54 protein-coding genes and 1 tRNA gene are annotated in these 56,604 nt (G+C 62.1%); 29 read left to right on the top strand and 26 right to left on the bottom strand.

What is annotated here, in order from left to right; all coding sequences use genetic code 11:
• The first annotated feature begins 5 nt into the window (after positions 1 to 5).
• From dnaG to NUV89_RS02070, 4 genes are all read left to right on the top strand, one after another.
• Positions 6 to 1,979: a DNA primase gene (gene dnaG / locus NUV89_RS02085; RefSeq protein WP_257780118.1), complete on the top strand. Its 1,974-nt coding sequence runs from the start codon at positions 6 to 8 to the stop codon at positions 1,977 to 1,979.
• A 67-nt stretch (positions 1,980 to 2,046) separates the two neighbouring features.
• Positions 2,047 to 3,897, top strand: coding sequence for an RNA polymerase sigma factor RpoD (gene rpoD, locus NUV89_RS02080; protein ID WP_017739518.1), 1,851 nt, complete (start codon positions 2,047 to 2,049; stop codon positions 3,895 to 3,897).
• 122 nt (positions 3,898 to 4,019) lie between these two features.
• Positions 4,020 to 7,763 carry an EAL domain-containing protein gene (locus NUV89_RS02075; RefSeq protein WP_257780117.1) on the top strand — a complete coding sequence of 1,248 codons (3,744 nt, stop codon included), beginning with the start codon at positions 4,020 to 4,022 and terminating at the stop codon, positions 7,761 to 7,763.
• Positions 7,764 to 7,778: 15 nt separating this feature from the next.
• A tRNA-Ile gene (locus NUV89_RS02070) sits at positions 7,779 to 7,855 on the top strand.
• Between the two features lie 50 nt (positions 7,856 to 7,905).
• Here the strand turns inward: NUV89_RS02070 and NUV89_RS02065 are convergent.
• Positions 7,906 to 8,331, bottom strand: coding sequence for a VOC family protein (locus NUV89_RS02065; RefSeq protein ID WP_257780116.1), 426 nt, complete (start codon positions 8,329 to 8,331; stop codon positions 7,906 to 7,908).
• A 111-nt stretch (positions 8,332 to 8,442) separates the two neighbouring features.
• On the opposite strand from NUV89_RS02065, the gene NUV89_RS02060 reads away from it, so the two are divergent.
• From NUV89_RS02060 to pqqE, 10 genes are all read left to right on the top strand, one after another.
• Positions 8,443 to 9,312, top strand: coding sequence for a LysR family transcriptional regulator (locus tag NUV89_RS02060; protein WP_257780115.1), 870 nt, complete (start codon positions 8,443 to 8,445; stop codon positions 9,310 to 9,312).
• 36 nt (positions 9,313 to 9,348) lie between these two features.
• Positions 9,349 to 9,795 (top strand): Lrp/AsnC family transcriptional regulator, encoded by a 447-nt coding sequence (locus NUV89_RS02055; RefSeq protein ID WP_207045088.1) that lies wholly within the window; start codon positions 9,349 to 9,351, stop codon positions 9,793 to 9,795.
• A gap of 146 nt (positions 9,796 to 9,941) precedes the next feature.
• A complete protein-coding gene (locus NUV89_RS02050; RefSeq protein ID WP_257780114.1) occupies positions 9,942 to 11,633 on the top strand; it encodes an NAD(P)/FAD-dependent oxidoreductase in 1,692 nt (563 codons plus the stop codon).
• 11 nt (positions 11,634 to 11,644) lie between these two features.
• Positions 11,645 to 12,439 (top strand): carbon-nitrogen hydrolase family protein, encoded by a 795-nt coding sequence (locus tag NUV89_RS02045; RefSeq protein ID WP_257780113.1) that lies wholly within the window; start codon positions 11,645 to 11,647, stop codon positions 12,437 to 12,439.
• Positions 12,440 to 12,487: 48 nt separating this feature from the next.
• Entirely contained in the window at positions 12,488 to 14,842 is a 2,355-nt protein-coding gene (gene pqqF, locus NUV89_RS02040) for a pyrroloquinoline quinone biosynthesis protein PqqF (protein ID WP_257780112.1), read from the top strand.
• Between the two features lie 159 nt (positions 14,843 to 15,001).
• Positions 15,002 to 15,076 (top strand): pyrroloquinoline quinone precursor peptide PqqA, encoded by a 75-nt coding sequence (gene pqqA, locus NUV89_RS02035; protein ID WP_003194766.1) that lies wholly within the window; start codon positions 15,002 to 15,004, stop codon positions 15,074 to 15,076.
• 69 nt (positions 15,077 to 15,145) lie between these two features.
• Complete coding sequence (gene pqqB / locus NUV89_RS02030; RefSeq protein ID WP_122513965.1) at positions 15,146 to 16,057, top strand: pyrroloquinoline quinone biosynthesis protein PqqB; 912 nt, start codon at positions 15,146 to 15,148, stop codon at positions 16,055 to 16,057.
• An 11-nt stretch (positions 16,058 to 16,068) separates the two neighbouring features.
• Entirely contained in the window at positions 16,069 to 16,821 is a 753-nt protein-coding gene (gene pqqC, locus NUV89_RS02025; protein ID WP_017739525.1) for a pyrroloquinoline-quinone synthase PqqC, read from the top strand.
• Positions 16,818 to 17,093, top strand: coding sequence for a pyrroloquinoline quinone biosynthesis peptide chaperone PqqD (gene pqqD, locus NUV89_RS02020; protein WP_003194772.1), 276 nt, complete (start codon positions 16,818 to 16,820; stop codon positions 17,091 to 17,093). The genes pqqC and pqqD overlap by 4 nt, the downstream gene beginning before the upstream one ends.
• Positions 17,086 to 18,216 carry a pyrroloquinoline quinone biosynthesis protein PqqE gene (pqqE, locus tag NUV89_RS02015; RefSeq protein ID WP_257780111.1) on the top strand — a complete coding sequence of 377 codons (1,131 nt, stop codon included), beginning with the start codon at positions 17,086 to 17,088 and terminating at the stop codon, positions 18,214 to 18,216. The genes pqqD and pqqE overlap by 8 nt, the downstream gene beginning before the upstream one ends.
• Positions 18,217 to 18,221: 5 nt before the next feature.
• On the opposite strand, the gene NUV89_RS02010 is transcribed toward pqqE, so the two are convergent.
• The 4 genes from NUV89_RS02010 to NUV89_RS01995 all read right to left on the bottom strand — a co-directional run bounded on the left by NUV89_RS02010 (position 18,222) and on the right by NUV89_RS01995 (position 20,630).
• Entirely contained in the window at positions 18,222 to 18,380 is a 159-nt protein-coding gene (locus tag NUV89_RS02010) for a YqaE/Pmp3 family membrane protein (protein ID WP_010207008.1), read from the bottom strand.
• A 95-nt stretch (positions 18,381 to 18,475) separates the two neighbouring features.
• Positions 18,476 to 18,796, bottom strand: coding sequence for a DNA-binding transcriptional regulator (locus NUV89_RS02005; protein WP_257780110.1), 321 nt, complete (start codon positions 18,794 to 18,796; stop codon positions 18,476 to 18,478).
• Complete coding sequence (locus NUV89_RS02000; protein ID WP_257780109.1) at positions 18,780 to 19,145, bottom strand: type II toxin-antitoxin system RelE/ParE family toxin; 366 nt, start codon at positions 19,143 to 19,145, stop codon at positions 18,780 to 18,782. The genes NUV89_RS02005 and NUV89_RS02000 overlap by 17 nt, the downstream gene beginning before the upstream one ends.
• A gap of 225 nt (positions 19,146 to 19,370) precedes the next feature.
• A complete protein-coding gene (locus tag NUV89_RS01995) occupies positions 19,371 to 20,630 on the bottom strand; it encodes an aspartate aminotransferase family protein (RefSeq protein WP_257780108.1) in 1,260 nt (419 codons plus the stop codon).
• A 209-nt stretch (positions 20,631 to 20,839) separates the two neighbouring features.
• Between NUV89_RS01995 and NUV89_RS01990 the strand changes: the two genes are divergently transcribed.
• Positions 20,840 to 21,739 carry a LysR family transcriptional regulator gene (locus NUV89_RS01990; RefSeq protein ID WP_257780107.1) on the top strand — a complete coding sequence of 300 codons (900 nt, stop codon included), beginning with the start codon at positions 20,840 to 20,842 and terminating at the stop codon, positions 21,737 to 21,739.
• Positions 21,740 to 21,965: 226 nt separating this feature from the next.
• On the opposite strand, the gene NUV89_RS01985 is transcribed toward NUV89_RS01990, so the two are convergent.
• The 12 genes from NUV89_RS01985 to NUV89_RS01930 form a co-directional block, all read right to left on the bottom strand.
• Positions 21,966 to 23,744, bottom strand: coding sequence for an acyl-CoA dehydrogenase C-terminal domain-containing protein (locus tag NUV89_RS01985; RefSeq protein WP_257780106.1), 1,779 nt, complete (start codon positions 23,742 to 23,744; stop codon positions 21,966 to 21,968).
• A 123-nt stretch (positions 23,745 to 23,867) separates the two neighbouring features.
• Complete coding sequence (locus NUV89_RS01980; protein ID WP_257780105.1) at positions 23,868 to 25,637, bottom strand: acyl-CoA dehydrogenase C-terminal domain-containing protein; 1,770 nt, start codon at positions 25,635 to 25,637, stop codon at positions 23,868 to 23,870.
• 90 nt (positions 25,638 to 25,727) lie between these two features.
• Positions 25,728 to 27,017, bottom strand: coding sequence for a diguanylate cyclase (locus tag NUV89_RS01975; RefSeq protein WP_257780104.1), 1,290 nt, complete (start codon positions 27,015 to 27,017; stop codon positions 25,728 to 25,730).
• A 208-nt stretch (positions 27,018 to 27,225) separates the two neighbouring features.
• A complete protein-coding gene (locus tag NUV89_RS01970) occupies positions 27,226 to 29,031 on the bottom strand; it encodes a phenylacyl-CoA dehydrogenase (RefSeq protein ID WP_017739534.1) in 1,806 nt (601 codons plus the stop codon).
• A 337-nt stretch (positions 29,032 to 29,368) separates the two neighbouring features.
• Positions 29,369 to 29,650, bottom strand: coding sequence for a hypothetical protein (locus NUV89_RS01965; protein ID WP_017739535.1), 282 nt, complete (start codon positions 29,648 to 29,650; stop codon positions 29,369 to 29,371).
• A 106-nt stretch (positions 29,651 to 29,756) separates the two neighbouring features.
• Positions 29,757 to 30,437, bottom strand: coding sequence for a dethiobiotin synthase (gene bioD / locus NUV89_RS01960; protein ID WP_257780103.1), 681 nt, complete (start codon positions 30,435 to 30,437; stop codon positions 29,757 to 29,759).
• Positions 30,434 to 31,246 carry a malonyl-ACP O-methyltransferase BioC gene (bioC, locus tag NUV89_RS01955; protein WP_257780102.1) on the bottom strand — a complete coding sequence of 271 codons (813 nt, stop codon included), beginning with the start codon at positions 31,244 to 31,246 and terminating at the stop codon, positions 30,434 to 30,436. Before bioC ends, bioD begins: the two co-directional genes overlap by 4 nt.
• Positions 31,239 to 31,970 carry an alpha/beta fold hydrolase gene (locus tag NUV89_RS01950; RefSeq protein WP_257780101.1) on the bottom strand — a complete coding sequence of 244 codons (732 nt, stop codon included), beginning with the start codon at positions 31,968 to 31,970 and terminating at the stop codon, positions 31,239 to 31,241. The genes bioC and NUV89_RS01950 overlap by 8 nt, the downstream gene beginning before the upstream one ends.
• Complete coding sequence (bioF, locus tag NUV89_RS01945; protein ID WP_257780100.1) at positions 31,963 to 33,144, bottom strand: 8-amino-7-oxononanoate synthase; 1,182 nt, start codon at positions 33,142 to 33,144, stop codon at positions 31,963 to 31,965. The genes NUV89_RS01950 and bioF overlap by 8 nt, the downstream gene beginning before the upstream one ends.
• A gap of 84 nt (positions 33,145 to 33,228) precedes the next feature.
• Positions 33,229 to 34,176 (bottom strand): lysylphosphatidylglycerol synthase domain-containing protein, encoded by a 948-nt coding sequence (locus NUV89_RS01940; RefSeq protein WP_257780099.1) that lies wholly within the window; start codon positions 34,174 to 34,176, stop codon positions 33,229 to 33,231.
• A complete protein-coding gene (gene clsB / locus NUV89_RS01935) occupies positions 34,166 to 35,425 on the bottom strand; it encodes a cardiolipin synthase ClsB (RefSeq protein ID WP_257780098.1) in 1,260 nt (419 codons plus the stop codon). Before clsB ends, NUV89_RS01940 begins: the two co-directional genes overlap by 11 nt.
• Positions 35,422 to 36,201 carry an endonuclease/exonuclease/phosphatase family protein gene (locus NUV89_RS01930; protein WP_257780097.1) on the bottom strand — a complete coding sequence of 260 codons (780 nt, stop codon included), beginning with the start codon at positions 36,199 to 36,201 and terminating at the stop codon, positions 35,422 to 35,424. The genes clsB and NUV89_RS01930 overlap by 4 nt, the downstream gene beginning before the upstream one ends.
• Before the next feature lie 168 nt (positions 36,202 to 36,369).
• On the opposite strand from NUV89_RS01930, the gene NUV89_RS01925 reads away from it, so the two are divergent.
• Entirely contained in the window at positions 36,370 to 38,448 is a 2,079-nt protein-coding gene (locus tag NUV89_RS01925; protein WP_257780096.1) for a mechanosensitive ion channel family protein, read from the top strand.
• A gap of 87 nt (positions 38,449 to 38,535) precedes the next feature.
• Positions 38,536 to 39,420 (top strand): NAD(P)-dependent oxidoreductase, encoded by an 885-nt coding sequence (locus tag NUV89_RS01920; RefSeq protein ID WP_257780095.1) that lies wholly within the window; start codon positions 38,536 to 38,538, stop codon positions 39,418 to 39,420.
• 167 nt (positions 39,421 to 39,587) lie between these two features.
• On the opposite strand, the gene NUV89_RS01915 is transcribed toward NUV89_RS01920, so the two are convergent.
• From NUV89_RS01915 to NUV89_RS01895, 5 genes are all read right to left on the bottom strand, one after another.
• Positions 39,588 to 40,286 (bottom strand): OmpW family protein, encoded by a 699-nt coding sequence (locus NUV89_RS01915; RefSeq protein ID WP_257780094.1) that lies wholly within the window; start codon positions 40,284 to 40,286, stop codon positions 39,588 to 39,590.
• A gap of 94 nt (positions 40,287 to 40,380) precedes the next feature.
• Positions 40,381 to 40,902: a DUF3299 domain-containing protein gene (locus NUV89_RS01910; RefSeq protein ID WP_257780093.1), complete on the bottom strand. Its 522-nt coding sequence runs from the start codon at positions 40,900 to 40,902 to the stop codon at positions 40,381 to 40,383.
• 11 nt (positions 40,903 to 40,913) lie between these two features.
• Positions 40,914 to 42,179, bottom strand: a complete 1,266-nt coding sequence (locus NUV89_RS01905; protein ID WP_257780092.1) for an ABC transporter permease — start codon at positions 42,177 to 42,179, stop codon at positions 40,914 to 40,916.
• Between the two features lies 1 nt (position 42,180).
• Entirely contained in the window at positions 42,181 to 42,891 is a 711-nt protein-coding gene (locus tag NUV89_RS01900; protein ID WP_257780091.1) for an ABC transporter ATP-binding protein, read from the bottom strand.
• A gap of 83 nt (positions 42,892 to 42,974) precedes the next feature.
• Positions 42,975 to 43,568 carry a DUF2796 domain-containing protein gene (locus NUV89_RS01895; protein WP_257780090.1) on the bottom strand — a complete coding sequence of 198 codons (594 nt, stop codon included), beginning with the start codon at positions 43,566 to 43,568 and terminating at the stop codon, positions 42,975 to 42,977.
• Between the two features lie 131 nt (positions 43,569 to 43,699).
• Here NUV89_RS01895 and NUV89_RS01890 point away from each other — a divergent pair, with 131 nt between their 5' ends.
• Entirely contained in the window at positions 43,700 to 44,041 is a 342-nt protein-coding gene (locus NUV89_RS01890) for a hypothetical protein (protein WP_257780089.1), read from the top strand.
• On the opposite strand, the gene trxA is transcribed toward NUV89_RS01890, so the two are convergent.
• The 3 genes from trxA to NUV89_RS01875 form a co-directional block, all read right to left on the bottom strand.
• Positions 44,038 to 44,910 carry a thioredoxin gene (gene trxA / locus NUV89_RS01885; RefSeq protein WP_257780088.1) on the bottom strand — a complete coding sequence of 291 codons (873 nt, stop codon included), beginning with the start codon at positions 44,908 to 44,910 and terminating at the stop codon, positions 44,038 to 44,040. The genes NUV89_RS01890 and trxA overlap by 4 nt on opposite strands.
• Before the next feature lie 169 nt (positions 44,911 to 45,079).
• Complete coding sequence (locus NUV89_RS01880) at positions 45,080 to 45,736, bottom strand: methyltransferase (RefSeq protein ID WP_257780087.1); 657 nt, start codon at positions 45,734 to 45,736, stop codon at positions 45,080 to 45,082.
• The gene (locus NUV89_RS01875) at positions 45,733 to 46,188 is read right to left on the bottom strand and encodes a YbaY family lipoprotein (protein WP_257780086.1); all 456 of its coding nucleotides are present in this window, start codon (positions 46,186 to 46,188) and stop codon (positions 45,733 to 45,735) included. The genes NUV89_RS01880 and NUV89_RS01875 overlap by 4 nt, the downstream gene beginning before the upstream one ends.
• A gap of 139 nt (positions 46,189 to 46,327) precedes the next feature.
• Here NUV89_RS01875 and nrdR point away from each other — a divergent pair, with 139 nt between their 5' ends.
• The 11 genes from nrdR (at position 46,328) to NUV89_RS01820 (ending at position 54,509) form a co-directional block, all read left to right on the top strand.
• Complete coding sequence (gene nrdR, locus NUV89_RS01870) at positions 46,328 to 46,792, top strand: transcriptional regulator NrdR (RefSeq protein ID WP_017736640.1); 465 nt, start codon at positions 46,328 to 46,330, stop codon at positions 46,790 to 46,792.
• On the top strand, positions 46,789 to 47,925 hold the full coding sequence (ribD, locus tag NUV89_RS01865) for a bifunctional diaminohydroxyphosphoribosylaminopyrimidine deaminase/5-amino-6-(5-phosphoribosylamino)uracil reductase RibD (protein WP_257780085.1): 1,137 nt from the start codon (positions 46,789 to 46,791) through the stop codon (positions 47,923 to 47,925). Before nrdR ends, ribD begins: the two co-directional genes overlap by 4 nt.
• Positions 47,926 to 47,970: 45 nt before the next feature.
• Positions 47,971 to 48,633 carry a riboflavin synthase gene (locus NUV89_RS01860; RefSeq protein WP_017736638.1) on the top strand — a complete coding sequence of 221 codons (663 nt, stop codon included), beginning with the start codon at positions 47,971 to 47,973 and terminating at the stop codon, positions 48,631 to 48,633.
• A 15-nt stretch (positions 48,634 to 48,648) separates the two neighbouring features.
• Positions 48,649 to 49,740 (top strand): bifunctional 3,4-dihydroxy-2-butanone-4-phosphate synthase/GTP cyclohydrolase II, encoded by a 1,092-nt coding sequence (gene ribBA / locus NUV89_RS01855; RefSeq protein WP_207045490.1) that lies wholly within the window; start codon positions 48,649 to 48,651, stop codon positions 49,738 to 49,740.
• Between the two features lie 88 nt (positions 49,741 to 49,828).
• Positions 49,829 to 50,305 carry a 6,7-dimethyl-8-ribityllumazine synthase gene (gene ribE, locus NUV89_RS01850; protein ID WP_003176356.1) on the top strand — a complete coding sequence of 159 codons (477 nt, stop codon included), beginning with the start codon at positions 49,829 to 49,831 and terminating at the stop codon, positions 50,303 to 50,305.
• The gene (nusB, locus tag NUV89_RS01845) at positions 50,302 to 50,802 is read left to right on the top strand and encodes a transcription antitermination factor NusB (protein ID WP_124525099.1); all 501 of its coding nucleotides are present in this window, start codon (positions 50,302 to 50,304) and stop codon (positions 50,800 to 50,802) included. Before ribE ends, nusB begins: the two co-directional genes overlap by 4 nt.
• A gap of 18 nt (positions 50,803 to 50,820) precedes the next feature.
• Positions 50,821 to 51,786, top strand: a complete 966-nt coding sequence (thiL, locus tag NUV89_RS01840) for a thiamine-phosphate kinase (protein ID WP_257780084.1) — start codon at positions 50,821 to 50,823, stop codon at positions 51,784 to 51,786.
• A 55-nt stretch (positions 51,787 to 51,841) separates the two neighbouring features.
• On the top strand, positions 51,842 to 52,561 hold the full coding sequence (locus NUV89_RS01835; RefSeq protein ID WP_257780083.1) for an ABC transporter substrate-binding protein: 720 nt from the start codon (positions 51,842 to 51,844) through the stop codon (positions 52,559 to 52,561).
• A 129-nt stretch (positions 52,562 to 52,690) separates the two neighbouring features.
• The gene (ribA, locus tag NUV89_RS01830; protein WP_016978544.1) at positions 52,691 to 53,308 is read left to right on the top strand and encodes a GTP cyclohydrolase II; all 618 of its coding nucleotides are present in this window, start codon (positions 52,691 to 52,693) and stop codon (positions 53,306 to 53,308) included.
• A complete protein-coding gene (locus tag NUV89_RS01825; RefSeq protein WP_017736633.1) occupies positions 53,305 to 53,724 on the top strand; it encodes a nuclear FMR1 interacting 1 family protein in 420 nt (139 codons plus the stop codon). Before ribA ends, NUV89_RS01825 begins: the two co-directional genes overlap by 4 nt.
• Positions 53,721 to 54,509, top strand: coding sequence for a cobalamin-binding protein (locus tag NUV89_RS01820; protein WP_257780082.1), 789 nt, complete (start codon positions 53,721 to 53,723; stop codon positions 54,507 to 54,509). Before NUV89_RS01825 ends, NUV89_RS01820 begins: the two co-directional genes overlap by 4 nt.
• Positions 54,510 to 54,610: 101 nt before the next feature.
• Here NUV89_RS01820 and NUV89_RS01815 read toward each other — a convergent pair whose 3' ends face one another.
• Positions 54,611 to 56,500, bottom strand: coding sequence for a TonB-dependent receptor domain-containing protein (locus NUV89_RS01815; RefSeq protein WP_257780081.1), 1,890 nt, complete (start codon positions 56,498 to 56,500; stop codon positions 54,611 to 54,613).
• Between the last annotated feature and the right edge of the window lie 104 nt (positions 56,501 to 56,604).

Here is a 56,604-nt window from a genome sequence, read left to right as displayed (position 1 = left end):
ACGCCATGGCCGGGCTGATTCCCCAGAGCTTTATTGACGACCTTCTGAACCGCACCGACATCGTCGATGTTGTCAGCTCGCGCGTGCAACTGAAAAAAGCCGGCAAGAACTACACCGCCTGCTGCCCGTTCCACAAAGAGAAAACCCCGTCGTTCAGCGTCAGCCCCGACAAGCAGTTCTACTACTGCTTCGGCTGCGGCGCAGGCGGCAACGCCCTCGGCTTTCTCATGGACCACGACAACCTGGACTTCCCCCAGGCCATCGAGGACCTGGCAAAAGCTGCCGGCATGGAAGTCCCGCGCGAAGAAAGTGGCCGTCCGCACAAACCGCGCCAACCCACCGATTCACCGCTGTACCCGCTGCTGACGGCCGCTGCCGACTTTTATCGTCAGGCGCTTAAGAGCCATCCGCAGCGCAAGGCTGCCGTCGACTACCTCAAGGGTCGCGGCCTCACCGGTGAAATCGCCCGTGACTTCGGCCTGGGTTTCGCCCCACCTGGCTGGGACAACCTGTACAAGCACCTGAGCAGCGACACCCTGCAACAAAAAGCCATGATCGACGCCGGCCTCTTGGTGGAAAACGCCGAGACCGGCAAGCGCTACGACCGCTTCCGCGACCGCGTGATGTTCCCGATCCGCGACAGCCGTGGCCGCATCATTGCGTTCGGTGGCCGCGTACTGGGGGACGACAAGCCCAAGTACCTGAACTCCCCGGAAACTCCGGTTTTCCATAAGGGCCAGGAACTCTACGGGCTGTTCGAAGCGCGCAAGAACAATCGCAACCTCGATGAAATCATCGTGGTTGAAGGCTATATGGATGTGATCGCGCTCGCCCAGCAGGGCCTGCGCAACGCGGTGGCAACGCTGGGTACCGCCACCAGCGAAGAACACTTGAAGCGCCTGTTTCGCGTCGTGCCCAGCGTCTTGTTTTGCTTCGACGGCGACCAGGCCGGCCGCAACGCCGCCTGGCGCGCCCTCGAAGCCACACTGTCGAGCCTGCAGGATGGACGCCGCGCACGCTTTTTGTTCCTGCCCGAAGGCGAAGACCCGGACACCCTGGTCCGCTCCGAAGGCACCGACGCATTCCGCGCCCGCATTAATCAACATGCGCAGCCGCTGGCGGACTACTTCTTCCAACAACTGACCGAAGAAGCCGATCCGCGCTCCCTCGAAGGCAAGGCCCACATGGCCACCCTCGCCGCGCCGCTGATCGACAAGGTGCCGGGCGCCAACTTGCGCACCTTGATGCGCCAGCGTTTGCAGGAAATCACCGGCTTAAGTGGCGAAGCCGTCAGCCAGCTGGCCCACAGCGCACCGCACGATGCAGCGCCACCGGCCTACGACCCGGGCATGGATTACGACGCCATGCCGGACTATGCCGACTTCCACCAACCGCACGAGGCCTACACGCCCCAGCAGGAGTGGTCACCGAAAAAGCCCGGCGCCGGCGGCAAGAAATGGGACAAGAAACCCTGGAGCAAGGACGGCAAACGCGGCAATCGCGACGAGGCTTACGCCCCACGCACCCCGGTCGCCGTGGAAGCGCCAACCTTGATTGCCCTGCGCACCCTCATCCATCACCCGCAATTGGCGGGCAAGGTTGAAAGCGCCGATCACTTCGCAAACGCCAGCAACACCTACGCCCAGGTGCTAATCGCGCTGATTGAAGCGGTGCAGAAAAATCCTAAGCTAAACTCAATTCAGTTGATGGCTCGCTGGCACGGCACCGAACAAGGTCGTTTGTTGAAAGCACTCGCGGAAAAGGAGTGGCTAATTGACGGCGATAACCTTGAACAACAGTTTTTAGACACCATTACTAGGTTATCCGAGGGCCAGCACACGCAGACCCTCGACGAACTCATCAAGAGAGCAAGGCAGCCAGGATTATCGGCTGAAGAGCAAATTCAGATAGCAAAACAGATGCGCGACCTCTTAAAACAGAATGTTTCCGCATCAAACCCGACCTCAGCTGGCGTGTGAGGTCATAGCTCGGGTATAATCCTCGGCTTGTTTTTTGCCCGCCAAGACCTTCAGTGGATAGGGTGTTATGTCCGGAAAAGCGCAACAGCAGTCTCGTATCAAAGAGTTGATCACCCTTGGTCGTGAGCAGAAGTATCTGACTTACGCAGAGGTCAACGATCACCTGCCTGAGGATATTTCAGATCCAGAGCAGGTGGAAGACATCATCCGCATGATTAATGACATGGGGATCCCCGTACACGAGAGTGCTCCGGATGCGGACGCCCTTATGTTGGCCGACGCCGATACCGACGAGGCAGCCGCTGAAGAAGCCGCTGCTGCGTTGGCCGCGGTGGAGACCGACATCGGTCGCACGACTGACCCTGTGCGCATGTATATGCGTGAAATGGGTACCGTCGAGTTGCTGACACGCGAAGGCGAAATCGAAATCGCCAAGCGTATTGAAGAGGGTATCCGTGAAGTGATGGGCGCAATCGCGCACTTCCCTGGCACGGTTGACCACATTCTCTCCGAGTACACTCGCGTCACCACCGAAGGTGGCCGCCTGTCCGACGTCCTGAGCGGTTATATCGACCCGGACGACGGCATCGCGCCGCCTGCTGCCGAAGTACCGCCGCCTGTCGATGCCAAGGCCGCGAAAGCGGACGATGACACCGACGACGACGAGGCTGAAGCCAGCACCGACGACGAAGAAGAAGTCGAAAGCGGTCCAGACCCGATCATCGCTGCCCAGCGTTTCGGTGCGGTTTCCGATCAAATGGAAATCACCCGCAAGGCCTTGAAGAAGCACGGTCGCGCCAACAAGCAGGCAATCGCCGAGCTGCTGGCCCTGGCTGAGCTGTTCATGCCGATCAAGCTGGTGCCGAAGCAATTCGAAGGCCTGGTTGAACGCGTTCGTAGCGCCCTTGAGCGTCTGCGTGCACAAGAGCGTGCAATCATGCAGCTCTGTGTCCGTGATGCGCGCATGCCGCGTACCGACTTCCTGCGCCAGTTCCCGGGCAACGAAGTTGACGAAAGCTGGTCCGACGCACTGGCCAAAGGCAAGGCGAAATACGCTGAAGCCATCGGTCGCCTGCAACCGGACATCATCCGTTGCCAGCAAAAGCTGACTGCGCTTGAAACCGAGACCGGCCTGACAATTGCCGAGATCAAGGACATCAACCGTCGCATGTCGATCGGTGAGGCCAAGGCCCGCCGCGCGAAGAAAGAGATGGTTGAAGCGAACTTGCGTCTGGTGATCTCCATCGCCAAGAAGTACACCAACCGTGGCCTGCAATTCCTCGATCTGATCCAGGAAGGCAACATCGGCTTGATGAAGGCTGTGGACAAGTTCGAATACCGTCGCGGCTACAAGTTCTCGACTTATGCCACCTGGTGGATCCGTCAGGCGATCACTCGCTCGATCGCCGACCAGGCCCGCACCATCCGTATTCCGGTGCACATGATCGAGACGATCAACAAGCTCAACCGTATTTCCCGGCAGATGTTGCAGGAAATGGGTCGCGAACCGACCCCGGAAGAGCTGGGCGAACGCATGGAAATGCCTGAGGATAAAATCCGTAAGGTATTGAAGATCGCTAAAGAGCCGATCTCCATGGAAACCCCGATCGGTGATGACGAAGACTCCCATCTGGGTGACTTCATCGAAGACTCGACCATGCAGTCGCCAATCGATGTCGCCACCGTTGAGAGCCTTAAAGAAGCGACTCGCGACGTACTGTCCGGCCTCACTGCCCGTGAAGCCAAGGTACTGCGCATGCGTTTCGGCATCGACATGAATACCGACCACACCCTCGAGGAAGTCGGTAAGCAGTTTGACGTGACCCGTGAGCGGATCCGTCAGATCGAAGCCAAGGCGCTGCGCAAGTTGCGCCACCCGACGCGAAGCGAGCATCTGCGCTCCTTCCTCGACGAGTGATACCAGAACCCCCGGCCCAGGCCGGGGGTTTTGCTTTCTGCAGCAAAAAAAACCGCGCAACACCCCTCCCCCGCAATGCCCGTCTACACTCGAAACATTCCCCGTGCCATAACGAGACCGTTATGCCCAGATTGCCGACCGTGTTACTGCTGTCGCTGCTGACCTGGACCGCAACGGCTGGCGCGTTGACTCTTACCGACGATGAGCGTGGCTGGCTGGCGGACCATCAGGAGCTGCGGCTGGGGGTGGATGCGTCATGGCCACCCTTCGAATACCGCGATGAAAATGGCCACTACCAAGGTCTGGCCGCAGATTACGTGCGCCTGATCCAGGACCGCCTGGGCGTGAGGGTCAAGCTGATCGAGCCGGCCAGCTGGAGCGCCGTGCTCGAACAGGCCCGCAACAATCAGCTCGACTTGCTGCCTGGCATCATGTCCACCCCGGAACGCCAGAGCTACATGGCATTCACGCGCCCCTACCTGGACTTCCCCATCGTGATCCTGGCCCATGAGGGCGGCGCCAAGCCGCACACCCTCAAGGACCTCTACGGGCTGAAAATTGCCGTGGTGGAGAATTACGCGCCCCATGAACTGCTGCGCACCCACCACCCCGACCTCAACCTGGTGGCCATGCCAAATGTCAGTTCGACCCTGCAAGCACTGGCCACCGACGAAGTGGATGCCGTGGTCGGTGACCTCGCCTCCAGCGTCTGGAGCCTGCGCCAACTGAAGCTCGATGGCTTGTACGTCAGCGGCGAAACGCCCTATCGCTACCAACTGGCGATGGGCGTGCCCCGGGACAACAAAATGCTGGTCGGCATCCTCGATAAAGTCCTCGCCGACCTCAGCCCGCAAGAAACCGATGCCATCCAACAACATTGGGTCGGCAGCATCACCGATCACCGCGCCTTTTGGACCGACCTGCTGACCTACGGCTTGCCGGCGGTATTACTCCTGAGCACCGTATTGGCCATCGTCATTCGGATAAATCGCCGGCTCAGCTCGGAAATTTCCCGCCGCGTAGCGCTTGAACAGGAACTGCGCAGTAGCGAATACCACTATCGCGGCCTGGTGGAGAGCCTGTCCGCCATCGCCTGGGAAGCCAGCGTTGTCGATTTCACCTACAGCTACGTATCACCCCACGCCGAAGACCTGCTGGGCTACCCCCGCGCCCACTGGCTGATCCCGGGCTTCTGGCGCAACATCATTCACCCGGCCGATCTGACACGCGCCGAAACCTACTGCCACCGCGAAACCCGCGCCAACCGCGACCACAGCATTGATTACCGCGTCATCACCGCCGATGGCCGCTGTCTGTGGGTGCGGGACATTGTCAGCCTGATAGAACACGGCCATGAGCCGGTGCTGCGCGGTTTGATGATCGACATCAGCGAGGCCAAACGCACCGAAGAAGCCTTGCAGCTATCGGAGCAAAAATTTGCCTCGGTGTTTCAGCAATGCCCGGACATCTTGATAATCGCCCGCCTGTCCGACGGCTGCCTGCTGGAGGTGAACAAGGCGTTCGAGGACCAGGTTGGCCTGAGCGCTGAAGAGGTGGTGGGTAAAACCGGCACACAGTTGAATATCTGGGGGACCGAGGGTACCGGCCCGGATCTGCTGCAACGGGTGCAGACCGCCAGTATCCGCAACCTGGAGATGCCCTTTCGGCGCAGCAACGGCCAAGCTTTTACCGGCCTGATTTCCGCCGAACCGTTCCAGCTCGACACCATCGAAGCCATTGTGGTGGTGGTGCGCGACATCTCCCAACTCAAGGAAACCCAACAACAACTGCAAACCTCCGAAGAAAAATTCGCCAAGGCGTTCCACGCCTCCCCCGACGGCTTGCTGTTGAGCCGCCAGAGTGACGGCCTGTTGATCGAAGTGAACGATGGCTTCAGCCGTATTACCGGCTTCAACAGCGCGGCATCCCTCGACCAATCCGCCCTGGACCTGGGCATCTGGGTCGATCTCAACGAACGCAAGCACATGCTGGAACTGATGCAACGCGACGGTTTTGTCCGCGACTTCATCTGCCATATCCGCCGCAGTGACGGGCAGATCCGGCTCTGCGAGTTGTCCAGCCGGCCGCTGCCGATCGGCGATGACGACTGCATGCTCACCATCGCCCGCGACATCACCGAACGCCAACTGATGCAGGAGAAGCTGCAACAGGCCGCCACGGTCTTCGAAAGCACCGCCGAAGGCGTGCTAATCACCGACACCCGGCAGAACATCAGCGCCGTCAACCGCGCCTTCAGCGAGATCACCGGCTACAGCGAGGCCGAAGCCCTGGGCCACACCCCCCGCCTCCTCGCGTCCGGGCTACACGACAGCGCGTTCTATGCGGCGATGTGGCATCAACTGACCGCCCACGGCCATTGGCAGGGCGAGATCTCCAACCGCCGCAAGAATGGCGAGGTTTATCCCAGCTGGCTGACGATCAGCGCCGTACGCAACCGCGACCTGCTGATTACGCACTTTGTCGCAGTGTTTGCCGATATCTCCAGCCTTAAGCTGGCCCAGGCGCGCCTCGACTACCAGGCTCACCACGACCCCCTGACCGGCCTGCCCAATCGCACCCTGTTCGAAAACCGCTTGCAAGCCGCCCTCAACGGCCATCAAGAAACCGGCAAACAGGGCGCCGTGCTGTTTCTCGACCTGGACCGCTTCAAACACATCAACGACAGCCTTGGCCACCCCATCGGCGACCTCTTGCTCAAGGACATCGCCGTGCGCCTCAAGGAGCAACTGCGCGACATCGACACCGTCGCCCGCCTCGGCGGCGATGAATTCATCATCCTGCTGCCAGGCCTGCAACACGCCACCGACGCCGACTACCTCGCGAACAAACTGCTGGCGTGCTTCACCCCACCGTTCCAGGCCGGCGAGCACGAGTTTTTTATCAGCGCCAGTATCGGCACCAGCCTCTACCCCCAGGACGGCACCGACGTCGCCACCCTGGTCAAGAACGCCGACGCCGCGATGTACCGCTCCAAGGCCAAGGGCCGCAACCGGGTCGAGAGTTACACCCGCGACCTCACCGCCCAAGCCAACGAACGCGTGGCCCTGGAGCACGAACTGCGCCGCGCCATCGAACGCGACGAACTGAGCCTGTACTACCAGCCAAAAATCAGCCTGGTGACACAAGAACTGATCGGCGCAGAAGCCCTCATCCGCTGGCACCACCCGACCTTCGGCGACGTGCCCCCCGAGCACTTCATTGCCCTGGCCGAAGAAAACGGCATGATCCTGCAGATAGGCGATTGGGTACTCGAACAGGCCTGCCGACAACTGCACGCCTGGCAAGGCACCTTCGACGATTTCGGCACCCTCTCGGTCAACCTCGCCGGCGCGCAACTGCGCCACCCCAACCTGCTGTCACGTATCGAACAACTGCTGCACGACTACCGCCTCGAACCCGGCTGCCTGCAATTGGAGATCACCGAAAACTTCATCATGAGCCAGGCCGAAGAAGCCCTGGCAGTCCTGCACCAACTCAAGCAACTGGGCGTACAACTGGCGATTGACGACTTCGGCACCGGCTATTCCTCCCTCAGCTACCTCAAGCGCCTGCCGCTGGACTTCCTGAAAATCGACCAATCCTTCGTCCGCGGCCTGCCCGACGACCCCCACGACGCGGCCATCGTGCGCGCCATCATCGCCTTGGGCCACAGCATGCAATTCACCATCATCGCCGAAGGCGTGGAAAACCCCGCGCAACAGGCATTCCTTGCCGCAGAAGGCTGCGAACAGATGCAAGGCTACATCGTCAGCCTGCCCCTGCCGCCGGAGCTTTTTGCCGCGAGCTTTCTTCGTATGAGCCTTGAGGATTTTTCGGATAGCACAGCAGAGAAACCATCGCTATAATCCGCGACCTGTTAAGGGCCTATAGCTCAGTTGGTCAGAGCAGAGGACTCATAATCCTTTGGTCCACGGTTCAAGTCCGTGTGGGCCCACCAAACAAAAAAGCCGCGCATTGCGCGGCTTTTGCGTTTCTGGCGCTCAGGGATTACTTCGCAAACAACTGGCCAATATCTCTGAACGCCTTGAACTCCAGCGCATTCCCACACGGGTCGAACAGAAACAGCGTCGCCTGCTCCCCCGCCTGGCCTTTGAACCGGATGTGCGGCTCCAGCACAAACTTCGTTCGCCGCGCTTGCAAGCGATCCGCCAGCGCGTGCCAATCGTCCCAGCCCAGCACGACGCCAAAGTGCGGGACGGGCACGTCATGGCCGTCTACCGCATTGGTATGCGCCGACGCCTGGGACGCGGTTTTCGGGTGTTCGTGGATCACCAACTGGTGGCCGAAGAAGTTAAAGTCGACCCATTGTTCGCTGGACCGCCCCTCTTCCAACCCAAAGACGTCCCCATAGAAATAACGCGCAGCGGCAAGGTCGAATACCGGTATTGCCAAGTGAAAAGGGGCGATTGTCATCAGGTCAAACCTCTGAGGGTAGTAAGTGCATGGAGTCTATCCTTGCCGCTGGAGATGAAAAGACGATAGTTTTTGAACCGAGCTCAAATTATTTCGATCAATCGAGGCCCCATGCTGCGCGAGCTGAAGACTTTTATCGCCGTCACCCGCCACGGCACGTTCGCGGCGGCAGGCATGCATATCGGGCTGACGCAGTCGGCGGTCAGCGCGCAGATTCGCCAACTGGAGCAGGCGCTGGGCGTGTCGCTGTTCGACCGCACGGGGCGCCAGGCCACGCTGAATGCCGCTGGCGTACGTGCCTTGCCGCTGGCCAAGGAGATTCTGGAGACCTTCAATCGCATGGCCGTGCCGGTGGATGCCAACGAGTACCGCGGCGAGTTGAAAGTCGGTGCAATCACCACCGCGCAAACTGGCTTGCTGCCCCAGACCTTGCTGCGTTTACGCCAAGCCGCGCCGACGCTGGAGTGCAAGCTGGTGCCGGGGGTGTCCCTGGAGCTGTTGAGTCAGGTGGACGCGGGCGAGTTGGATTCGGCGATTATCATTCGTCCACCCTTCGACCTCCCCAAGGAGCTGCACGTGCAGGTGCTGCGCAAGGAGCCATTCGTCCTGATCGTGCCCCACGCTGTAACGGGCGATGACACGTTACAACTGCTCGCCACACAACCCCATGTGCGCTACGACCGCGCCTCATTTGGTGGCCGACTGGTCAGCCGGTTTCTACGCGAGCAGAAGCTCAATGTGCAGGTGGCGCTGGAGTTGGATGAGCTGGAGGCCATCGTCAAAATGGTCGAGTGCGGCTTGGGCGTGTCGTTGATTCCGCAGGCTGGCCTGTGGCTGGAACGCTCGCCGAGCGTACGAATTATCCCGCTGGGCAGTCTTACCTTTTACCGCGAGATCATCCTGCTCAGTCGCTACAACCAACGCCATCTGCCAGTACCGCAACTGTTTGCGCGCTGCCTGCTCGCCGACACAAGCCTGTAACATGCCGCCCATTGCCGTCTGTATCGGAGCCACCCCTTGCCTGCCCTAGATGAAATCGACCGCCAACTGATCGCCGCCCTGCAGATCAACGCGCGCGAAAGCGTGGCCATGCTCGCCCGGCAGTTGGGCATCGCGCGCACCACGGTGACGTCGCGCCTGGCACGCCTGGAAAAGACCCAGGTCATCACCGGTTACGGTGTGCGTCTGGGCCAGCGGGTGGCCGATGGCGGTTTGCAGGCTTATGTGGGAATCACAGTGCAGCCGCGCTCAGGCAAGGAAGTGCTGCGCCGCCTGAGTGCGATGGCCCAGGTCCAGCAGTTGTGCGCGGTGAGCGGCGAGTTCGATTACGTGGCGTGGCTGCGCACCGATTCGCCGGAGCAGCTTGACCAGTTGCTGGACCAGATCGGCAGCGTCGATGGCGTGGAAAAAACCACCACCTCGATCATCCTCAGCAACAAATTGGATCGCGGACAGCCAGTTTGACCGCCAACTTCGTCACTCTGACTAAAAACAGCTCAATACGACGACACATTGCGTCTTATTAACGCACGCTACGCTCCCTAAACTGGCTGCCATCTTTTCCTATACTCAGCGGGACGTGCCCCGCCGAGTCGCCAGCCAGGTCAGCCATGAACCCATTCAACAAAAACAATCGCCACCCTGCAGACGGTAAAAAACCCATCACCATCTTTGGCCCGGACTTCCCGTTTGCCTTTGATGACTGGATCGAGCACCCCGCCGGCCTGGGTAGCATTCCCGCCGCCCATCATGGCGCCGAAGTGGCGATTGTCGGCGCGGGCATTGCCGGCCTGGTGGCCGCCTACGAGCTGATGAAACTGGGCCTCAAGCCCGTGGTTTACGAAGCCTCGAAAATGGGTGGGCGCTTGCGCTCCCAGGCATTTGAAGGCGCGGAAGGCATCATCGCCGAGCTCGGCGGTATGCGCTTCCCGGTGTCGTCCACCGCGTTCTACCACTATGTGGACAAACTCGGGCTGGAAACCAAACCATTCCCCAACCCCTTGACCCCAGCGTCTGGCAGTACAGTGATCGACCTGGAAGGCCAGACCCATTACGCACAAAAGCTGTCGGATTTGCCGGTGCTGTTCCAGGAAGTCGCCGACGCCTGGGCCGATGCCCTGGAAGCCGGCTCGCAGTTCGGAGACATCCAGCAAGCCATCCGCGACCGTGATGTGCCGCGCCTCAAGGCGCTGTGGAACAAGCTCGTGCCGCTGTGGGACGACCGCACCTTCTACGACTTCGTCGCCACCTCCAAGGCGTTTGCCAAGCTGTCATTCCTGCACCGCGAAGTCTTCGGCCAGGTCGGCTTCGGCACCGGCGGCTGGGACTCGGACTTTCCCAACTCGATGCTGGAAATCTTCCGCGTGGTCATGACCAACTGCGACGACCACCAGCACCTCGTGGTCGGCGGCGTGGCGCAAGTGCCCATGGGCATCTGGCGCCATGTGCCGGAACGTTGCGCCCACTGGCCGGCCGGCACCAGCCTCAGCTCGTTGCACCGCGGCGCGCCACGGGCCGGGGTGAAGCGCATTGCCCACGCCGACGGTGGCCGTTTCGCCGTCACCGACAACTATGGCGACACCCGCGAATACGCCGCCGTGCTGACCACCTGCCAAAGCTGGCTGCTGACCACCCAGATCGAATGCGACGAAAGCCTGTTCTCGCAAAAAATGTGGATGGCCCTGGACCGCACCCGCTACATGCAATCGTCGAAGACCTTCGTGATGGTCGATCGCCCGTTCTGGAAAGACAAAGACCCGGAAACCGGCCGCGACCTGATGAGCATGACCCTCACCGATCGCCTGACCCGTGGCACCTACCTGTTCGACAACGGCGACGACAAGCCGGGCGTGATCTGCCTGTCTTACTCGTGGATGAGCGACGCGCTGAAAATGCTCCCGCAGCCCATCGACAAGCGTGTAAAACTGGCCCTCGACGCCCTGAAGAAGATCTACCCGAAAGTCGATATCAAGGCGCGCATCATCGGCGACCCGATTACCGTGTCCTGGGAAGCGGACCCGCACTTCCTCGGGGCCTTCAAAGGCGCGCTGCCCGGCCACTATCGCTACAACCAGCGGATGTATGCGCACTTCATGCAGAAGGACATGCCCGCCGAACAGCGTGGGATTTTTATCGCCGGTGACGACGTTTCCTGGACCCCGGCCTGGGTAGAAGGCGCCGTGCAAACTTCGCTGAACGCCGTGTGGGGCATCATGACCCACTTCGGCGGCAGCACTCACCCCGAGAACCCGGGCCCGGGTGATGTGTTCGATGAAATCGGCCCGATCGCCCTGGCCGAGTAAGGAGCCGAACCATGCGTGTCGCCCTGTACCAATGCCCGCCGCTACCGCTGGATGTGGCCGGCAACCTCGCGCGCCTGCACCAGTTGGCGCATGAAGCCTGCGGCGCCGATGTGCTGGTGCTGCCAGAGATGTTCCTCAGCGGCTACAACATCGGCGCCGAAGCGGTTGGCGCCTTGGCCGAGGCGGCAGATGGCCCCTCCGCGCAGACGATTGCCGAGCTGGCGCAAAGCGCGGGCCTGGCGATTGTGTACGGCTACCCGGAACGCGCTGAAGACGGACAGATCTACAACGCCGTGCAGTTGATCGACGCCCACGGCCAGCGCCTGTGCAATTACCGCAAGACCCATCTGTTTGGCGACCTCGATCACTCGATGTTCAGCGCCGGCGGCGACGACTTTCCGCTGGTGGAGCTCAACGGCTGGAAGCTGGGCATGCTGATCTGCTACGACCTGGAGTTCCCGGAAAACACCCGCCGCCTGGCCCTGGCCGGCGCCGAGCTGATCCTGGTGCCCACGGCGAACATGGTGCCGTTCGACTTCGTCGCCGACGTCACCGTGCGGGCGCGGGCCTTCGAGAACCAATGCTACGTGGCCTACGCCAATTACTGCGGACATGAAGGCGATATCCACTACTGCGGGCAAAGCAGCATCGCCTCGCCGGATGGCCAGCGCATTGCCCAGGCGGGACTGGACGAAGCCTTGATCGTCGGCACCCTGGAGCGCCAATCGATCCTCGATGCCCGCGCCGCCAACCACTACCTGCACGACCGCCGCCCCGAACTGTACGGCACGCTGCACAAGCCCTGACCCATTGGGTTTGCTAGCATAGGCACTTCCTATGTTTCGGAAGTGCCCATGCCTGCGCCGGCCCACCCCCTTGATCGTCAACTGACCCTCGCCAATGGCCTGCGGGTTACCCTGCTCCATGCGCCACGCTTGAAGCGCTGCGCCGCTGCCTTACAGGTGGCTGCCGGTAGCCATGACGTGCCGCTGGCCTGGCCGGGACTGGCACATTTTCTTGAACACCTGTTGTTTCTTGGTACCGAGCGTTTTCCTACCGGCGAAGGGTTGATGGCTTACGTGCAACGCCACGGTGGCCAGGTCAATGCCAGCACCCGTGAGCGCACCACCGAGTTCTTCTTCGAACTGCCGGTTGCAACCTTTGCCGATGGCCTGGAACGCTTGGCGGACATACTGACCCACCCGCGCCTGGCGCCGGAAGACCAACTGCGCGAGCGCGAAGTGCTGCACGCGGAGTTTGTCGCCTGGTCCCAGGATGCCAAGGCACAGCAGCAGGTGGCGTTGTTCGAAGGGCTGGCGGCGGATCATCCACTGCGGGGTTTTCACGCGGGCAACCGCGACAGCCTGCCGGTGGAGCGTGGGGCATTTCAGCAGGCCTTGCGGGAATTCCATCAGCAGTATTACCAGAGCGGGCAGATGAGCCTGCGCCTCGCCGGGCCGCAGCCGTTGGACGAGCTGGAGGCCCTGGCCCAGCGATTCAGCACGCAACTGTCTACAGGCCCGTTGCACCCGCAAGCCGCGCCGCCCGCATTGATGACCGGCCAAGCCCAGGGCTATCAGCACAAAGTCGACAACCACCTGCATCAAGTCATCACTTGCCAGGCGCCCCGCGCACCGCTGGAGTTCCTTTGCACCTGGCTCAACGCCTCGGCGCCGGGCGGGCTGTTGGCCGAACTGCAAGCCCGGCAACTGGCTACTGACCTGCAGGCGACGGTGCTGTATCACTTCGCCGGGCAAGCCCTGCTCGATATCGACTTTACGCTCGGCGCACAGGGTGAACAGGCGACACTGATTGAATCCTTGCTGTACGACTGGCTGAGCTTTTTCGCACACAGCGATTGGACTTCACTGAGAGAAGAGTTCGCCCTGCTCGCCGCTCGCCAGCAACAGACCCGTGGCGCCCTGGCCTTGGCTCAACACGCCAGCGAAGACTTGTCGGAGCAGGCCATCGCCGCCCTCAAAGCCATGCTCGACGCGCTGCACTTGCCGGCTGCTCGACACACCTGGCAACTGCCACCCAGCAATCCCTTCCTGCGCCCGCCGCTCAAGGAAGAACGCGCCGGTCTGATTCGCGGGCAGACCAGCGCCCACCGGGGTTTACGCACGTTCGCCCAGGACCGTTCACGGGGGCGTCGGGAAGCATCGGCACTGACGTTCAGCCAAGCGCTGGCAGATGACACCGATGAGGCTGCGCTGTACCTGCACTGGCGCTTTGCGCCCACGGGCCTGGAAGGCGCCTTGCAACCATTGCGTGAGAACGCTCGTCAGGCAGGCGTCGAATTGTCGTTTGAAACCGTCGGCAATGACTGGCTGGTGAAACTGGTCGGGCTGCCCGAACCCATGCCGGCAGTGCTGGACGCGTTGGCGCACAGCCTGAATCAAACCCAACAAGCACCCTGCACACCTACGCCGATGATCGCCATCCGCGAATTGCTCAAGGCGTTGCCTGGTTTCTGCACCGCCAACACGCCCGAAAACACCGAGGCAACCTGGGCCAGCGCACAATGGCAAGGCCTGGGGCTGGGGTTTTCCGCCGCGTCTGAAGCAGCGATCAAAGCCGCAGCGGCCCGTCTGCCCGGACACCCTGCAAATCTCGAACAGGTCCTGCCAGCCCTCGGCGGCCAGCGTGTCTGGCATGAGGTGCAAACCGACTCCAGCGAGGCCGCCCTGCTGCTGTTTTGCCCGGCACCCAGCCAATCCCTGGCGGATGAGGCTGCGTGGCGCCTGCTGGGGCATGTGCTCCAGGGCCCGTTTTACCAACGCCTGCGGGTCGAACTGCAAATCGGCTACGCGGTATTCAGCGGCGTCCGACAGATCAACGGGCAAACCGGCCTGCTGTTTGGCGTGCAATCCCCCAACGTGTCCCTCGATGGGATCGTCGAACACCTGCACACCTTCCTCGCGCAATTACCGGCACGCATCAGCAGCAGCGAAGACCTCGGCAACCGGGTGCTGGCCCGACAGTTCTCAACTGAGACGCTACCCCTTGCCCAGGCCGCCGAACTGCTCTGGCACGCGCGTTTGGCGGGGCATCCGGCGGATTATCTGGAGCACCTTCAACAATCAATCCAGCGCCTTGCGCGTGAACAGATGCAGCACGCCGCCGAACAATTGATCGACGCCACGGGCGGCTGGCGCTGTATCGCCAACGGCCCAATCAGCAAGGGCCAATGGCTGTCTCCAGGCTGATCGTTGCCAACCCTGCAACAGGCTTTTTCCTCCGAGACAGCGCTAACTTGAACAGATCTGAGTATTATTCCTAGGCACACAGCTGAACATCTCCGATTGGAGGTGGACTATATGTATTACTTGGTAGTGAAAGTCCCATCCCTTGGTAGGAGTAAGAATATGACCTGGTCCAAACCTGCTTACACTGATCTGCGTATCGGTTTCGAAGTCACCATGTACTTCGCCAGCCGTTAATCCGCTGGGTAATACAACGCCTCGGCCCGCCCGGGGCGTTTTTGTTTTGAGCTTTGCTTGGGAGCTACCATGTTTGTCCAGATTCTAGGTTCCGCCGCCGGCGGTGGTTTCCCCCAGTGGAACTGCAACTGCGTGAACTGCGCAGGTTTTCGTGATGGCAGCCTGCGGGCCCAGGCGCGTACCCAGTCGTCCATCGCGATCTCCGACGATGGTGTGAATTGGGTGCTGTGCAACGCCTCGCCGGATATTCGTGCGCAACTGCAAGGCTTTGCGCCGATGCAACCGGGCCGGGCCCTGCGCGACACCGGCATCAGCGCGATCATCCTGATGGACAGCCAGATCGACCACACCACCGGCCTGCTGAGCCTGCGCGAAGGTTGCCCGCACCAGGTGTGGTGCACGGACATGGTCCATGAAGACCTCAGCACCGGCTTCCCGCTGTTCACCATGCTGACCCACTGGAACGGCGGCCTGGCCTGGAACCGCATCGAGCTGGACACCAGCTTCACCGTCCCGGCCTGCCCCAACCTGCGTTTCACCCCACTGCCACTGCGCAGCGCCGCACCGCCCTACTCGCCACACCGCTTCGACCCGCATCCGGGCGACAACATCGGCTTGATCGTCGAAGACCTGCGCACCGGCGGCAAGCTGTTCTACGCCCCAGGCCTGGGCAAAGTCGACGCGCCGCTGCTGGAGATCATGGCCGGCAGCGACTGCCTGCTGGTGGACGGCACGATGTGGGATGACGACGAAATGCAGCGCCGTGGCGTCGGCACCCGCACCGGACGCGAGATGGGCCACCTGGCGCAAAACGGTCCCGGCGGCATGCTCGAAGTGCTGGAACAGTTGCCCGAGCAGCGCAAAGTACTTATCCACATCAACAACACCAACCCGATCCTCGATGAAGACTCCCCCGAGCGCGCGGAACTGGTGCGGCGCAATGTCGAAGTGGCTTACGACGGCATGAGCATTGAATTGTAGGAGCGATCGAAATGACTGACACGCCATTGACCACCGCCGAATTCGAAGCCGCCCTGCGGGCCAAGGGCGCCTTCTACCATATCCATCACCCGTACCACGTGGCGATGTACGAAGGCCGCGCGAGCCGCGAGCAGATCCAGGGCTGGGTTGCCAACCGCTTCTACTACCAGGTGAACATCCCGCTCAAAGACGCGGCGATCCTGGCCAACTGCCCGGATCGCGAGATCCGCCGCGAGTGGATCCAGCGCCTGCTCGACCACGACGGCGCACCGGGTGAAGACGGCGGTATCGAAGCCTGGCTGCGCCTGGGCCAGGCCGTCGGCCTCGACCCCGATCAACTGCGTTCGCAGGAATTGGTCCTGCCCGGCGTACGATTTGCGGTCGATGCCTACGTCAACTTCGCCCGTCGCGCCAGTTGGCAAGAAGCCGCTAGCAGCTCGTTGACCGAACTGTTCGCGCCGCAGATCCACCAGTCGCGCCTCGACAGCTGGCCGCAGCACTACCCGTGGATCGACCCCACCGGCTACGAATATTTCCGCACCCGCCTGGGCCAGGCCCGGCGTGATGTGGAGCACGGTCTGGCGATCACCCTGCAGCACTACACCACCCGCGAAGGCCAGGAACGCATGCTGGAAATTCTCCAGTTCAAACTGGATATTTTGTGGAGCATGCTGGACGCCATGAGCATGGCCTACGAACTGAAACGCCCGCCGTATCACAGCGTGACCGACCAACGGGTATGGCATAAGGGGATCGCCCTATGAGCTTTGATCGCAGCAAGAAACCGACCTGGCGCCAAGGTTATCGCTACCAGTACGAACCCGCACAAAAGGGCCATGTGCTGCTCTACCCCGAAGGCATGATAAAGCTCAACGACAGCGCCGCACTGATCGGCGGCTTGATCGACGGCGAGCGCGACGTGGCGGCGATCATCGCCGAGCTGGATAAACAGTTCCCCGGCGTGCCGGAGCTGGGTGACGACATCGAGCAATTCATGGAGGTCGCCCGTGCTGAGCACTGGATCACCCTTGCCTGAAAAACCGCCGATTGGCCTGCCGTTGTGGCTGCTCGCCGAGCTGACCTACCGCTGCCCGCTGCAGTGCCCGTATTGCTCCAACCCGCTGGATTTTGCCGAGCAGGGCAAGGAGCTGAGCACCGAGCAGTGGTTCAAGGTGTTTCGCGAAGCGCGGGAAATGGGCGCCGCGCAGCTAGGCTTCTCCGGCGGTGAACCGTTGGTGCGCCAGGACCTCGCCGAACTGATCGCCGAGGCGCGCAAACTGGGGTTCTACACCAACCTGATTACATCCGGCATTGGCCTCACCGAGCAGAAGATCAGCGACTTCAAGAAGGCCGGCCTGGACCATATCCAGATCAGTTTCCAGGCCAGCGACGAGCAAGTGAACAACCTGCTGGCCGGCTCGAAAAAAGCCTTCGCGCAAAAACTCGAAATGGCCCGCGCGGTAAAAGCCCACGGCTACCCGATGGTGCTGAACTTCGTCACCCATCGGCACAATATCGACAAGATCGACCGCATCATTGAGCTGTGCATCGCGCTGGAAGCGGACTTTGTCGAACTCGCCACCTGCCAGTTCTACGGCTGGGCGCAGCTCAACCGCGTCGGGTTGCTACCCACCCAGGAACAACTGGTGCGCGCCGAACGCATCACCAACGAGTACCGCGCCAAACTGGAAGCCGAAGGCCACCCGTGCAAGCTGATCTTCGTGACCCCGGACTACTACGAGGAACGCCCGAAAGCCTGCATGAATGGCTGGGGCAGTATCTTTCTGACAGTCACGCCGGACGGCACCGCCCTGCCCTGTCACGGCGCCCGACAGATGCCGGTGCAATTTCCCAACGTGCGCGACCACAGCATGCAGCACATCTGGTACGACTCGTTCGGCTTCAACCGCTTTCGCGGCTACGACTGGATGCCCGAGCCGTGCCGTTCATGCGATGAAAAGGAAAAAGACTTCGGCGGCTGTCGTTGCCAGGCCTTCATGCTCACGGGGGATGCGAGCAATGCCGACCCGGTGTGCAGCAAGTCCGAGCAGCACGGCATCATCCTGCAAGCGCGGGAAGAAGCCGAACACGCTACCCAGACCATCGAGCAACTGGCCTTTCGCAATGAGCGCAACTCACGGCTCATCGCCAAAGGCTGACGGCCTCAGCGCTTGGCGATGATGTACACCGCGTGAATGATGCCCGGGAAATAACCGCACAGGGTCAGCAGAATATTCAGCCAGAACGCACCGGCGAAACCCACTTGCAGGAACACACCCAGTGGCGGCAGCAGAATGGCGATGATGATACGAATGATGTCCATGGGTTCAGCTCCAGAAAATCGGCTCGTGTGAGCCGTGTAGCTAATCGACCTTGGGGGTTCGTGAGGGTTCAGTGGGATCTGGCGTTGGGCTACTATCAGGCGAGAATCTCCAAGCCGTGCTTCTTCACAATGCTTAGCAACTTGAGCGCCATGCCGCTGGGTTGTTTCTCGCCGGATTCCCACTTTTTCACGGTGGACGCGCTGGTGTTCAGGTAGCGGGCGAACACAGGTTGGCTTACATGACTGCTTTCACGAAGCTGCTTGATTTGGTCGGCCGGGATTTGCTCAGGGACGGCAGATAGACATGCCTCGTCATATTCACGAAGCGTGGTTTTACTGATGGCGCCGATGGCATAAAGCGCTACCGCGGATTTGTGTACCGACTCCAACGCTTCGCTTTCATATTTTTTGATCATGATGTATCTCCACAAACTCCCTGAGATCCAGAAGTCGCTGGACCTGTGCTTCGTTTAAACTTTCATAAGTCTTTGCCATCGCTCGAAACCAAATCAAATCCTTTTGACTGATATTGCTCTGATCCTGCTTGGCGAACAAAAGTTGATAAACCCAGTAATGCCTGCCCTTGGCCAGGACAATAGAGCGATGTCTGTTCTGATTCAGGCGCTTTTTCCACACACCGCCTCCCAGATTATCCGCTTGCCCCTTAAGTAACTGGCCAAATGCCTCCCTCAACTCTGAATCACAAATCCAAGCTTTACCGGCAGCATCAGCAAAATCGCGGGTCTTGAACAACCTGAGTTTCATGGATATCCCTTCCCACAAACATACCACCCAGTGGTATAGATTAGAAGTAGAGCACGCTGTGCCCCATCGGCAGTCCTTGCCGACGCCCGTTAAAAAGCCATTGTTTTCACAAGCGCTCAATCAACACTTTCAATCCAAAAATTTCACACACAAAAAAACGCCCCCAGCCAAAAGAATCAGGCCGGAGGCGCCGCGTATACCGCGAGACGGTTCAGGAAATAGGGGTTAAACAGCGATGCCCTTGCGGCATTGCAGTTGCGCGGTGCGCACGCGGGAGAAGGCGCGCGCCAGGCGCAGGAGCATTTCGTCGATATTGCTTTTGCTCACCGTCAGTGCCGGGGTAAAGCGCAGGCAGTTGGGTTGCGGGGCGTTGAGGATCAGGCCTTCGTGCAGCGCCGCTTTTACCACCGCATCCGCAGAATCATCCGACAAGGTCAGGCCCCACATCAGGCCGTGGCCGCGCAGTTGGCCGTGGTCGTAGCGGTAAGCCAGGCGGGCGAGGCCTTCGCCCAGGTGCAGGCCGGCTTCACGCACATGCTCAAGAAAGCCATGTTCCAGCACGGTATCGAGTACGGCCACGCCGGCCGACGCCATCAGCGCATTGCCGTGATGGGTGCCTTCCAGCTCGCCCACTTCAAGGCAACAGGCTTTGCCCCGTGCCAGCAGCGCTGCCAGGGGCACGCCGCCGCCGAGGCCTTTGCCAAGGGTGATGATGTCGGCGCGCACGCCGTATTGCTGTTCGGCGAGCAAGGTGCCACAGCGGCCGAGGCCAGTTTGCACTTCGTCGAGGATCAACAGGATGCCCAGTTCGCGGCACAGGCGCTCCACACCTTTAAGGTAATGCTCGGTCGCTGGAATCACGCCGGCTTCGCCCTGGATCGGTTCGAGCATGATCGCGACGGTTTGCGCATCCACCGCGGCGTGCAGGGCCGGCAAATCGTTGAAGGGCACGTGGCTGAAGCCCGGCAGTTGAGGTTCGAAGCGGTTGCCAGCGGCGCCCGCCGAAGCGGCCATCGCGGCGAAGCTGCGCCCATGGCAACCGGCGCTGGCGCTGATGATGCGATAGGCGCCGCCGCGATGCCGCTGGCCCCACTTGCGCGCCAGCTTGATCGCCGCCTCGCAGGCTTCCGCGCCACTGTTGAGCAGGTAAGCCTGATCGCTACCGGTGCGGTGGCACAGGCGCTCGGCCAGATTGAGTTGGGCGCGGTTATACAAACCATGACCCGGGTTAATCAGTGCCTGGGTCTGCTCGGCCAGGGCTTTTATCAACACCTGCGGGCTATGGCCGAGGCTGTTGGCGGCGTTGCCCTGGCTGAAATCCAGGTAGGCTCGGTCCTCACTGTCCCACAGCCAGGAACCCAGGCCACGTACGAAAACCTGCGGCGGCCGCGCCACGCTGGGCATCAGCGAATCGCCCGACGGCGACTCATCCAGAATCAGGTCATCCAGGCTCGGCGCAGGACGGCGCATATTGAACAGGTTCACAGCTCACCCCCGATGGCAACCGGACCTTCGTCGGTACACCCCGCCACTAAGGCCGTGAGGTTTTTTGCCTTGCCTATGTAAACGCTGTCTGAATAAACGCTGTTCATTGCCCGATCTGGCCCTGTAAGCCCTGCGAATAGGCGCTAGACTAGGCGCCTCGGGGGCCAACAGCCATTTCGATTTTCCAGCTTTTTCGATAAGTAAGTCTTATGGATTTCAAGCAACTGCGTTATTTCGTCGCGGTGTATGAGGAAGGCCACGTGGGCCGTGCCGCCGAGCGTCTGTCGATCTCCCAACCGGCGCTGTCCCAGCAGATCCGCCAACTGGAACAGAACCTCGATGTGAGCCTCTTCGAACGCAGCAGCAAGCGCCTGTTGCCGACCCTGGCGGCCCACACGCTGTACAACCACGCGTTGCCGCTGATCGATGGCATGCAGCAAGCCGTCGAGGCCTTGCGCAACTTCAAGGGCCAGGCCATGCGCACCTTGGCCATCGGCGTGCTGCAAACCGTGCACACCAGCCTGGTCCCGCAAATGCTCGAACGTGTGCGCAAGGCCCAGCCCCATCTGGTGGTGCAGATCTACGAATTGACCGGGTTGGAGATCGAACGGCGACTGCTGAACGGCTCGCTGGACATCGGCATCAGCTACCTGCCACCCCGCCAGCCGGGACTGCACGGCGCGCTGCTGTACGAAGATGAGTTGAAGGTGGTCATCCCCGAAGATCACCCGCTACGCGAATTCAAGAAAGTCTCGCTGAAACAGGCGGCCGAGTTGCCGATGTTGCTGTTGGGGGAAGAGTTTCAGGTCCGGCAGATCTGGCAGGGCCAGTTGGCCAACCTCGGGCGGCGCCCACAGGTGCAGGCCGAGTTGAACACCATGGTGGGGATTCTCGACAGCCTGCCCCACACCCAACTGGCGACGGTTTTGCCAGGGCGTTCCCAGGACGAACACAACAGCCAGCTGCTGCTGTGGAAACCCTTGAGCGAACCCCGGGTGCCATTGAAAGTGGGCTTGGTGTGCCGCGATGCGCAGCGCCAGCAGGCGACGGTGGCGCTGTTGCGCACCTTGCTTGAAGACGTGATGAATGCCCCGCAGGCCAGCGCCTGACTTTTTCGCGGGCAAAAGAAAACCCCGCCGAAGCGGGGCTTTGCAGACTGTTTCCCTGACATCCATTTCACTCCGCCGTCCTGGCAGAATCCTACGTGTCCGTGTTGTTGCTTTGCGCTTCCTGCGCGACGTCCATGTGAAGTAGATTATCTGTGGATCCAATTTGGCGATAGAGGACGAATAGCAGCACGTCATGTAAGAGAATGCTTACACGCCCTCCAAAGCCTTAGAACAGTGCTTCATCCAGCAAAAACAGCGATTCGCTACCAGCTTTTACCGACGCACTCAGCGACTGGATACGCGGCAGCAAGCGCGCAAAGTAGAAGCGTGCCGTGCCCAACTTGCTGGCGTAGAAGTCTTCCTCGGCCTCTTTGCCCAGCGCCGCCTTGGCCATGCGTGCCCACATGTAGGCGTAGGCCATGTATCCAAATGCATGCAAATACTCCACGGAGGCCGCGCCGATTTCATTCGGGTTGGTCTTCGCGCGGTCCAGCACCCAGGCGGTCAATTCGTCGAGGTTATCCACCGCAGCAGCCAGCGGTTTGGTGAATTCGCTCAACTCGGCGCCGGCCGACGCAATGAACTGGCGGATCTCGTCGGCGAACAAGGTGTAGAACGCCCCGCCGCTGCCGACGATCTTGCGGCCCATCAAGTCCAGCGCCTGGATGCCGTTGGTGCCTTCGTAGATCTGGGTGATGCGCACGTCACGCACCAGTTGCTCCTGGCCCCATTCACGAATGTAGCCGTGGCCGCCAAACACTTGCTGGCCAAGCACGGTGGTTTCCAGGCCGAGGTCGCTCAAGAACGCCTTGGCGACGGGTGTCAGCAGCGCCACCAGGTTATCCGCACGCTCGCGGGCCGCCGGGTCTTCGCTGAACTTGGCGATGTCCAGTTGCGTCGCCACGTAAGTGGAGAATGCACGGCCGCCTTCGTTCGCCGCCTTCATGGTCAGCAGCATGCGCCGCACGTCCGGGTGGACGATGATCGGGTCGGCCACTTTGTCCTTGGCCTGGGCACCGGTCGGCGCACGGCTTTGCAGGCGGTCACGCGCGTATTCAATCGCGTTCTGGTACGAGCGCTCACCCGACGCCAGGCCCTGGATACCAACACCCAGGCGCTCGTAGTTCATCATGGTGAACATCGCCGCCAGACCCCGGTTCGGCTCGCCCACCAGGTAACCCACGGCGCCATCGAAGTTCATCACACAGGTCGCGGACGCCTGGATGCCCATCTTGTGTTCGATCGAGCCACAGCTCACCAGGTTACGCGCGCCCAGGCTGCCATCGGCATTGACCATGAACTTCGGCACGAGGAACAACGAAATGCCCTTGGGACCGGCCGGCGCATCCGGCAGCTTGGCCAGCACCAGGTGGATGATGTTGTCGGTCAGGTCGTGTTCGCCACCGGTGATGAAGATCTTGGTGCCGCTGATGGTGTAGGAACCGTCCGCCTGCGGCTCGGCCTTGGTGCGAATAATCCCCAGGTCCGTACCGGCGTGGGCTTCGGTCAGGCACATGGAGCCGGCCCACTCGCCGGAGTACATCTTCGGCAGGTAGATGGCCTTGAGTTCTTCACTGGCGTGGGTGTTGATCGACACACAGGCGCCGGACGTCAGCATCGGGTACAAGCCGAACGCCAGGCTCGACGAGTTAATCATCTCCTCGACCTGGGCCGAGACCGCCTTGGGCATGCCCATGCCGCCAAACATCGGATCACCGCCTACACCGACCCAACCGCCTTCAGCGTAGGTTTTGTAGGCCTGTGGATAACCGTCCGGGGTAAACACCGCCGTGTCTTCCCAACGGCAACCCTGCTCATCGCCGCCACGGCTGAGGGGGGCGATGGACTTGGCGGTGACTTTGCCGGCTTCTTCGAGGATGGCCTCTACGGTTTCGGCGTCAACGGTGTCTGCCAATGCCGGCAATTGGGCCCAAGTGGTGGCGACCTCAAAGACTTCATTGAGGACGAAGCGCATATCACGCAGCGGCGCTTTGTAATCAGCCATGGCAAACCTCGTGAGAACGTGAAAAGTAATTCGGTAAGTGTCGGTTTTACAGGCTCCGAGTGTACCCGAACAACTTTTCAGACACATAGGGTCCACTTGTGACTGATTGGTATTTTTAAGTCATCAGAGTGCAAATGCCTCCGCCGGCAGACTCATCAGGCATTCGCTGCCCGCTTCCACCGCCGCGCGGTGCGTGGCGGTACGTGGCAACAGGCGTTTGAAGTAGAACTCGCAGGTGGCCAGCTTGGCCTTGGCGAAGTCGGCATCATCCTGCTCAAGGGCTGCGATCGCCATGCGCAACCATAGATAGGCGAGTACCACGTAGCCGCTGTACATCAAGTAATCCACAGCTGCCGCGCCGACCTCATCGGGGTTCTTCATGGCGGCCATCCCGACCTTGGTGGTCAGCTCGCCCCATTCCCCATTCAGTTGATTGAGTTGCGCCACATAAGCCTTGAGCTGAGGATGCTCGGCGTTTGCCCCGCAGAACTTATGCACAATTTTGGTAAACCCGCGCAGCAACTTGCCCTGGCTGCCGAGCACCTTGCGCCCCAGCAAGTCGAGGGCCTGGATGCCGTTGGTGCCCTCATAGATCGGCGCAATCCGCGCATCCCGTGCCAGTTGCTCCATGCCCCATTCGCGAATGTAACCGTGGCCGCCGAATATCTGCATGCCGTGGTTGGTCACCTCCAGGCCGGTGTCGGTCATAAAGGCCTTGCAGATCGGGGTGAGGAACGCCAACAGGTCTTCGGCCTCCTGGCGCTGCGCCGCGTCGCTGCTCAGGTGCGCAGTGTCGAGCAACTGCGCGGTGAAATAGGTCAGGGCGCGGTTGCCTTCGTTGAAGGCTTTCCTGGTCAGCAACATGCGCCGCACATCGGGGTGCACGATGATCGGGTCGGCGGCTTTGTCCGGGGCCTTGGCGCCGGTCAGTGCGCGCATCTGCAGGCGGTCGTTGGCGTATTTGATCGCGCCCTGGAAGCTCGCCTCGCCATTGCACAAGCCCTGCATGCCGGTGCCCAGGCGCGCGTGGTTCATCATGGTGAACATGCAGTTGAGGCCCTTATTTGCCTCGCCGATCAGGAAGCCCTTGGCCCCGTCGAAGTTCAGCACGCAGGTGGCCGACGCCTTGATGCCCATCTTGTGTTCGATGGAACCGCAGTGCACCGCGTTGCGCGCGCCGGAGTCGGCATGGAACTTGGGCACGATAAACAACGAGATGCCCTTGGTGCCCGCCGGCGCATCCGGCAGCTTGGCCAGCACCAGGTGGATGATGTTCGCGCTCATGTCATGCTCGCCGGCCGAGATGAAAATCTTGCTCCCGGTGAGCGCATAACTGCCGTCTGCCTGGGGCACGGCGCGGGTCTTGATAAGGCCCAGGTCGGTGCCGCAGTGGGCTTCGGTGAGGCACATGGTGCCGGTCCACTCGCCGGCGGTGAGTTTGCTCAGGAAGGTGTCTTTCTGCTCAGCGCTGCCGTGGGCGTGGATCGCCGACATGGCGCCGTGGGTCAGGCCCGGGTACATGCCCCAGGACGTGTTGCTGGAGCCGATCATCTCGCTGAGCACCAGGCCCAGGGATTGCGGCAAGCCTTGGCCGCCGTAGGCCGGATCTGCCGCCACGCCGTGCCAGCCGCCGTCAACGTATTGGGCGAAAGCTTCCTTGAAGCCCTTGGGTGTGGTGACCACGCCGTTGTCGAAATGGCAGCCTTCTTCATCGCCACTGCGGTTCAGCGGTGCGAGCACGTTTTCGCAGAATTTCGCGCCTTCTTCGAGGATTGCGCTGACCATGTCCGGGCTGGCGTCGGTCGCCCCCAGCGCAGCGTAGTGGCCGTGGAAATCAAACACGTTGTCGATCAGAAAGCGCATGTCGCGCAGGGGAGCTTTGTAGTCAGGCATGGCAATGTCTCCGGCAGCAGATGGCTTCAACCTACTGCCGGCAACACGCCTGGACAATCACTGTAGCGCTGCTGAATACAGCGCCATTACTCAACCGGCAGCGCTCTCCATGCGTACCGCGCCACGCCGGGTTTGCCCGGCCGCGATCACGCAATTGCGCCCCGCGCCCTTGGCGGCGTACAGCGCCTGGTCGGCGGACTTGAGCACTTCTTCGCTGGTGCGCTGCTCGGCCTGGCGCTCGGCCACGCCGATACTCACGGTCACCGACACACTGCTTGCCCCGCTGCCCACGCGCCGCTGGCGACCTTGCTGATCGTCCTGCGGGCGGTCCGGGTTGCGCAGCTTGATGTCGTAGTTGGCGATGATCTCGCGGATCTCTTCCAGGTGCGGCATGCATTCGTCCAGGGTCTTGCCGGCAAACACCACGGCGAACTCTTCCCCGCCATACCGATAAGCGCGCCCGCCACCGTTGACCTTGGCCAACTTGCTCGCCACCAGGCGCAGCACCTGGTCCCCCACGTCGTGGCCATGGGTGTCGTTGAAGCGCTTGAAGTGATCGACGTCGGTCATCGCCAGTACGTAGTTGCGCCCCAGGCGCTGCATGCGCTCGTTCAGTGCACGCCGCCCCGGCAAGCCGGTCAGCTCGTCGCGGAATGCCATTTGATACGCCTCGTGGGCCACGCCGGCGGCGATCATCAGCATCACCTGGCTGCACATGATGTTGAGGGTGAACGGCAGGATGAAGGTTTGCGGCAACATCCAGAACAACCCGACAAACCCCACCAGTTGCGCCGCGTGCAGCGGGCGGGGCTGATACCAGTACTGCGCCGCGAGGGTCAGGAAACCGATCAGGAACATCGGGTACGACAACTGGATCAGGCTCATCCAGCTGCCATGCAGCGCCGGCCAGCGAATCTCGGCCAGCCAGTTCAGCAGCGCCTGGGGATAACTTTGCTCCAACGCCAACGCAACGCTGCCGACAGCAAACAACACCGCACAGCGTGCGATGAAGTCGCGGAACAGGTGGGTCTTTTCCTGCCACAGCGCGTAGATGCTGAACAACAGCGGCAACAACAGGCAACACAAGTGGAACACCACGGCGGCGTCTTCGCGCACGCGGCCATTGTCGCGGTAGTAGTCGGTCTGGGTATCCAGCAGGAAATACGCGACGTACACCGTAATCATCAGGAACAGTTCGCGCTGGCGACGGTACACCGCGCAATACGAACCGCCGAGCAACAGCACCAGGGTCGGCAGCACGTTGAACAGCGAGGTAAAGAAGACGTTGAGGTCCTTGACGTACGCAGCCGAGAGCCCGGCCAGCAACAGCAGCAACGAAGGGAGAAAATGACTGAACCGTACAGCGGACACGCGTGACAAGGGTAAAACTCCGACCCGCAAATGAATGATGGCACTGTGCCTGTATGCAGACAGTTAAGCACAACCTGGCACGCATGTATCACATTGCCATCACTGTAACGGCAGCCGAAGGTAATCCCTGAGCGCTGTACTGGGGTTTTTTATCACCCACAAAAAAGCCGCCGCTCCCGTACAGGAGCGGCGGCTCTGGAAGTGAACCCGGTAAGGCTTAGTAAGCCAGGCCGAAGTCTTCTTCTTTCATGTCCATCAGGTTGTTGGCACCCGACAGCATGGTGGCTTTATGGGCCAGGGTCCGCGGCAGGATGCGCTGGAAGTAGAAGCGCGCCGTCTGCAGCTTGGCGGTGTAGAACGCCTCTTCGGTGGTGCCGGCGGCCAGTTTCTCGGCCGCCAGGCGCGCCATGTCGGCCCAGAAGTACGCCAGGCACGCGTAACCGGAGTACATCAGGTAATCCACCGAGGCGGCACCGACTTCTTCGCGGTCCTTCATCGCGGCCATGCCGACCTTCATGGTCAACTCGCCCCACTCTTTGTTCAGTGCCACCAGCGGTGCAACGAATTCCTTGACGGCTTCGTTGCCTTCGTTGGCCTGGCAGAACTTGTGCACGATCTTGGTGAAGCCCTTGAGCGCTTCGCCTTGGGTCATCAGCACTTTGCGGCCCAGCAGGTCGAGGGCCTGGATGCCGGTGGTGCCTTCGTACAGCATCGAGATGCGGCTGTCGCGTACGTTCTGCTCCATGCCCCACTCGGCGATGAAACCGTGGCCGCCGTAGATCTGCACGCCGTGGTTGGCGGATTCAAAACCGACTTCGGTCATGAACGCCTTGGCGATTGGGGTCATGAAGGCCAGCAGGCCATCGGCTTGCTTCTTGGCTTCGTCGTCGGTGCCGTACTTGACGATGTCCACTTGCTTGGCGGTGAAGTACACCATCGCACGGTTGCCTTCGGCGAAGGCTTTCATGGTCAGCAGCATGCGGCGCACGTCGGGGTGCACGATGATCGGGTCGGCGGCTTTGTCTGGCGCTTTCGGGCCAGTCAGGGAGCGCATCTGCAGGCGGTCGCGAGCGTATTTCAGGCCGCCCTGGAAGCCGATCTCGGCGTGGGACAGGCCTTGCAGCGCAGTGCCCAGGCGCGCGGTGTTCATAAAGGTGAACATGCAGTTCAGGCCTTTGTTCGCCGGGCCGATCAGGAAACCGGTGGCCGCGTCGAAGTTCATCACGCAGGTGGCGTTGCCGTGGATGCCCATCTTGTGTTCCAGGGAACCACAGGTCACCGCGTTGCGCTCGCCCACCGAACCATCGGCGTTAGGCAGGAACTTCGGCACGATAAACAGCGAGATGCCTTTGGTGCCGGCCGGTGCGTCCGGCAGGCGGGCCAGGACGATGTGGACGATGTTGTCGGCCATGTCGTGTTCACCGGCCGAGATGAAGATCTTGGTGCCGGAGACTTTGTAGGAACCGTCGGCCTGAGGCTCGGCCTTGGTGCGCAGCATGCCCAGGTCGGTGCCGCAGTGTGGCTCGGTCAGGCACATGGTGCCGGTCCATTCGCCCGATACCAGCTTGGTCAGGTAAGCGTCTTGCTGCTCGGGGGTGCCGTGTTCGGAAATGGTGTTCATCGCCCCGTGGGACAGGCCCGGGTACATGCCCCACGACCAGTTGGCAGCGCCAACCATTTCGCTCACCGCCAGGCCCAGGGATTCCGGCAGGCCTTGGCCGCCGTGCTCCACGTCGTGGGCCAGGCTTGGCCAGCCGCCTTCGACGAATTGCTTGTAGGCTTCTTTGAAACCCGTCGGGGTTTTAACGCCTGACTCACTCCAGGTACACCCTTCGATGTCGCCCACGCGGTTCAACGGTGCCAGTACTTGCTCACAGAACTTGGCGCCTTCTTCGAGAATGGCGTCAACCATGTCCGGGGTAGCGTCCTGGCAAGCCGGCAGGCTTTGATAGTGCGCTTCATAGCCAAGCAGTTCGTCACGAACGAAGCGAATATCACGCAAGGGGGCCTTGTAGTCAGGCATAGCGATAAACCTCTGCTGATGTATCTGGAATGAACAACCGCGTGGATTTGTTGTGGCGGTCAAACAGGTGTTTGAAACATACGTTTACGACCTGGGGATGTCAAGCGTCGCTCGGATGCCGTTTGTCATGACGCGGGTCAATCCCAGGCGCAACAACGCCTGCGGCAAGACGCCACGTAATTCGAGGAGTGTAGAAGTTCAGGAGGGCGGCCGAGGTCAAATGTGGGAGCTGGCTTGCCTGCGATGCGGGCGCCGCGGTGCATCAGAAGAATCGAGTTGAAGCCATCGCAGGCAAGCCAGCTCCCACAGAAGAGCCAGCAAGCATGGAGAGAGGTGATTAAGCGTAGGTATCGATCAACGTACCGAGCATTTCATCCGAAGCCTTGGCGACTTTGGCGCCCAGCTCCACTTGAAACTTGCCTTGCGCCATCTCGACCATATTGCTCGCCGAGTTGGAAGGCTGCGCACGGTCATTCGCGCGTAGACGATCAACCTGTGCATCCGAGGGCTGGGTCGTCGCGGCGCTGGCGATTTTGCCGGCGGCCTGGTCGACACGGTTCTGCCCGGTCTGAATGGTGCTCAGGCCCGAATAAAACGCGCTGCTTCCAGAGATGTCCATGGCGTAAGCCTGCCTTTAGAGAATCGTGAACGCTGATTGAAGCAGAGAAACCGGCAAAACACCCGTCAAAAACACTAATGGCATAATGCCTTCGCGATAGCCAAAATCAGTCAAGCAGGTCCAGCTGCAAGTATTCGGCGACCGCTTCAGCCCCAGCGTGCTTGAGTTTCGGCACGCGGCCCAGGCAGGGCGCAGGCAGGCGTTCGGCCAGGGTCGCGAGGTTTTCTTCCAGACGGGAGGTCTTGGGGTCGATGATATTGGCCACCCAGCCCGCCAGCGGCAGACCGTCCCGCGCAATGGCTTCGGCGGTGAGCAATGCATGGCTGATGCAACCCAGGCGCACGCCCACCACCAGGATCACCGGCAGCTTCAACGCGATGGCCAGGTCGGACAGATTGGCCTGATCGGCCAAAGGCACGCGCCAGCCGCCCGCGCCTTCGATCAAGGTGAAATCCGCGTCCCGCGCCAACACCTGCTGCATGGGCTTGAGCAGCGATTGCACCGTGAGCGCCACGCCGGCTTCCCGGGCCGCCAGATGGGGCGCGATGGCCGGCTCGAACGCCACCGGGTTGACCTCGGCGTAACTCAGCGGCAAGGAACACTCGGCCAACAACGCCAGTGCATCGGCGTTGCGCAGGCCCTTGGGCGTGACCTGACAACCGGATGCCACCGGCTTGCCTGCGGCGGTACTTTTGCCGGCCTGTCGCGCCGAATGCAGCAGCCCGGCGGCGACGGTGGTCTTGCCGACGTCGGTGTCGGTGCCCGTAATGAAATAAGCGGCGCTCATAACGGTTTCTCCAGTACTGCGTAGACCACCTGATAAGTCGCCCGCAGGCCCTGGGCCTGACGGAACTGCTCGTAAGCGTTCACCAGTGCAACAATCCGCGCGCGCCCCGTCAACCCTCCCGGCCGGCCGGGGTTGAGGTTGTGCGCGCCCAGCGCCTTCAATTCATGGGTCAGGCTGCGCACATCCGGGTAATGCAACACATGGGGTTGGCGCTCCAGGCTGACCACACGCAAACCGCTGGCCGCGCACAACTGCTGATACGTCGCGAAGGTGCGGAAACGGTTGACGTGCACCAGACCATCCGCCGCGCGCCAACTTTCACGCAGTTCATCCAGCGTACCGACGCACAGGCTGGTGAACGCCAGCACACCACCGGGTTGCAGCACGCGATAGGCCTCGCTGAGCACCGCCTCGAAATTCGCGCACCACTGCACGGCGAGGGAGGAGAAGATCAGTTGCAAGCTTTGAGCTTTAAGCGGCAAGCGTTCGGCGTCGCCTGCGATGAAATGCTGCGCGCCGCCCAATGGCCGGGCGTGATTGAGCATGCCCTCGGCGATATCCAGCGCCACGCCTTGGCTGGCGGGCAAACGCTCGCCCAGCACACGGCTGAAGTACCCCGTGCCACAGCCCATATCCAGCCAACGCTGTGGCGCAAAGCCGGACGGCAAACGTGCCAGCAACTCGCCGCCGACGGCCCGTTGCAACTCGGCCACGCTGTCATAACTGGCCGCCGCGCGGGAAAACGACGCCGCGACCTGGCGCTTGTCCGGCAAGGCGCCCGGCAGTGGGGGGAGGGATAAATCAGTCATCAACGCACTCATGCAAAAAAGCCTGGATGGCCCCCGCGACACCGTGGGGGTCTTCCAGAAGAAAAGCGTGACCGGCCTGTTCAATCAGGCCGATTTCAACATCGGGCAACACGCTCAACAGGGCGCTTGCCGCTTCGGCGGGCACCAGCTCATCCAGCCCGGCGAACAGGTGCATCTGCGGGCCGCGATACGCCAGCAAGGCGTCGCGGGTATCGAGTTGGGCGAGCAGTTCAAGGCCGCTCATCAACACGCGGGACGGCGTATTCGGCGCCCCACTGACCAGCAAACGCGCGAGCCCACGCGGGTCGGCGGCGCCCTTGGCGCACAACAGGCCGAAGCGTTTCAGGGTGACTTGGGAATCTGCATGGCAGCCGGCGAGGAAGGCGTCGAAGGTCTCGGCGGGCATCGCACTCGGCCAACCGTCATGGGCGACGAAACACGGGTTGCTCGCCAGGGTCAGCAAGCCACAGCAGCGCTCGCCGCGCCGCGCCGCCAGTTCCGTGGCGAGCATGCCGCCCAGGGACCAGCCGCCCAGCCAGGCGTTGTCCGGCAAGGTGGCGTCGAGTTCATCCAGCCATTCGTCGAGGTCACTGGACTCCAGCGCCGGCAACGGTTCGATCTGCACCCGCAGGTGTTCGTCGAGGCCCTGCAAGGCGGCGGCCAAGGGTTCCAGCGGCGATACGCCGAGGCCCCAGCCGGGCAACAAGATCAGTCGATCACGCATGGTCGGGCTCCATGGCGCCTAACAAGCGGAAACACTCTTCCAATGCGTTTAACAATAGCTGCACCTGCGCCTCGGTGTGGGCCGCCGTCAAGGTCACGCGCAAACGCGCGCTGCCGGCCGGCACGGTGGGCGGACGGATCGCGGTGACCATCAAGCCACGCTCGCGCAGCATCTGCGACAGGCGCACGGCCTTGGCGCTGTCGCCAATCAGGATCGGCTGGATCGGCGTAAAGCTCGCCATCAAATCCAGGCCAAGCTGCTCGGCGCCCTGGCGGAACTGGTGGATCAGGCCGTTGAGGTGCGCGCGTCGCCAATGCTCGGTGCGCAGCAGCTCCAGACTTTTCAGCGTGGCGCAGGCCAGCGCCGGTGGTTGGCTGGTGGTGTAGATATACGGCCGGGCGAACTGGATCAGGCTTTCGATCAGCTCTTCGCTGCCGGCCACAAAGGCGCCCGCCGTGCCGAACGCCTTGCCGAGGGTGCCGACCAACACGGGCACGTCCTCCTGGCTCAAGCCGAAATGCTCGACGATCCCGCCGCCGGTGGCACCCAACGGACCAAAACCGTGGGCGTCATCCACCATCAGCCACGCGCCTTTTGCGCGGGTTTCACGGGCCAGCGCGGGCAAGTCGGCCAAGTCGCCGTCCATGCTGAACACGCCGTCGGTGACGACCAAGGTGTTGCCGGTGGCCTTTTCCAGGCGCTTGGCCAGGCTGGCGGCGTCGTTGTGCAAATAGCGATTGAAACGCGCCCCGGACAGCAAGCCTGCATCCAGCAGCGAGGCGTGGTTAAGCCGGTCTTCCAGCACCGTATCGCCCTGCCCCACCAGCGCCGTGACTGCGCCGAGGTTGGCCATGTAGCCGGTGGTGAACAGCAGCGCGCGTGGCCGGCCGGTGAGGTCGGCCAGGGCTTCTTCCAGCTCGTGGTGTGGCGTCGCATGCCCCACCACCAAGTGCGAAGCGCCGCCGCCCACACCCCAGCGGGATGCACCGGCGCGCCAGGCTTCGATCACGTGCGGGTGATTGGCCAGGCCCAGGTAATCGTTGTTGCAGAACGCCAGCAACGGCTGGCCGTCCACCACCACTTGCGGGCCTTGGGGGCTTTGCAGCAGCGGGCGTTGACGATAAAGGTGTTCGGCACGGCGGGCAGCGAGGCGCGCGGAGAGATCGAAAGACATGCTGGCCTCGATAAAGCAGACTGAACGCGGTTCAACTGTGGGAGCGGGCTTGCTCGCGAAGACGGTAGACCGATCAACACAAGCTCAAGCCGGCACCTTCTTCACCCGCAACGCCTTCGCCTTGGCCTCCACCCCGAGGTACATCACCAACGCAATCAGCAGCGGCAAAATAAAGTAGATCGCCCGATAAGCAATCAACCCCGCCAGCAAACTGCCCCGCGAGGCCTCATGTTGCAGTAGCCCGATAAATACGGCCTCCAACACCCCAAGCCCTGCCGGGATATGGGTGATTACGCCGGCAATGGCGCTTATCAGCAACACCCCCAGTACCAACGGGTAGTCCAGCTTGGCCGGCAGCAGGGTGAAAATCACCGCCGCCATCAGCGACCAATTCAATGCGCCCAATGCCAACTGCAAGCACGCCATGCGCACCGACGGCAGGTTGATCTCCATGCCGCGAACCGACCACTCGCGCTTTTTCGAGAATTGGCAGGCGGCCAGGTAACCCAGGCTGAGCAGCACCAACACCACCCCAATGCCCTGCAACGCGCCGGTGCTGACTTTCCACCCCGGCGGCATCGTCACCAGGCCACTGCTGAAAATCACCCCGGCCAGCGCCATATAGCCAAACCAATTGGTCGCCAGGCTCAGCCCCAGGATCTTGGCGATATTGCCGGTGCTCACCCCCAGCCGCGAATACAGCCGGTAGCGCATGGCAATGCCGCCAACCCACGCGCTGAGGTTGAGATTGAAGGCGTAGCTGATGATGCCCACCGGGAGGATCTGCTTCCACGTCAAGTCTTGGCGAATGTAGGTGCGGCCGATCAGATCAAAGCTGGCGTACACCAAGAAACTGCACAGCGTCACCGCGCCGGCGATCAGCAAGGTACGCAGCTTGAAGTCGCCCAGGGTCTGTAGCACTTCGCTCCAGTCGATGCGCCGGGCGAGCAGGGTGAACAACATGATCAGCGCCAGGAAGAACACCACGGTCAGCGGTTTCTTCCAGCGTTTGAAGCGCGATTCAGCGGTCATGGGCCTGGCCCTCAAACGGTTTCAGCCGCGGTTTATGGGCGGGCAGCCAACCGGTCATCGCGGGGAAGTGACGCATCACATGAAACACCAGGAAACCTACAGTCAATCGCCACAACCACAAACGCGGCTTGCGGTTTTCCGGCATGGTCTGGCAGTGATCGCGGGCGAGTATTTCCAGGCGCGCGTAGAGCTGTTGGTTGAAGGCGCGATCGCGTATCAGCACGTTGGCTTCCAGGTTCAGCGCCAGGCTCAACGGGTCCAGGTTGCTCGAACCCACGGTGCTCCAGTCGTCATCCACCAGCGCGACTTTGCCGTGCAGCGGGCGCTGGCAATACTCGTGGATCACCACGCCATCCTTGAGCAGGTAGTCGTAGAGCATGCGCGCGGCGAGCTTGGCCAGAAGCACGTCCGGCTGGCCCTGCATGACCAGTTGCACCTGCACGCCACGACGCGCCGCGTTGCGGATCTCCCGCAGCAGGCGGTAGCCAGGGAAGAAGTAGGCGTTGGCGATCACCACACGCTTTTGTGCCTGGCCCAGGGCGTGGATATACGCCTCTTCGATGTCATCGCGGTGTCGCACGTTGTCGCGATAAATCAAGCGCACCATGCCCTCGCCATCGGGAGGCCCTGCGCAAGGCTGCTGCTGGCGCCGCCGCCAACCGCGCCGGGCGCGTACCTGACGGCCGCTTTGTGCGAGGGCGAAATGATGCAGGTCGGCCACCGCCGGGCCCGTCACCTGCACCGCATAATCCTGCTTGGCCTCGGGGCCGAAATCCCCCAGATGGTCGGCGGAAAAATTGATCCCGCCGATAAACGCCACGGCGGCGTCTACCACGACGATCTTGCGATGCAGGCGGCGAAACCAGTTGGTGCGAAAGCCCAGGGTTTTCGGCGCCGGGTCGAACATCTGCACCGTCACCCCGGCGTCCGCCAGCTCACCGAGAAACGCCGGGCTCAGCTCGCCGCAGCCAAAGCCGTCGAGGCTGACCACCACCTTCACGCCACGCTGCGCCGCGTCGATCAGGATGCGTTGCAGCTCATGCCCCACCTTGTCTTCGAACAGGATAAAGGTCTCCAGCAGGATCTCCCGCCGCGCCTCGCGCAGGGCCTCGAAGACCTTGGGGAAGTACGCCTCGCCGTTTTCCAGCAACTGCACCTGGTTATCGCTGTGCCAGCCGTAGTCCAGGTCGCGGGCCTGGGCGGCGTCCGGCGGCTGGTCGGTGGCGATGTGTTCGACGGCGACGCTCATAGCTCAATCTCCACCGACAGCGGCACGTGGTCTGACAGATGGGACCAGGGGCGGGTGGTCAGCACCCGGGGGTTGTGCACCTTGAGGTGGCGCACGTAGATGCGGTCCAGCGGCAACAGCGGCAGGCGCGCCGGGAAGGTGCGTGCCGGTTTGCCGTGGGCCTGCATGAACACTTCGGTGAGGCCGCTCTGGCTCAGGTCAGCCTTCTGCCGCCAATCGTTGAAATCGCCGGCCACCACCAGCGGCGCATCGGCCGGAATCTCGCGGATACGTTGCTCCAGCAGGCGCAGTTGCTGCTGGCGATGCACCTCGCGCAGGCCCAGGTGGATGCAGATCGCATGCACCTCCTGCCCGGTGCCGGGCAGTCGCAGTACGCAGTGCAGCAGGCCACGGTTTTCATGGCCACTCTGGGAGATGTCCAGGTTGTCGTAGCGCACGATCTGGAATTTCGACAGCAGCGCATTACCGTGGTCCCCGTGGGGATAGACCGCATTGCGCCCGTAAGCGAACTGCGGCCAGATGCTGTCGGCGAGGAATTCGTATTGCGGCATGTTCGGCCAGTCGCTGTAGCGCTGCGGGTGGCGTTCGTGGGTGCCGTGGATCTCCTGCAGGAACACCATGTCCGCGCCCACACTGCGCACGGCTTCGCGCAGCTCGGGCAGGATGAAACGCCGGTTCAGGGCGGTAAACCCCTTATGGATATTGACCGTCAGCACTGTGAAGCGGTTGATGGCAACGCTGGGGGTGACGGGCATCCAGTCGGGACTCGCAGCCATGGTTGCTCCTGAAAATGAGTGGGGCTTTGCCCCCGTTTAAGGCTGACTCTAGGGAGCGGCGGAAAGTTTCCAGCGTCCTACGGACGGCATAAACATGGCCGGGCGGGGGAACGATCAAGGCGCAAACCCGTCAGTTCCTTACAGACCCTGCTGAAGGAGCCCGGTGTTTTGCTGAACTCAAAGACCGCATTACTGCTCGGTGCGCTGCTGTTGTGCGGCAGCGGCGCACTGCAAGCCGCCGACCCGCAACCCGAAGCGCCGGCCAAGCCGGAACTGCTGGTGGAAGGCGGCCTGCTCGGGGCCATCAGTTCCAGCATCGACAATGTGCAGGACAAGCTCGACCTCAATCAGAGCCTGGTCGATGCCTGGCGCCTGCGTGCAGATCGGGCGGCAGACGAAGTAGGGCGGCTGGTGGACCAGACGTCAGAACGTTCGCCATGGAGCGTCGCCGGGGACTTCCTGCTGTTATCCGGGGTGTGGATCGGCGCGTTTGCGTTGCTCACGCTGTTGGGGCGCTGGTTCGTGCAGCGCCTGAACCGGCGCGCCTTTGTCGAACAACGCGGGCGCCTGCAAGCCGTGCTCGGCTACGTGGTGCCCTATACGCTCCCGGCCCTTGTCTGCCTGCCTTTGACGCTTTACGTCAGCCATTTTTTACCCACATCAGTCGGACGAGCGCTGGCGCTGTGTTTTGCCTACGCCACCAGCAGCGGGATCTTTTCCACATCGATGCTGTTGTGTGTGATCGTCATGTTCAACCTCGGCCACAAGCGGCCGGCCGTGGCGATTATTCGCAGTTATTGCCCCAAGCCGCTGTTCCTGATCGGCTTTCTCGCCGCCCTCAGCGATGCCCTGACCAGCCCGCAAATCGCTCGCCAGCTCGGCGGCAATATCACCAGCAGTATCGCGGTGTTCACCGGCCTGTTTGCTGCGGTGATCTTCGGCGTGCTGGTGGTACGCCTGCGCCGGCCGGTGGCCCACTTGATCCGCAATCGGCCGCTGGCCCAGCGCCTCAAGCACCCGGCGTTGCAGCAATCGCTGCGGGTGTTTTCCGGGCTGTGGTATTGGCCGATCCTGTTGATGGTGCTGGTCTCGGCGATCAATTTGATTGGTGCTGGTGACGACAATCAAAAGGCCCTGCGTTGTGCGTTGTTCACCACGATCCTGCTGATCGGCACGGTGTTTCTCAGCACCGTGCTGCAACACCTGTTCAAGTCCCGCAGCCAGGTGGCGATCCAGCGCAGCAGTGCCTACAAGGAGCGATTCCTCAGCCTGTTGCACGCGATTTTGCGCATCGCCATGGCCATTGGGTTTATCGAGATCCTCGGGCGCATCTGGGGCGTCTCGTTGTTTGAGTTTGCCGAGCGCAATTCCATCGGCCGGGCGATCAGCGATTCCCTCAGCAGCATCGGCTTGATCCTGCTGATGACCTGGCTGTTTTGGGTGGTGCTCGACACGGCGATCCAGGAGGCCTTGAAGCCACCCGTCAACAAACGCTCCAGCCGCCAGCCGAGCACGCGGGTGAAAACCATCCTGCCGCTGGTGCGTAACGCGGTGAAAATCATCCTGGTGGTGATCTGCGCGATCACCACCATGGCCAACCTGGGGATCAACGTCGCGCCGCTGCTGGCGGGTGCCGGGGTGGTGGGCCTGGCGATTGGCTTTGGCTCGCAGCAACTGGTGCAGGATGTGATCACCGGGCTGTTCATCATCATCGAAGACACCCTGTCCATCGGCGATTGGGTGGTGCTCGACTCCGGCCATGCCGGCACCGTCGAAGGCCTGACCATCCGCACCCTGCGCTTGCGTGACGGCAAGGGGTTTGTGCATTCGGTGCCGTTCGGGCAGATCAAGGCGGTCACCAACCAGTCGCGGCAATTTGCCTACGCGTTCTTCTCGGTGCAGTTCACCTACGACACCGATGTGGACAAGGCCGTGGAGTTGATCCGCGAGGCGGGCCAGTCGATCCGTGACGATGGGTTCCTCAAGTACAACCTGCAAGGGTCGCTGGAGGTGTTCGGCGTGGATAAGATGGACCTCAACGGCGTGGTGCTCACGGCGCAGTTCCGTACCGTGTCGGGTGGGCAATATGCGGTGAGCCGTGCCTTCAACCAGCGCTTGAAGAAGCTTGTGGATAACTGCGCGGAGGTGCAGTTCGCGCAGACTTATCCACAGCAGGTCATGGTGCCCGTCAAGCCGCCCCTTGAGCATGAACTGTCAGAGGCTGGCGCGAAGACAGTTAATCCGTGACGGTTGCGCTACAAACCCGCAAAATGCAACGATTCTGACCAATACTTAATTAGCCATCGTTCCACACTGACCGGGCCTGCACACTCTATGCGAATGCGCCTTATGTTATTGGGCGGCGGGAATGCCCTCGGGCAGGCGCTGATTCGCCTCGGTGCAGAGGAAGACATCGGTTTCCTCGCCCCCAAACCGCCCCAAGACGGCTGGGATGCCGCGAGCCTTACCCAATTGCTCGACGACACCCGTCCCGATGCGTTAATCAACCTCGCCTACTACTTCGACTGGTTCCAGGCCGAAGCCGTCAGCGAAACCCGTTTGGCCGCCCAGGAATTCGCCATCGAACGCCTGGCCGAACTGTGCCAGCACCACACTATTACCTTGCTGCAACCCTCCAGCTACCGCGTGTTCGATGGCTCCCGTGCCACCGCCTACAGCGAAAAGGACGAGCCGGTGCCCCTGGGCCTGCGCGGCCAGGCGTTGTGGCGCATCGAGCAGAGCGTGCGCGCCACTTGCCCGCAACATGTGTTGCTGCGCTTTGGCTGGCTGCTGGATGACAGCGTCGATGGCACCCTCGGGCGCTTCCTCGCCCGGGCCGAGAAGCCGGATGAATTGCTGATGGCGGACGACCGTCGCGGCAACCCGACGCCGGTCGATGATGCGGCGCGGGTGATCCTCTCGGTGCTCAAGCAACTCGATTGCGCGGCGCCGTTGTGGGGCACCTATCACTACGCGGGCCAGGAGGCGACCACGCCGTTGGCGCTGGGCCAGGCGATCCTCACGGAAGCGCGTACGTTTCATCCGCTGGCGATTGAATCACCCACCGCCCAGGCCCATGCGGCGCGGCCGGATGCGAGTGATGAGCCGCAACACGCGGTGCTGGCTTGCAAGAAGATCCTGCACACCTTTGGCATCAAGCCACGAGCGTGGCGGGCGGGGTTGCCGGCGTTGCTGGATCGGTTCTACCGGCATACCTGAAGAAACAGAGATCCAAATGTGGCAGCGGGCTTATGTGGGAGCGGGCTTGCTCGCGAAAGCGGTGGATCAGTCACATCTCTGTTGACTGACACGCCGTCTTCGCGAGCAAGCCCGCTCCCACACAAGCCCGCTCCCACATGTTTTATGCAGTGTTGCTTAAATCAGGGTCAGAACTTGTAGCCAATACCCACCATGTAAACCATCGGGTCCACGTCCACATTGACCTTGGCGCGAGTGCCTTGGCCCAGGGCGTTGTTGTCCACGGTGGCCTTGGTGCTGATGTCGATGTAGCGCGCCTGGGCGTTAATCATCCACTTGTCATTTATCATGTAATCCGCACCGATTTGCGCAGCCCAGCCCCAGGAGTTTTCCGCCTTGAAGTTGCTGAAGCCTGCGCCCTGGGCGCGGCTGCCGACGTGTTCGTCGTAGATCCAGGTGTAGTTGATACCGGCGCCTACGTACGGTTGGAAGGCGGACTTGTTGTCCAACGGGTAGTACACGATGCTCAAGGTCGGCGGCAGGTGTTTCAGGGTGCCGAGCTTACCGTTGGCGGCGCCCAGGGCGGTGCCCTTGATCTTCACGTCGTGCTCGAATGGCGTGGCGGCCAGCAGTTCGATACCGACGTGGTTGGTCAGCATGTAAGCGAAGTTCAGACCCAGTTGGGTGTCGCTGCTCATGGTCGCCTTGCCGCCCAGGTTGGCCCCGGCCAATGGGCCCTGGTCAACTTTGACGGTGCCGCTGTCGGCCTTCGGGTTCACGGTGATTGCACCGGCGCGAACCAGAATGTCGCCCGCTTCGTGAGCGTGGGCAACCGGGGCGACGAGGGCGAGCGCGAAGAGGGACGCGCCGAGCAGGGACTTGTTCATGGGAGCTCCAAAGGACGTTTAAAAGTTGTAGGTCCAATGGTAAAGATCGTTCCGTGCGGTCTTTTGATTCAGCTCAATGAAAGGGCGATCAGCGTTATTCCTGCAGTTCGTACATGTAAATTTTCTCGGCCTCCATCTGGTAACCAGCATCGGCCAGCTCGCTGGTGGAGGCTTTGACCTGCATCGCGCCTTCGATCCAGTACGGCTGGTACAGCTCATCGAGCTTCACGCCGACTTCGCTTTTCACATGCACGATCTGGTTCGACGGCGGCGGCGGCACATGGATGCACGCGCCGAAATACGGCACCAGCAGGAACTCGGTGGTGCGACCTTCTTCGCTGACTTCCAGCGGCACGATATAACCCGGCAAGCGAATATGCTGACCGTCAAGCGCCTGCACCACCGGCGCGTTGGGCAGGTCCTGCTTGGCTGCTGGCGCGGCTTCGGCCGACAAGGCATCGGCCATGCCTGACAGATCGTGCAGCGGTTTCATGTTTGGCACTTCCGGCGGCGCGTCAGGTGGGATCATCTCCTGCCACGACAAATCCTTGGGCTGGTCGCCGGCCCACACGGGCGCGCTCAGCAGCAACAACAGCGCAAACAGGGCACGACGCATCAAAGCCTTCCTCATAAACGTATGGACAGGCCGTCGGCCAGTGATTGTCGATAGGCGCGCCACGCAGGCACGCTGCCCATCAACAGCGCGGCGGCCAGGATACCGGCGAGCAGCGTCCATTCATATTCGCTCGGCCAGGCCATCGGCAAGTCCAGGCCGTAGTTGGCCTGCAAATAACCGCGGGAGGCGGCGATGCACACATACAGCAAGCCAACCCCTGCGACCACGCCAGACAACGCCAGGGCGAAGGCTTCGAAGATCAGTAGCGTCGCGATATGCCACGGGCGGGCGCCCACCGAACGCAGGATCGCCATTTCGCGGCGGCGCTCGTTGAGGCTGGTGAGGATCGCCGTGAGCATGCCGATCAAGCCGGTCAGCACCACGAACAGCGAGATCACGAACAGCGCTTTTTCGGCGGTGCCCATCATGCTCCACAACTCTTGCAGCGCCACGCCCGGCAAGATCGCCAGCATCGGCTCGCCACGGAATTCATTGATCTCCCGTTGCAGGGCGAAGGTGGAAATCTTGTTGTTCAGGCCCAGCATGAACGCGGTGATGGCCTGCGGCGTGAGGTCCATGTTGCGCGCCTGATCCGCGCTGATGCGACCTTTGCCCTGGGCCGGCACGCCGTTGTGCCAGTCGATATGGATCGCTTCCATGCCGCCCAGGCTGATGTGCAGCGTGCGGTCCACCGGCGTGCCGGTGCGTTTGAGAATGCCGACCACGGTGAAGGGTTTGTCATCGTGCTTGACCAGGCTCACCACCGCCACGCCATGGGCCAGTACCAGTTTGTCGCCGAGCTTGTAATGCAGGGCCTCGGCGACTTCGGCACCGAGCACCACTTCAAACGGGTCGGTGGCGAAGGCACGGCCGCTGGCCAGTTCGAGGTTTTGCTTGCGCCCGTACTGGTAGTGCTCGAAGTAGGAGTCGTTGGTGCCCATCACGCGGTAGCCGCGATGGGAGTCGCCGAGGGAAATCGGGATCGCCCACTTCACCTGGGGGTTGGCGGCGAAGTGTTCGTAGCTGTCCCAGCGGATGTTGTTGGTGGCGTTGCCAATGCGGAACACCGAGTACAGCAACAGGTTCACCGAACCGGAACGAGCGCCGACGATCAGGTCGGTGCCGCTGATGGTGCTGGCAAAACTGTTGCGCGCCTCGACGCGCACGCGTTCCACCGCCAGTAACAAACAGACGGACAGCGCGATGGCGAACGCGGTGAGGATCGCGGTAAAGCGGCGGTTAGCCAGGCTGGCCATGGCTAGACGGAACAGATACATCTCAAACCTCTGCGGGCGTGGCGGCGCGATTGAGTTCGGCCAGCGACAGGTGGCGGTCGAACAGCGCAGCCAGGCTTTGATCGTGGCTCACAAACAACAGGCTGGCGCCGGCGTCGCGGCATTCGGCGAACAACAACTGCAGGAAAGCTTCGCGGGCGTCGTAGTCCAGGGCCGAGGTGGGTTCGTCGGCGATCACCAGTTCCGGTTGGCCGATCAACGCCCGGGCAGCGGCGACCCGTTGTTGCTGGCCGATGGACAGTGAGTCGGCGCGGCGCTCCAGCAGGGTTTTGTCTTTCAAGCCGAGGTGCGCGAGCAAGGTCGCGGCGGCTCTATCGACACTGCCATGGCGCTGCTTGGCCCGTTGTGCGCGCAGCTTGGAAAAGTGGCAGGGCAACTCGACGTTCTCGCGCACCGAGAGGAACGGCAGCAGGTTGAACTGCTGGAAGATATAGCCGGTGTGGTCCACGCGGAAACGGTCGCGGGCGCCGGCCGACAACTCGGTGAGTTCCTGGCCGAGCAGGCGGATGCTGCCCTGGCTGGGTTTCTGCACACCGCCGAGCAGGCCCAGCAGCGTGGTCTTGCCACTGCCGCTGGGGCCCTTGAGGAACAGGGTTTCACCCGCTTCCAGGCGGAACGCGGGGATGTCCAGCAACTGCGGGTGACCGGGCCAGTTGAAGCCCAGGTCGGACAGTTCGATCAATGCTTGAGTCATGGGAAATCAGTAATGTCTGCTGGCGAAGTTTCCAAAGGTGGCGCCGATCAAAGGTGGGAGCTCCCACGTTGACCGGGTCTGCTTCAGAACTTCAGGGTGGCGGCTGTGGGCGTCGCATCAACACCTTGCTGACCGCTCGGCCCGATCAGTTGTACCTGAATTTTCTGGGTGGCGGGGAAGGTCTTGAACACCTGGCTCAGGTCGAGGTTGCTCAACGCGGTAGGCGTGGCGCAGGTGAATTGGTAGTGGGCGTGGATTTCGCTGTGGTCGTGATGATGCTCGCCACCTTTGGCGTCGTGATCGTGGTCGTCATCATCGTCGTGATCGGCTTCGGGCTTGTCGCCGAACAGCGGGCTGTTGAGTTCCTGGCTGCTGACCACGCAACCCGCGCCTTTGGGCAGGTTGAACAGGGCCAGCGGGTTTTCCAGCTGTTTGCGTACGGCGGCGACCTTGGCTTTGTCGGCGGCGGTGGTGGCGACATGTTCAAAACCCACCAGGTTCATCGCCGGGCTGTCCAGCTCAAGCTCCAGGGCCTGGCCGTCCAGCACCGCGTTGAGACGGCCAACACCATGCTCGTGGGCGCCGAGGCTGCCGTGTTCGTGGTCGTGCTCTGCATGAGCATGGGCAACCGCCAGTGGCAGCAGGGCAAACGGCAAGGCAAGCAACAGACGGCGCATGGGGCGGCTCCAGGATATGAAAGTTTTGTTATGTGATCTTATAACAATAGTCGCGAGAGTTTGACCGCCTGCTTGGCGTTGCGCAAGCCGCATGGGAGCATGCCGGTCAGAAAAGTGCAGGAGTACGGACGATGTTGCGAATTCGAGGAACCGTCGGCGACCTGCCGGTGGATTTGACCCTGGAGCTGGACGACGGCGATTGGGCACGCCTGGGCGCGCAATTGCAGGCCGCCCCGGTGCCAAACGCACCGGCAGCGGCGCCGGTCAAGCAGGATGAGGATCAGTGGCAGAACGCCCAGGATCTATTGCGCAAAGCGGGGCAGCTCAGCGGCCTGGAATTGCTCGATCAATTGGAAGGTTTGGCCGGCGACGCCTCGGCGGGCAAGCGCCTGCTGGTGCGCCTGCGCCATAGCGCCAAGGTCAAGGTCGCCAGCGGCGGGGATACGCCGCTGTACAGCTGGATCGGTGATTAGTACAGCGCAGCGAACAACTTGCGACGGTACACCGTGACCAGCGGGTGATCGTTGCCCAGCAGTTCGAACACCTGCAGCAAGGTCTTGTGCGGCAAGCCTTCGCTGTAGCTGCGGTTGCGGATAAACAACTTGAGCAAGCCTTCCAGCGCCGCGTCGTACTGCTGGCGCGCCAGTTGCTGGATGCTCAATTGAAAGGCCGCTTCATCGTCCTGCGGGTTTTGCGCCAGGCGGCTTTTCAGGTCGGCCGCGTCCGGCAGGCCGGCGGCCTGGCGCAGGAAGGTGATCTGCGCCTTGGCACCGGCGAGGGCGGCTTTGTGCTCGTCGCTTTTCACGGCGTCGAGTACGGTCTGGGCTTCACCCAGTTCGCCGCGCTCGGCCAGGCAGCGTGCATACAGGATCAGCGCGGCGGCGTTGGTGTTGTCCTCGCCCAGCAGCGCTACCAGCACGGCCTCGGCATCGCTGATGCGGCCTTCGGCGAACAACGCCTGGGCCTGCTCCAACGGATCTGCGGCTGCCGGTGGTGGCATCTGCACATGGGGCTCCAGCATCGCCCGCACCGCCGACTCCGGCTGCGCCCCGGCAAACCCGTCCACCGGCTGGCCATCCTTGAACAGCACCACCGTCGGCAGGCTGCGAATGCCAAAGCGCGCGACGATGTCCTGCTCGGCCTCGCAATCCACCTTGGCCAGCAGCAACTCGCCCTGGTAACTCTCGGCAATCTGCGCCAGCAGCGGCATCAACGCCTTGCACGGCGCGCACCACTCGGCCCAGAAATCCACCAGCACGGGCTTGTGGAACGAGTTCTCGATGACGGCTTGGTCGAACGTGGCGGTGGTGGCATCGAAGATGTACGGCGTGGGCTCACTCATGGGGCGTCTCGAATAAAGCGGGAATGGGGCAACTATAAGGGCTGGCGCAGGTGGCTGAAAGCGTGGCGGGTGCAAGATCGTCATCGCGGGCAAGCCCGCTCCCACAGGGGAATGCATTTCAGCAGGACAATGCAGCCCGAATGTGGGAGCGGGCTTGCCCGCGATGGCCTCAAGAACGCCGCGAGTGGTACAGGCTCACCTTGCGAAACTCCCAAGGCTCGGCCAGGTCCGGCAGCGTCAGCGCATCAAGGATCTCCAGTCTTCGATAATCCGCATGCTGAAAGTCTCTTACCCGCGAATCCGCCACCAACGCTTCACGGCCACGGGTGAGGAATTGATCCAGCAACGGCAGGTTGGCGCGGTCGTAGAGGACGTCGGCCACCAGGATCAGGTCGAAGCGGTCGGCTTCGCCAAAGAAGTCCGCCGAATAACCCAGCGTCACGCCGTTGAGTTCGGCATTCGCCCGGCACGCCGCCAACGCCAGCGGGTCCAGGTCGCACGCCACGACTTCCAGTGCGCCGGCTTTGACGGCAGCAATCCCGGCCACGCCGGAACCGGCGCCAAAATCCAGCACGCGCTTGCCGGCCACCCACTCGGGGTTCGCCGCCAGGTACCGCGCCAGCGCCAGGCCGCTGGCCCAGCAGAAGCTCCAGTAGGGCGGCTCATGCAGGATGCGCCGGGTTTCTTCGGGGCTGAAGGCGCGGTCCATGTTGTCCGCATCCAACAGCCATAACGACAACGCGGTGCCCGGCAGCGGGCAGGGCAGCAGTTGCGCGTCGCCGATCAGTTCGCTCAGTGCCGCTTGCAGGGCCAGCGGTGGCGTCATGGTGCCTTGACGAGTTGCAGGGGGCCGGTGGTCTGGGTGATCGCCTGGGTGATGCGCACGGCGGGCAGGTGCAGGATCAACTGGCCCGACTGGCTGGCGCGGCCACGCACTTCAACGCGCGCACCGGCCGGGAAGGCTTCGGGGTTGAAGCGCAGGCGGAAGGCCAGGGGCTTGCCATTGCCGGTCAGCACGCTGCTGGCGAGCAATTGTTGCGGGCGCGAGCGCTCGTCGATCACCAGCAGGGCCATCTCGACTTCGGCGCCGGCGGGCACGTTGGTCAGGCTGCCGTTGATTTCACGCTGATAGGCCGGCAGTGGGCCGAGGTCTTCAATGCCCGGGACTTTCTTCTCTTGGGCGGGCACCGGCTGCGGCGTGGACGGTTTAGGGGCTTCGCTGCTGCAGGCGACCAGGAAACTGAACAGGGTGAGCAAGACGAGTGGTCGTAACTGCATGTACGGCTCCAGAAAGGGCAAAATCCGTGGCGTTAAAATCAAGAAACATAATAGGCAATCTATATACCGCAAAGGCTATGGCTTGTCTTGCCACGGGGATGCGCTACCATGGCCCTCCCTTTTTTTGTTGCCTGCCACCATGCACTGTCCCTTCTGCGGTGCCAACGACACCAAGGTCATTGACTCACGTCTGGTCGCCGAGGGCGATCAAGTGCGTCGCCGGCGCGAATGCCTGGCCTGCGGTGAGCGTTTCACCACCTTCGAAACTGCCGAACTGGTATTGCCGCGCCTGATAAAGTCCGACGGCAGCCGCCAGCCTTTCGACGAAGACAAGCTGCGCGCTGGCATGCAGCGCGCCCTGGAAAAACGCCCGGTGAGTGTCGAGCGGCTGGAAGCGGCGCTGGTGCATATCAAGCACAAGCTGCGGGCGACTGGCGAGCGCGAGGTCAAGAGCCTGGTGGTTGGAGAACTGGTGATGGGCGAGCTGCAAAAGCTCGATGAAGTCGCCTATATCCGTTTCGCCTCGGTGTATCGACGCTTCCAGGACCTCAATGAGTTCCGCGAAGAAATCGACCGCCTGGCCCGTGAGCCTGCCAAACAATGACCCCACCGTCTGCCGAACAAGCTGTCCTCGACGCCCATTACATGGCCCGCGCCCTCGAATTGGCGCGCAAGGGCCTGTACACCACCCATCCCAACCCACGGGTCGGCTGCGTGATCGTGCGCGATGGGCAGATCGTCGGCGAAGGGTGGCATGAGCGCACCGGCGAGCCCCACGCCGAGCCCAACGCCCTGCGCGCTGCCGGTGACAAGGCCCGTGGCGCCACGGTGTACGTGACCCTCGAACCCTGCAGCCATCACGGCCGCACGCCACCCTGCGCCGATGCGCTGGTGAGTGCCGGCGTGGCGCGCGTGGTGGCCGGCATGCAGGACCCGAACCCAGAAGTGGCGGGGCGCGGCATGCAGCGTCTGGCCCAGGCCGGGATCGAAATCCGCAGCGGCGTGCTGGAAAGCGAAGCGCGCGCGTTGAACCCCGGTTTCCTCAAGCGCATGGAACACGGCCTGCCGTTCGTGCGGGTCAAGCTGGCGATGAGCCTGGACGGCCGCACCGCGATGGCCAGCGGCGAGAGCCAATGGATCACCGGCCCGGCTGCCCGCGCCGCCGTGCAACGCCTGCGCGCCGAGGCCAGCGTGGTGCTGACCGGTGCCGACACGGTGCTGGCCGATGGTGCGCGCCTGACCGTACGCGCCGCCGAGCTGGGCCTCGACGCCGAAACCACCGCGCTCGCGATGTCGCGCCCGCCGCTGCGCGTGCTCATCGACGGCCGCTTGCGCGTGCCGCTCAACGCGCCGTTCTTCAAGGCCGGCCCGGCGTTGGTCATTACCTGCGTGACCGCGGAAAACCAGTTCCCCCGTGGCCCCGAGTGCCTGGTGGTGCCGGGCGTTGAGGGGCAAGTTGACCTGCGTTCGGCGCTGGTGGCCCTGGCGGCCCGTGGCGTCAACGACGTGTTGGTGGAAGCCGGGCCAAGCCTGGCGGGTGCCTTTGCCCAGCAAGGCCTGGTGGATGAGTACGTGATTTTCATCGCCGGCAAGTTCCTCGGCTCCGCCGCGCGGCCTTTGCTGGACTGGCCGCTTGAGAAACTGGCAGACGCCCCCCAACTCAAGATCACTGAAATGCGCGCTGTAGGCGATGACTGGCGAGTCACTGCCGTCCCTGTGCCAGCAGCGAGCGTATAATTTTCTGCCTGCGCCCAGCGCGGTAACGTTTTCCAGGAGAAGGCCATGTTCACCGGCATCATCGAATCCATCGGCAGCATCCGTGCAATGACCCCAAAAGGCGGCGACGTTCGCCTGTCGGTTGAAACCGGCAAGCTGGACCTCGGCGACGTCAAATTGGGCGACAGCATCGCCATCAACGGCGTGTGCCTGACCGTCATCGAGTTGCCAGGCAACGGTTTTGCCGCCGACGTCAGCCGGGAAACCCTGGACTGCACCGCGATGAACGACCTCAAGGCCGGCAGCCCGGTGAACCTGGAAAAAGCCCTGACCCCGACCACCCGCCTGGGCGGTCACCTGGTCAGCGGCCACGTCGACGGCGTCGGCGAAGTCGTGGCCCGCAGTGAGAACGCCCGTGCAGTCGAATTCCGAATTCGTGCGCCGAAGGAACTGGCCAAGTACATCGCCCACAAAGGCTCGATCACCGTCGACGGCACCAGCCTGACCGTGAACGCCGTGAATGGCGCCGAATTCGAACTGACCATCATTCCCCACACCCTCAGCGAAACCATCATGGCGTCTTACCAGCCAGGTCGCCGGGTGAACCTGGAAGTGGACTTGCTTGCCCGTTACCTGGAGCGCCTGTTGTTGGGCGATAAGGCCGCAGAGCCAACCGGCAGTAACATCACCGAAAGTTTTCTGGCCGCTAACGGCTACCTGAAATCCTGACCAAGGGGGTGCCGCGTGGCGCTCAATAGCATCGAAGAACTGGTTGAAGACATCCGCCAAGGCAAGATGGTCATCCTGATGGATGACGAAGACCGCGAGAACGAAGGCGACATCATCATGGCCGCCGAGGCGTGCCAGCCCGAGCACATCAACTTCATGGCCAAGCACGCCCGCGGGCTGATCTGCATGCCCATGAGCCGCGAGCGCTGCGAGCTGCTCAAGCTGCCGTTGATGGCGCCGCGCAATGGTTCGGGGTTTGGCACCAAGTTCACCGTGTCCATCGAAGCCACGACGGGTGTTACCACCGGTATCTCCGCCGCTGACCGCGCACGCACCGTGCAAGCGGCTTCCGCGAAGGACGCCAAGGCCGAAGACATCGTCAGCCCCGGCCACATCTTCCCGCTGATGGCCCAGCCGGGTGGCACCCTGGCCCGCGCCGGCCACACCGAAGCCGCCTGCGACCTGGCGCGCATGGCCGGTTTCGAGCCAAGCGGGGTGATCTGCGAAGTAATGAACGACGACGGCACCATGGCCCGTCGCCCGGAACTGGAAACCTTCGCCGCCGAACACAACCTCAAGATCGGCACCATTGCCGACCTGATCCACTACCGGATGATCCACGAACGTACCGTTCAGCGGATTGCCGAGCAGCCACTGGACAGCGAACTGGGCCAATTCAATTTGGTGACCTACCGTGATTCAGTGGAAGGCGACGTGCACATGGCCCTGACCCTGGGCACCATTTGCGCCGAAGAGCCGACCCTGGTGCGCGTGCACAACATGGACCCGCTGCGCGACCTGCTGATGGTCAAGCAACCGGGCCGCTGGAGCCTGCGCGCCGCCATGGCTGCGGTTTCCGAGGCCGGCAGTGGCGTGGTGCTGTTGCTCGGCCACCCGCTGGATGGCGATGTGTTGCTGGCGCATATCCGCGAAACCGCCGACCACGCGCCGGTGAAAAAACCGACCACCTACAGCATTGTCGGTGCCGGTTCGCAGATCCTGCGTGACCTCGGTGTGCGCAAAATGCGCCTGATGAGTGCACCGATGAAATTTAATGCCATATCCGGTTTCGACCTGGAAGTAGTAGAATACGTGCCCTCCGAATAAAGGCCGGCGATCCTTGCCCCTTGTTCGCGGTTAAATCATCACTAAGGGACGCCGTTTGCGCGTCCCGGCTCTTTAAGAGATTTGTCGAATGACCCTGAAGACCATCGAAGGTACCTTCATCGCCCCCAAAGGCCGCTACGCCCTGGTAGTTGGCCGCTTCAACAGCTTCGTGGTTGAAAGCCTGGTAAGCGGTGCCGTGGACGCCCTGGTTCGCCACGGTGTGAGCGAGAGCGACATCACTATCATCCGTGCGCCTGGCGCCTTCGAAATTCCACTGGTTGCGCAAAAAGTTGCGCAGCAGGGTGAATACGCGGCAATCATCGCCCTGGGCGCGGTCATTCGTGGCGGTACCCCGCACTTCGAATACGTGGCCGGCGAATGCACCAAGGGCCTGGCCCAGGTGTCCATGGAGTTCGGCGTGCCGGTTGCGTTCGGCGTACTGACCGTGGATTCCATCGAGCAAGCCATCGAGCGTTCCGGCACCAAGGCCGGCAACAAAGGTGCTGAAGCTGCCCTGTCCGCCCTGGAAATGGTCAGCCTGCTGTCGCAGTTGGAGGCCAAGTGATTTCCGACGAGAGCGATCGTTTCAACCCACGTGACGAGCGTCCGGCCGACGCTGGCAAGCCATCGAAGAACGAGAAGCGTCGCGCTGCTCGCCAGTTGGCGACCCAGGCCCTGTATCAGCGCCACCTGGCCGGTACTTCGCTGAACGAAATCGAAGCGCAGTTTCGTGTCGACAACGATTTTACCTTCGCCGACCTGCCGTACTTCCACGACATCCTGCACGGTGTGCATGCGCACCTGACCGAGATCGACACGGCCCTGGCTCCTTGCCTGGACCTGACCATCGAAGAGCTGGACCCGGTTGAACTGTGCGTGATGCGCCTGTCTGCCTGGGAACTGCTGTACCGCGTCGACGTGCCGTACCGCGTTGTGATTAACGAAGGCATCGAGCTGGCGAAAGTCTACGGTTCGACCGACGGTCACAAGTTCGTCAACGGCGTGCTCGACAAGCTGGCTCCGCGCCTGCGTGAAGCCGAAGTGAAGGCGTACAAGCGCTAATCCGCGCTTGAATCCTTGATGGGTGAGTTTGAGCTGATCCGCAAATACTTCGCCGCCGCGCCTTGTGCGCAGGGCGGCGAAGGTATTGCCCTGGGGATCGGCGACGACTGCGCCTTGCTGGCGCTCCCCGCCGGGGAGCAGTTGGCAATTTCCACCGATACCTTGGTGGCCGGGGTGCATTTTTCCGACCCCTGCGACCCGTTCCTGCTCGGCCAGCGCTCGTTGGCCGTGGCCGTGAGCGACCTGGCCGCCATGGGCGCCCACCCCCTCGCATTCACCCTTGCCCTCACCACTCCGACCGTCGATGCCGATTGGCTGCAACGCTATGCCCAGGGTTTGAACACCATGGCGCAAAGCTGCGGCGTGCGCCTGGTCGGCGGTGACACCACGCGCGGCCCCCTGAGCCTGACCCTGACCGTGTTTGGCCGGGTGCCCGCCGGGCAAGCGTTGACGCGCAGCGGGGCGCAGCCGGGCGACCTGTTGTGTGTGGGCGGCGAGTTGGGCAATGCCGCTGGCGCCTTGCCACTGGTGTTGGGCCAGCGCAACGCCGAGGCGGCGATTGCCGAGCCGTTGCTGGCGCACTATTGGTCGCCGCAACCGCAGTTGGCGTTAGGGCTGGCGTTACGGGGCAAGGCGACCTCGGCCATGGATATCTCCGACGGGTTGCTCGCCGATTGTGGGCATATCGCCAAGGCGTCGGCTGTCAGCCTGTTGATCGAACGCCAGCGGTTGCCGTTGTCCCAGGCGTTGCTGGCGTTTGTCGGTGACGACGCCGCGCGTGTGGCGGCCTTGAGCGGGGGCGACGACTACGTGCTGGCGTTCACCCTGCCGCACGGCGAACTGGCGCCGTTGCTGGCGAGCGGTTGGCCGATCCATGTGATCGGCCGGGTCGAAGCGGGGCAGGGCGTGACGCTGCTGGACGCCAGCGGGCAAGACATCACCCCGGCCGTGCGTGGCTATCAGCACTTTCGCGAAGCGCCGTAAGTCGGCGACCTGCGCTACCCTCTACACAGTCATTACGGAGTAGGAGCTTGTCACCATGGATGTGCGCCACTGGCTGTTGATCCTGCTGTGCGCCCTCACACCTCTGGTGCACGCCGATGAGGCGCCGGGCAAGATCATGCTGGCGAGTGAAGCCTGGGACGACTACACCAACGCCGACGGCAGCGGCCTGGCCTGGGACGTGTTGCGCGAAGTGTTCGAACCGGCCGGGATCAAGCTGCAAACCCGCACCGTGCCGTATACCCGCTCAGTCGGCCTGGCCCAGCGTGGCGAGGTGGATGGCTGGGTCGGTTCCTATCGGGACGAAGCCAGCGGCGTGCTGTACCCCCATTGGAACTTCGACTCCGACCACATCTACGCCCTCGGGCTGGCCAGCGCGCCGACGCCTACCCTGGCGACACTGGGCAACTACCGCCTGGCCTGGGTGCGAGGCTACAAGTACGAGGAATATTTGCCCAATGTTCACCGTTTCAACCAGATCGAACGCCGCGACGGCATTTTGCCGATGCTCCAACACGGTCGGGCAGACTTCTATATCGATGCGCTGAGCGAAGCCAAGTACGTCCTCAGTCAATCCGGTGAGCCGGCGCAGTTCCAGCTCACCCACATTGCCGAGCTGCCGCTGTATATCGGCTTTGCCGATACTGAGCGGGGCAAGGCGTTGATGGCGGTGTATGACCAGCGGATCGAGGCCTTGGTAAAAAGCGGCGAACTGAAGGCGATCTTCGAGCGCTGGAAGCAACCCTACCCGTTCTGATCTGCATAGAACCGAGTGGAAGGCCAATCGAACCTATTGATCTTTATCAACGATAATTCAGCTTAAGCGTCTGTAGGAACGTGCTGTTACAATGGCCGCCTTTGTAAAAACTGAAATCAGGAGCACACGGTGCCCGTCGTTTTCGTCGCCGCTTCCAAGCTGCCTACCCCTTTTGCCACGTTCACCATGAACGGCTTTCTTGAAGAAGCCACCGGGCGCGAGCACGTTGTGCTCAGCCTCGGCGATATCGCGGATGGCGCACCGGTGCTTGGCCGCGTGCATTCCGAGTGCCTGACCGGTGACGCACTGTTCAGCCAGCGTTGCGACTGCGGTTCGCAACTCGAAGCCGCGATGCGCGCCATCGCCCGTGAAGGCCGTGGTGTGCTGTTGTACTTGCGTCAGGAAGGCCGTGGCATTGGCCTGATGAACAAGATCCGCGCCTATGAGCTGCAAGATGGCGGCGCCGATACCGTCGAGGCCAATGAGCGCCTGGGCTTCGCCGCCGACCAGCGCGACTACGCGATCTGCCTGCCGATGCTCGAACATCTGGGGGTTAAATCCCTGCGCCTGATGACCAACAACCCGCGCAAGGTCAAAGCCTTGACCGAGATGGGCATCACCGTCGCCGAGCGCGTGCCGCTGCACACCGGGCACAACCCGCACAACAAACTCTACCTGGCCACCAAGGCCAGCAAGCTCGACCACATGATGGGCAACGAGCACCAGGGCGAGGTAGACCGCGCGTGACCCGTGGCCAGGTGAAACGGCGACTGTCCTTCAACTGGTGGCAGTACCTGGCCCTGGCGCTGCTGCCCTTGTTTGTGATCAACCTGGTGTTCGGCCAAGCCGAATCCCTGCTGCCCGTGCTGGCCATGCCGTTCTTTATTGCCGGCGTGGCCTCGATGTTTCTGAGCCTGCGCTATTTCCATGGCTATAAACACGCGCTGATCGCCACCTCCAAAGCCCTCGACACCCCGGAAGAACCCGCCGCCTGGATCACCCTGGCGGCCCGTCGGCGTACCGCCTTGCTGATCGCCGCCGTGCCCGCCTGGATCGGCGCGCTGGCGGTGTTCGTCGGCCTGGAAGCGGTGCCGTTGTTTCTATTGGCGCTCTCGACCCTGGTGCTGTTTTACCTCTATCGCATCCCCCGTCAGCTGGGATGAGGCGTCAATGGCTGGCGCTCCTGCTGCTGGCATGCAGCGTCCAGGCGCTGGCGGCCGAACGCGTGGTCAGCCTAGCGCCATCCCTCTCTGAAATCGTGGTTGAACTGGGCGCCAGTGACCTGCTGGTGGGTGTGCTCGATGGCGGCGAACGCCCCGCCGCATTGGCGACGCTGCCGTCGGTCGGGCACTACGGGCAGTTGAACATCGAGCGCCTGCTCAGCCTCAAGCCCGACCTGATCCTGCTCTGGCCCGGCAGCGTCGGCCCGGCGCAGCGTGAGCAATTGCAGCGTTTGAATATCCCGGTCTATGTGGCCGAACCCCAGAGCCTTGAACAACTCGCCACTCAGGTCCAAGCCATCGCCGAACAGTTGGGCCGTGCGGATGCCGGTCGCCAGTTGGCCGCGCAATTGCGCCAGCGCTTGGCCGAGTTACGTCAGCGGTATCACCGTGGCGCGCCATTGCGGGTGTTCTACCAAGTGTGGAGCCAACCGCTCTACACCGTGGGCGGCGGGCAGATCATCAGCGATGCGCTAAGCGTTTGCGGCGCACGTAATGTGTTCGATGACCTCACATTGCCCGCCCCGCAGGTGAGTATCGAATCGGTGTTACAGCGTGATCCCGAGGTGATTCTTGTGGGGGATCAAGCTCAGAAAGATGCCTGGAGTGTCTGGCCAAACATGGCTGAGCGAGTGCGGTTGGTGCCGGATAAAGGGCTGGAGCGGCCCAGTGGGCAGATGGTGGAGGCGGTGGCGCGGTTGTGTCAGGTGATATCGCCTGACCTGTGAGACCGCTATCGCAGGCAAGCCAGCTCCCACAGGTTTGATCTGCGAACACATTCAAAATGTGGGAACGGGCTTGCCCGCGAAGAGGCCGGCACAGGCACCGATCAAATCTCAGGTGTCCAGGTCACCCCAACCATCCACACCCGACCTTCCTCCCGATAAGCCTGATTGTTCTTGAAGTCCGCATCGTCATAGCTATACATCGCCCGCGCAAACGACTTGTCCAACAGGTTATCGACCTTCAGCGACAACGCCACTTCCCGATTCAACGCCCAACTGCTGCGCAAGCCGAGCAGCGCATAGCCACCCAAGCGTTGTGTGTTGTCCTGCGCGTCATAGCTGCTGCTGATCGCCTGCCAGCTGGCGCCCACCCCCAGCCGATCGAACTGCCGGTCCAGGTCCAGGCTCAACGTACGACGCGCCCGGCGGGCCAGGGTGTGGCCACTTTCGCGGTCACGCGGGTCGATAAGCGATAGCCCCAGGTTGCCTTGCCAGCCAAACAGCTCCTGCTTGAGCGCGGCTTCAAAGCCATTGATACGTGCCGACGCGACGTTTTGCGGCTTGCTGGCGCTGTCGAGGATGATCGCATCGCGCAGGTCGGTACGGTACAGCGAGGCTTCCAGGCGCGTGCTGTCGCTCAATTGGCTACGCCATTGCAGCTCGTAGCTCTTTGAGGTCTCGGGCTGCAGGTTCGGGTTGCTGTACTTGGTGTCGGGGTAATACAGGTCGTTGAAGGTCGGCGCGCGGAAGCCTTCGCTGTAGCTCAGCAGCAGGTCGTTATCGGGGTTGAGCGGCAAGGTGACGCTGGCGCTCCAGCTGTTCTGCCCGCCGAACTGCTGGTTCTGGTCGCGGCGCAGGCCCAACTCCGTCGAGAACCAGCTACCGTGGAAGCGATGCTGCACAAACGCGGCGCGATTCCAGCGGCTGTTTTCGGTAAAGGTGGTGGAACCGTGGAAACGGTCTTCGTACCAGTCCGCGCCGAGTATCAGGCTGTTCTGCTCGTTCAGGGTCAGGTCGTTCTGCCAGTTGACCGAGTCGCGGTAGGTGTTGAACACGCTGAACTCATCGCTGAGGGTGTCGCGCTTGGTGTCGCGATTCTCGCTGTGGCCCAGTTCCAGGCGCGACTGCCAGCGCTCACTGAGGCGCGCATCGACATAGCCGCTGGCGCTGCTCACGGTGTAGTCGGTGTAGGGTTTTTGCCCGACGCTTTGCCCGCTGGCGAAGTCATAACGACCGAAGCTGTTGTCGTATTCGGACTTGCCACGGTTATCCAGCAGGTTGAAGCCCACCGACAGTTCATCGCTGAAAGCATGGCTGAGGTTCACGCTGATGGACTGGTTGCGATAGGCATCATGGTCGCCATCGCTGGGGAACGACGCATGTGTCGAGTTGATGCCGGCCGTCTCATCCAGACTCGCGCCCAGGTTGAAGCGCGTGCGTTCATCGCCCCCGGACAGCCCGAGGCTGCGCTCCCAGGTCTGGTTGCTGCCAAACCCCAGTTTCAAGCGCGGCTGTAGACCTTGTTCGGCATTGCGTCGGGTGAAGACCTGGATCACCCCGCCAATCGCGTCGCTGCCGTAGATCACCGAGCGTGAGCCGCGCAACACTTCCACCCGTTCGATCTGATCGACATTCAGGTATTGCAGGCCGCTGTCGCCGGAGGTGGTGTTGGCGATGCGCTGGCCGTCCACCAGCACCAGGCTTTGGGCGGATTTTGTGCCGCGAATATAAACCCCCGGCAAACTGCCACGCCCGCCGGTAGAGGCGATTTGCACACCAGGCACGCGGCTGAGCAGATCCGTGAGGCTGGTGGGCTGCAGGCGGTCGATGTCGTTGCGGGTGAATACGGTGTTGGCGGCGCTGCTGTCGTTGCGCGCCTGGACCTGGCGGTTGGCGCTGATGACCACGTCGGGGAGGGTGAGCGCTTGGTCGCGGGTGTCGGCGAGCAGTTCGGGGGCAGGTAGAAGCAGCAGGGCGAGGTGCAGGCGTTTCATGGTCTGTCCTTAGAGTTTGAAGTCGACACAAAACAAATGTGGGAGCGGGCTTGCTCGCGAATGCGGTGGGTCAGCTACCAGTAAGCTGGCTGATCCACTGCATT

Origin of the sequence: Pseudomonas sp. 18.1.10 (genome assembly GCF_024655625.1) — a bacterium.
In the GTDB taxonomy this organism is placed as follows: Bacteria; Pseudomonadota; Gammaproteobacteria; order Pseudomonadales; family Pseudomonadaceae; genus Aquipseudomonas.
The sequence above is the reverse complement of the archived record's forward strand: the minus strand, read 5'-3'. Positions and strand labels throughout refer to the sequence as shown.

Excerpts from the sequence above, each read along its gene's own strand:
- dnaG (WP_257780118.1), top strand. The coding sequence starts at position 6 with ATGGCCGGGCTGATTCCCCAGAGCTTTATTGACGACCTTCTGAACCGC.
- rpoD (WP_017739518.1), top strand. The coding sequence starts at position 2,047 with ATGTCCGGAAAAGCGCAACAGCAGTCTCGTATCAAAGAGTTGATCACC.
- NUV89_RS02075 (WP_257780117.1), top strand. The coding sequence starts at position 4,020 with ATGCCCAGATTGCCGACCGTGTTACTGCTGTCGCTGCTGACCTGGACC.
- NUV89_RS02065 (WP_257780116.1), bottom strand. The coding sequence starts at position 8,331 with ATGACAATCGCCCCTTTTCACTTGGCAATACCGGTATTCGACCTTGCC.
- NUV89_RS02060 (WP_257780115.1), top strand. The coding sequence starts at position 8,443 with ATGCTGCGCGAGCTGAAGACTTTTATCGCCGTCACCCGCCACGGCACG.
- NUV89_RS02050 (WP_257780114.1), top strand. The coding sequence starts at position 9,942 with ATGAACCCATTCAACAAAAACAATCGCCACCCTGCAGACGGTAAAAAA.
- NUV89_RS02045 (WP_257780113.1), top strand. The coding sequence starts at position 11,645 with ATGCGTGTCGCCCTGTACCAATGCCCGCCGCTACCGCTGGATGTGGCC.
- pqqF (WP_257780112.1), top strand. The coding sequence starts at position 12,488 with ATGCCTGCGCCGGCCCACCCCCTTGATCGTCAACTGACCCTCGCCAAT.
- pqqB (WP_122513965.1), top strand. The coding sequence starts at position 15,146 with ATGTTTGTCCAGATTCTAGGTTCCGCCGCCGGCGGTGGTTTCCCCCAG.
- pqqC (WP_017739525.1), top strand. The coding sequence starts at position 16,069 with ATGACTGACACGCCATTGACCACCGCCGAATTCGAAGCCGCCCTGCGG.
- pqqD (WP_003194772.1), top strand. The coding sequence starts at position 16,818 with ATGAGCTTTGATCGCAGCAAGAAACCGACCTGGCGCCAAGGTTATCGC.
- NUV89_RS02010 (WP_010207008.1), bottom strand. The coding sequence starts at position 18,380 with ATGGACATCATTCGTATCATCATCGCCATTCTGCTGCCGCCACTGGGT.
- NUV89_RS02005 (WP_257780110.1), bottom strand. The coding sequence starts at position 18,796 with ATGATCAAAAAATATGAAAGCGAAGCGTTGGAGTCGGTACACAAATCC.
- NUV89_RS02000 (WP_257780109.1), bottom strand. The coding sequence starts at position 19,145 with ATGAAACTCAGGTTGTTCAAGACCCGCGATTTTGCTGATGCTGCCGGT.
- NUV89_RS01990 (WP_257780107.1), top strand. The coding sequence starts at position 20,840 with ATGGATTTCAAGCAACTGCGTTATTTCGTCGCGGTGTATGAGGAAGGC.
- NUV89_RS01985 (WP_257780106.1), bottom strand. The coding sequence starts at position 23,744 with ATGGCTGATTACAAAGCGCCGCTGCGTGATATGCGCTTCGTCCTCAAT.
- NUV89_RS01980 (WP_257780105.1), bottom strand. The coding sequence starts at position 25,637 with ATGCCTGACTACAAAGCTCCCCTGCGCGACATGCGCTTTCTGATCGAC.
- NUV89_RS01970 (WP_017739534.1), bottom strand. The coding sequence starts at position 29,031 with ATGCCTGACTACAAGGCCCCCTTGCGTGATATTCGCTTCGTTCGTGAC.
- NUV89_RS01965 (WP_017739535.1), bottom strand. The coding sequence starts at position 29,650 with ATGGACATCTCTGGAAGCAGCGCGTTTTATTCGGGCCTGAGCACCATT.
- bioD (WP_257780103.1), bottom strand. The coding sequence starts at position 30,437 with ATGAGCGCCGCTTATTTCATTACGGGCACCGACACCGACGTCGGCAAG.
- bioC (WP_257780102.1), bottom strand. The coding sequence starts at position 31,246 with ATGACTGATTTATCCCTCCCCCCACTGCCGGGCGCCTTGCCGGACAAG.
- NUV89_RS01950 (WP_257780101.1), bottom strand. The coding sequence starts at position 31,970 with ATGCGTGATCGACTGATCTTGTTGCCCGGCTGGGGCCTCGGCGTATCG.
- bioF (WP_257780100.1), bottom strand. The coding sequence starts at position 33,144 with ATGTCTTTCGATCTCTCCGCGCGCCTCGCTGCCCGCCGTGCCGAACAC.
- NUV89_RS01940 (WP_257780099.1), bottom strand. The coding sequence starts at position 34,176 with ATGACCGCTGAATCGCGCTTCAAACGCTGGAAGAAACCGCTGACCGTG.
- clsB (WP_257780098.1), bottom strand. The coding sequence starts at position 35,425 with ATGAGCGTCGCCGTCGAACACATCGCCACCGACCAGCCGCCGGACGCC.
- NUV89_RS01930 (WP_257780097.1), bottom strand. The coding sequence starts at position 36,201 with ATGGCTGCGAGTCCCGACTGGATGCCCGTCACCCCCAGCGTTGCCATC.
- NUV89_RS01920 (WP_257780095.1), top strand. The coding sequence starts at position 38,536 with ATGCGAATGCGCCTTATGTTATTGGGCGGCGGGAATGCCCTCGGGCAG.
- NUV89_RS01915 (WP_257780094.1), bottom strand. The coding sequence starts at position 40,286 with ATGAACAAGTCCCTGCTCGGCGCGTCCCTCTTCGCGCTCGCCCTCGTC.
- NUV89_RS01910 (WP_257780093.1), bottom strand. The coding sequence starts at position 40,902 with ATGCGTCGTGCCCTGTTTGCGCTGTTGTTGCTGCTGAGCGCGCCCGTG.
- NUV89_RS01905 (WP_257780092.1), bottom strand. The coding sequence starts at position 42,179 with ATGTATCTGTTCCGTCTAGCCATGGCCAGCCTGGCTAACCGCCGCTTT.
- NUV89_RS01900 (WP_257780091.1), bottom strand. The coding sequence starts at position 42,891 with ATGACTCAAGCATTGATCGAACTGTCCGACCTGGGCTTCAACTGGCCC.
- NUV89_RS01895 (WP_257780090.1), bottom strand. The coding sequence starts at position 43,568 with ATGCGCCGTCTGTTGCTTGCCTTGCCGTTTGCCCTGCTGCCACTGGCG.
- NUV89_RS01890 (WP_257780089.1), top strand. The coding sequence starts at position 43,700 with ATGTTGCGAATTCGAGGAACCGTCGGCGACCTGCCGGTGGATTTGACC.
- trxA (WP_257780088.1), bottom strand. The coding sequence starts at position 44,910 with ATGAGTGAGCCCACGCCGTACATCTTCGATGCCACCACCGCCACGTTC.
- NUV89_RS01880 (WP_257780087.1), bottom strand. The coding sequence starts at position 45,736 with ATGACGCCACCGCTGGCCCTGCAAGCGGCACTGAGCGAACTGATCGGC.
- NUV89_RS01875 (WP_257780086.1), bottom strand. The coding sequence starts at position 46,188 with ATGCAGTTACGACCACTCGTCTTGCTCACCCTGTTCAGTTTCCTGGTC.
- nrdR (WP_017736640.1), top strand. The coding sequence starts at position 46,328 with ATGCACTGTCCCTTCTGCGGTGCCAACGACACCAAGGTCATTGACTCA.
- ribD (WP_257780085.1), top strand. The coding sequence starts at position 46,789 with ATGACCCCACCGTCTGCCGAACAAGCTGTCCTCGACGCCCATTACATG.
- NUV89_RS01860 (WP_017736638.1), top strand. The coding sequence starts at position 47,971 with ATGTTCACCGGCATCATCGAATCCATCGGCAGCATCCGTGCAATGACC.
- ribE (WP_003176356.1), top strand. The coding sequence starts at position 49,829 with ATGACCCTGAAGACCATCGAAGGTACCTTCATCGCCCCCAAAGGCCGC.
- thiL (WP_257780084.1), top strand. The coding sequence starts at position 50,821 with ATGGGTGAGTTTGAGCTGATCCGCAAATACTTCGCCGCCGCGCCTTGT.
- NUV89_RS01835 (WP_257780083.1), top strand. The coding sequence starts at position 51,842 with ATGGATGTGCGCCACTGGCTGTTGATCCTGCTGTGCGCCCTCACACCT.
- NUV89_RS01820 (WP_257780082.1), top strand. The coding sequence starts at position 53,721 with ATGAGGCGTCAATGGCTGGCGCTCCTGCTGCTGGCATGCAGCGTCCAG.
- NUV89_RS01815 (WP_257780081.1), bottom strand. The coding sequence starts at position 56,500 with ATGAAACGCCTGCACCTCGCCCTGCTGCTTCTACCTGCCCCCGAACTG.